We start from the raw sequence: 57,671 nt of genomic DNA, 5'->3' as shown, positions 1-57,671 counted from the left end.
GGGTGCCTCGCCCTCGGTCGGCGCGGTGGGCATGGGCGGCGCGGGCGGCGCGGTCTCCGGTGGGGACACGCACGCCGGGCGTCTCGGCGTCGGCGGACCGGGGAGCCCGGCCGGGGCTCCGGACGGCGGTACGGCCGCGCCGGGCGCCCGGCGGCGTGGCCTCGGCGCCTGGGCCCGGCGGCTGGCCGGCGGGCGCGCGGAACAGCCGGACGGGCCGGAGACCTCCGCCGCCGGCACGGAGACCGGCCCGGACACGGCCCCGGCGCCCGGCGCCCCGCAGCGGCCGGAGACATGGCCGGACCCGGCCGCCCTGCTGCTGACCGCGCTCGGTCCGGGCCCCCGCCTGTGGGAGCGCGGGCCGGGTCACCCCGAGGCGCTGACCGTGCGGCTCGGCACGGCCGACCGGAGCGCGCCCGACGGCTCGGGTCTGCTGCCCGCCGTGCCGGTGACCGCCGCGCTGCGCGAGGCGGGGGCGCTCGGGCTCGCCGGTCCGCGCCCCCGGCTGTCCGGTCTGGCCCGCGCGGTGCTGGCCCAGCTCGCCGCCCTGCACTCCCCCGATCTGCTGGAGATCGTGCTGATCAGCGCCGACCGGTCCCGTCCGGTGGCCGACCGCACGGCCGAGTGGGCGTGGCTGGGCTGGCTGCCGCACGTCCGGCCGGGTCACGGGCAGGACTGCCGGCTGCTGCTGGCCTACGACCGCGAGCAGGCGGCGGCCCGCACGGAGGAGCTGCTGCGCCGGGTGGAGGACCACGCGGCGACCGGCCGGACCGCCGCCCACCCCGGGCCGGCGCGTCCCGCGACCGCCGCGGCGCCCGGCACCCTGGGCGGGACACCGCCGTACGGCACGCCCGGCGATCCGCACGGCGGGTCCATACCGCCCGCGGGGGCCGCGCCGGCCGCCGCCGTCCCTCCCCAGGGCACCGGCGGGCGCCGCCCGTCGTGGGCCCAGGACGGGGCCGGGCTGGACGGCGTCGGCGGGTTCCCGGGGCCGTACACCGTCGTCGTGGTGGACGGTGACCCCGGCGGGTCGGCGCTGCGGGACTCCCTCGCGCGGCTGGCCGCCGCCGGGCCGCGGGCCGGGATACACGTGGTGTGTCTCGCCGAGACCGAACCGGCCTCCCCCGCCTCCCCGGTGACCCGGACGTACGAGGACGCCTGCGCGGTGACACCGACGTTCCGGCACTGCGGTGCCGTGGCCCTGCTCGGCGGTGACGTCGCCGCCGCGCTGCACCTGCTGCGGGTCGCGCCGAGCGGCCCCGTCGGTCCCGGCACCCTGGCCGGTGTCGACGCCGTCTCCGCCGCCTGGGCGGAGCGGTTCGCGCGGGCGCTGGCGCCCCTGCGGCCGGACGGGCCGGCCGGTGAGGGGCAGGCGCGCGTGGCCGTGCCGCTGCCGCAGTCGGCCCGGCTGCTGGACGAGCTGGGCCTGGCGCGGGCCACCCCCGCCTCCCTGATGGCGCGCTGGGCGGACGCGGTCGACGACACCGGTTCGCCGGGCGGGCGGGCACGGGCGGTGCTGGGCGCGGGACCGCACGGGCCGGTCGGCGTGGACCTGGTGACCGACGGACCGCACCTGCTGATCGAGGGGCCGGACGGCAGCGGCCGCACCGAGCTGCTGCGGGCCGTGGTGGCGTCGCTGGCCGCCGCCGAGCGGCCGGACCGGCTGGCGGTGGTGCTGCTCGACGGCCGGGACGGGACCGGTACCGGCGCCGGGCGCGGTGAGGGCCTGCGGGCCTGCACCGAGATCCCGCACGTCACCACGCACCTCATCGCCAACGACCCCGTGCGCATGCGGGAGTTCGCGCAGGCGCTGGCCGCCGAGCTGAAGCGGCGGGCGGAGCTGCTGGGCCGGTCGGAGTTCGCCCGGTGGCACACGGGCCGGGAGGTGTCGGGGCGGCTGGTCAGCCAGCGCGCGCCGGCCCGCGCGGACGCCGCGCCGGTCACCGCGCGGCGCGGTCCGGGCGGCGGTGACCCGGCCGCCCACCGTCCCGGGTCCGCCGAAGACCGCGGCGCGCACCGCGCCCGGGCCGCCGGTGACACCGCCGCCGTCTCCGCCGACACCTCCGGGGACATCGAGAGCCCGTCCAGCTCCACGCTGCGGCTGCGGCCCGGTGCGGCGGCGCGGCGCTCCGGGGTGGTGGCGCTGCCCCGGCTGGTGGTGGTCGTGGACGACCTGGACGCCCTGGTCGCTCCCCCGCTCGGCTCGCCCGGCCGGCCGGCCGCCGGGTCGGTGATCCGGGCGCTGGAGGCGGTGGCCCGGGAGGGTGAGCGGCTCGGTGTGCACCTGGTGGCGGCGGCCGGGACCGGTGGCCGTACGGCGGAGTCGGAACCGGCGCGCCGGGCGACCCTGCGGGTCGCGCTGGACGCGCCGCAGGCGGGGCCGGAGCAGCCGGCGCCGGGCCGGGGCCGGGTGGCGTACGCGGACGGGCGGACCGTCGGCTTCCAGGGCGGTCGGGTGACGGGCCGCATCCCGCGGACGGCGACGCAGCGGCCGACGGTGGTCGCGCTGGACTGGCAGCGCACGGGTGATCCGCCGGCCCGCCGGCCGGTGCGGGAGCTGGGCAACGGGCCGACGGACCTGGCCCTGCTGGCGAGCGCGGTGGAGCGGGCGGCCCGGGAGGTCTCGGCGGCGGAGGTGCCTTCGCTGCTGTAGCCGCGAGCGTGGTGCGTACGCCGCTGGTCACGAGCCGGTCACGATGAGCGGGTCGACACGGCAGGCGCTCTTGCCCGTCCCGAGCGGCCCGGCGTACACCGGAGCGCACGGGACAGTCTTATGACGGTCAAGAGCACTCCTTGGCACCGACGTTCAACGGAGAACGACGAACGGGGCATTGATGCGCAGCAAGAGCAGCACCGTCCGGATCCACGGCACCACCACCGCGCTGGCCGCACTGCTGACGGGGGCCCTCACGCTCACCGCCTGCTCCGGCGGTGACAACGACAAGAAGGGCAGCGGAGGGGAGACCGGCACCGCCACCGGCTCCACCGTCACCCTGCCGAAGCTGGACGGCGCGAACCTGGAGATCGCCGCCGTCTGGACCGGCCAGGAGCAGAAGAACTTCAAGCGGGTCCTTGCCGAGTTCGAGAAGCGGACGGGCGCGAAGGTGACCTTCGTGCCCGCGCAGGATCCGATCATCAACTTCCTCGGCTCGAAGATCGCGGGCGGTCAGCCGCCGGACGTCGCGATGCTGCCGCAGCCCGGTGCGATCCGGCAGGCCGTGCAGAAGGGCTGGGCCAAGCCGCTGGGCGCGGACGCCCTCAAGGAGCTGCGGAAGAACTACTCGCAGGGCTGGCAGGACATCGGCTCGGTCGGCGGCAAGCCGTACGGCGTCTACTACAAGGCGGCCAACAAGTCGCTGATCTGGTACAACGCCACCGCGTTCGGCAACGCGGGCGCCAAGGAGCCGAAGACCTGGCAGGACCTGCTGACGGCGTCCCGGGCGGTGTACGACTCGGGGGTCACGCCGTTCTCGGTGGCGGGTGCGGACGGCTGGCCGCTGACCGACTGGTTCGAGAACGTCTACCTGTCGCAGGCGGGCCCGGAGAAGTACGACCAGCTCGCCCAGCACAAGATCAAGTGGACGGATCCGTCCGTGAAGCGGGCGCTGACCACCCTGGCGCAGATCTGGGGCAAGAAGGACTACCTGGCGGGCGGCCAGAGCGGCGCCCTCCAGACGGAGTTCCCCCAGTCGGTCACCCAGACCTTCACCGGGGGCGACCAGCCGAAGTCGGCGATGGTGTACGAGGGCGACTTCGTGCAGGTCAACATCGGTGAGACCAAGGCGAAGGTGGGCACGGACGCGAAGGTGTTCCCGTTCCCGGCCGTCGGCTCCACCGCGCCGGTGGTCTCCGGCGGTGACGCGGCGGTGATCCTGAAGGACTCCAAGGCGGCGCAGGCCCTGGCCACCTTCCTGGCCTCCCCGGACGCGGCCACGATCCAGGCGAAGCTCGGCGGGTACCTCTCCCCGAACAAGAACGTGCCGGTGTCGGCGTACCCGAACGCGGTGCAGCAGAAGATCGCCAAGGCGCTGGTCGCGTCGGGCGACGACTTCCGCTTCGACATGTCCGACCAGGCCCCCCAGGCCTTCGGCGGCACCCCCGGCAAGGGCGAGTGGAAGGACCTCCAGGACTTCCTGAGGAACCCCGCCGACGTCGCGGGCGCCCAGGCGCGGCTGGAGAAGGACGCGGCGGCCGCCTACGGAAGCGGGAGCTGATCCGGCGATGGCGTCGGCAGCGGCGGCCGGGGCCCCACCGGGCCCCGCCGCGCCCCGCAGTCGCAGGAGCGTGACCGGCACGCGGAAGGCCGTGGCAGCGCTGTTCCTGCTGCCCGCCCTGGTGCTGCTCGGCGCGCTCGTGGTCTACCCGATCGGGTACTCGGTCGTCCGCAGCTTCTTCGACTCCTCCGGCGACCGCTTCACGGGCGTCGACAACTACCGCACCCTGTTCACCGACGACGGCATCCGCACGGCCCTGAAGAACAACGTGATCTGGGTGGTGTTCGCGCCGACGGTCTCCACCGCGCTGGGCCTGGTCTTCGCGGTGCTGACCGAGCGGATCCGGTGGGGCACGGCGTTCAAGCTGGTCGTCTTCATGCCGATGGCGATCTCGATGCTGGCCGCCGGGATCATTTTCCGGCTGGTCTACGACCAGGACCCGGACAAGGGGGTCGCGAACGCCGTGTGGGTGGGGGTGCACGACACGTTCGCGCAGTCGTCGGCGTTCCCCAAGGCCCACCCGGGACGCGAGTCGCCGCTCGTCGCCCAGGGGGGCGCCTTCGTCACGAAGGACGCCGTCCACGCCGGGCGGCCGGTCGTGCTGCCGCTCGTCGGTGTCGCGCCGGACCAGCTGCCGGACGGCGCGCGGAAGGCCGCCGCCGCCCGGCCGGAGCCGGGCAGGGTCACCGGCACGACCTGGCAGGACTTCACCCGCGGCAAGGGCGTCGGACGGCTGGGCGAGCCGGACCCGGCCGAGCTGGGGTACGCGGGGATGCGCGTCGAGGCGGTGAAGGACGGCAAGGTCGTCGCCACCGCGCGGGCGTCCGGCGACGGCACGTTCACCCTGCCCGCGGCGGCCGACGGGGCCCGGCTGCGGCTGCCCGCGGAGAACTTCCGGGAGCCCTACGGCGGGGTCGGGTGGCTCGGCCCGGCGCTGGTGACCCCGGCGATCATCGGATCGTACGTGTGGATGTGGGCGGGCTTCGCGATGGTGCTGATCGCGGCCGGGCTCGCGGGCGTGCCCCGGGAGCTGCTGGAGGCGGCGCGGGTCGACGGCGCCAACGAGTGGCAGGTGTTCCGCCGGGTCACCGTGCCGCTGCTGGCCCCGGTCCTGGCGGTGGTCACCGTCACGCTGATGATCAACGTGTTGAAGGTGTTCGACCTGGTGTTCATCATCGCGCCGGGCTCGTCCCAGGACGACGCGAACGTGCTGGCGCTGGAGCTGTACCGCAAGGGCTTCGCGGAGGGCCGGCCGGGCGTGGCGAGCGCGATCGCGGTGTTCCTGCTGCTCCTGGTGATCCCGGTGATGCTGTTCAACATGCGCAGGCTGCGGCGGGAGGTACGGCGATGACGGCGACCGCCGACAGCATCGGCAAGACGTCCTCCGCGGGGGCGCCGGTGACGGCCCGCCGGCCGTCACTCGGCGGGAGGATCGCGGGGCGGCTGAGCGGTGGGCTCGTCCAGGCCTTCCTGGTCGTGGTGGGCCTGTTCTGGCTGGTGCCGACCATCGGCCTGCTCATCTCCTCGCTGCGCACACCGCAGGACATGAGCGCGAGCGGCTGGTGGACGGTGCTCAGCAAGCCGTCGCGGCTGACCGTGGACAGCTACAAGAAGCTGCTGGAGAACGGCGACATCACGCACTCGCTGCTGAACACCGTGCTGATCACGGTCCCGGCGACCCTCCTGGTCGTCGTGATCGGCGCGCTGGCCGGGTACGCGTTCGCGTGGATGGAGTTCCCGGGCCGCGACTGGTGGTTCCTGGGCGTGGTGAGCCTGCTGGTGGTGCCCGTGCAGGTGGCGCTGATCCCGATCGCCGAACTGTTCGGTAAGCTCGGGCTGTTCGGGACGATCTTCGGGGTGATCCTGTTCCACACCGGGTTCGGCCTGCCGTTCGCGGTGTTCCTGCTGCGGAACTTCTTCGCGGAGATCCCGCGGGAGCTGCTGGAGGCGGCCCGGCTGGACGGCGCGGGTGAACTGCGCCTGTTCGCCCGGGTGGTGCTGCCGCTGGGCGGTCCGGCCATCGCGTCGCTGGGCATCTTCCAGTTCCTGTGGGTGTGGAACGACATGCTGGTCGCGCTGGTGTTCACCAAGTCGGGCACCCAGCCCATCACGGTCGCCCTCCAGACGCAGGTACGGCAGTTCGGCAACAACATCGACGTGCTGGCGCCCGGCGCGTTCCTGTCGATGGTGATCCCGCTGGCCGTGTTCTTCGCGTTCCAGCGGCAGTTCGTGTCCGGGGTGATGGCCGGAGCGGTCAAGTAGCCGACTCCCGGGACGGCTTGGCGGGGCGGGCCGGCAACGGCTCGCCCCTTCCCGTGCGTTCGGGCAGGGACGCCGGGGTCGGCGCCGCGTCCGGTGTAGCCCGAATGCCGTACGGGCCGTAACCAAGTCACCCCGTCGGCCGTTGCCGGGCAGAACGCCCGCGCCGTCCGACCCATGGATGTCCCTTGCCCCGGTTCAGTGTCATCGTCCCCGCGTACCAGGTCCAGGCGTACCTCCCCGAGTGCCTGGACTCGGTGCTCTCGCAGTCCTGGCCCGATCTGGAACTGATCGCCGTGGACGACTGCTCGCCCGACGCCTGCGGCGCCATCATCGACGAGTACGCGGCCCGGGACGCGCGGGTGAAGCCCCTGCACCTGGCCGCGAACCGGGGCCTGGGCCCGGCGCGCAACGCGGGCATGGCGGAGGCGACCGGAGACTACCTGGTCTTCCTGGACAGCGACGACACGCTCACCCCGGACGCGCTGCGGGCGGTCGCCGGCCGGCTGGAGGAGACCGGTGACCCGGACGTCCTGGTCTTCGACTACGCCCGCACGTACTGGGACGGCCGGACGGTGCGCAACCAGCTCGCGGGCCGGCTCGACCAACAGGGCCCGGCACCGTTCCGCCTGGCGGACCGGCCAGGGCTGCTCGGCCTGCTGATGGTGGCGTGGAACAAGGCCTACCGGCGCGAGTTCGTCACCCGGAACGGCTTCCGCTTCCCGCCGGGCCACTACGAGGACACCCCCTGGACCTTCCCGGTGCTGATGACCGCCGGATCGCTCGCCACCCTGGACCGGGTCTGCGTGCACTACCGCCAGCGCCGGCGGGGCAGCATCCTCGGCACGACGAGCCGCAAGCACTTCGACCTGTTCGAGCAGTACGACCGGGTCTTCGCGTACGTCGACGGACGACCCGAACTGGCTCGCTGGAAACCCGAGTTGCTGCGCCGGATGCTCGACCACCACGCCGTGGTGTTCTCCCGGCGGGACCGGCTGCCGCGCGGCAGCCACGGCGAGTACCTGCGCCAGGCCCGCGCCCAATACCGCCGCCACCGGGTCCCCGGGCTCCGGCTGGAGCCACGGCACGTCCTGGTCGGCCTCGGGCTGCACCGCACCTTCCGGACGCTGCGGCTGGCCGCCGCCGTGCGCCGGCGCGCGCGACGGGCCGGCGGGAGGTGGGCCCGGGGGCTGCGCACCGCCGTACTCCGGCTGCACTACCGGGTCCAGCTGTGCCTGCCGCTGCGCGCCGACCGGGCGGTGTTCACGGCGCACGACGGACACGGCGGCGACCCGGCCGCGCTGGAGGAGGCGTTCCGCGCGCACGCCCCGCGGGTGCGGACCGCGTGGGTCGTCCGCCCCGGGCAGGAACGGACGGCACCGGCCGGCCCGCGTCCACTGACCCCCGGCACCGCCGCCTGCTGGACGGCGCTGGCCCGCTCCCGCTACCTGGTCGCCGACACCGGCTTCGGCGCGCGGACGCGCAAGCGCCCCGGGCAGGTGTTCGTGCAGACCGGGCGGGGCACCCCGCTGGCCCACACCGGCCTCGACCTGCTGGAACTTCCGGCGGCGGCCCGGGGCACGGACTTCGCGGAGCTGCTGCGGGGCGTCGACCAGTGGGACCACGTCCTGTCCGGCAACCGGCACACCACCCTGATCCGGGAGCGGACGCACCCGGGCCGCTACACCACGCTGGAGTACGGGCTGCCCCGCAACGACGTCCTCCAGCGGGCGACGGCCGCGGACGTGGCCCGGCTGCGGGCGGAGCTGGGGGTCCCGAGGGACGCGGTAGCGATCCTGTACGCGCCCGCGCACCGCGCCCACCTGCGCACCCAGCGCCCGCCGCTCGACCTGGGGCCGCTGCTGCGCCGGCTGGGCCCGCGCTTCGTGGTGCTGGCCCGCACCCACCTCCCCGTGCGGGGCACCGGGATCATCGACGTCTCGGGCCATCCGGACCCGGCCGGCCTCTGCCTGGCCTCGGACGCGCTGCTCACCGACCACGCGCCGGTCATGTTCGACTACGCCAACCTCGACCGGCCCGTCGTGTTGCACACCCCGGACCGGGAGGCGTACGAGGCGGTCCACGGCACCTACCTCGACCTGCGGGCCTTCCCGCCCGGGCCGGTCGTGCGCGGCGACGAGGAGCTGGCCGACGTGTTCGCCACCGGGCTCTGGTGCGGCCCGCGTGCGGCGGCGCTGCGGGCGGCGTTCCGGGAGCGGTTCTGCCCGTGGGACGACGGGCACGCCGCCGAGCGGGTCGTACGACGGGTGGTGCTGGGCGAGACGGACCTGCCGCCGGTGGTGCCGCCCGGGGAGCGCACTCCGGCGCCGGCCGCCGGTGCGCGCGTCGTCCCGGTGGCCGCGCCGCAACCTCCCGACCCGCTCCCCGTCACCGAGAGCCGCTGAACACCGTTGGTCCCTCCGGGAGTTCCCATGCCCCTCGGTTCGACGCGGCCCACCCCGAGCCGGCCGTCCACCTGGCGTCCGGCGGGCCGGCCCGGCCGCGTCCGCACGACGACAGAGAGAACAGAATGCCCCGCTTCAGCATCATCGTCCCCTCCCACGGGGTCGCCGGCCGGCTGTCCCAGGCGCTGGACTCGGTCCTCGGCCAGTCCTTCGGCGACCTCCAGCTGATCCCCGTCAGCGACGGCCCCGGTGCCCCGGCCGCCACGGTGGCCGCCGGGTACGCCGGGCGGGACTCCCGGGTCACCCCGGTCCACTCGCCGCCGTCCGCGGGCCTGGGCGGGGCGCGCAACGCCGGGATGCGGGCGGCGACCGGCGCGTACCTGCTGTTCCTGGACGGCGACGACCTGCTGCTGCCCGGCGCCCTCGCGGCACTGGACGCCCGGCTGGCCGAGACCGCCGGTGCGGACGTGCTCTACGCCGGGCACGAGCGCGCCCCCTGGTGGGAGGGCGAGCCGACGACCCCGGCCGCCCCCCTGCTGGCGAAGGCCCCCGGCGGCGCCTTCGCCCCCGCCGCCCTGCCGGAGCTGACCGGCGTGCAGCTGCCGGCATGGAGCGCCGCCTACCGCCGTGCCTTCCTCACCGAGCGGGACCTCACCTTCCCCGACAGTCACTTCACCGACCTCGGCTGGGGCGGGCTGGTCACCGTCGCCGCCGAGCGGATCGCGGTGCTGCGCCGGGCCGTCGTGCGGCACCGGCTGCGCCGCCAGGGCAGCCGGCTCAACCTGCCCGGACCGCACCAGCACGCCCTGCTGGACCAGGTGGAGCGGGTCCTGACGGCGGCCGCCGAGCGGGGTCTGCCCGCCGAGCGCACCGGCCCGCTCTTCGACCAACTGTTCGCGGTGGTGCTGAAGACGGCGTCCCGGCCGGAGCGGCTGCCCTCCGGGCACCGGGCGTTCTTCCGCCGCGCGGCGCGCCTGCACCGCCGGCACCGCCCGGCCGGCCACCGGACACCGGGCGGCAGCCTGGGCGTGCAGCACCGGCTGCTGGCGGCGGGGGCGTACAGCGCGTTCCGCGCCCTGCGCGGCGCCAACCAGGTGGCCGCCCGCTCCGCCGAGGCGCTGCCCCGCCCGCACATGCCGCTGACCCGGCTGCGCTACGCCCGCGACCTGCGCCGCCCGCTCGACCCGGACCTCGTCGTGTACTGCGCCTACTGGGGCCGCGGTTACGCCTGCAACCCGGCCGCGATCCACGCCAAGGCCCGCGAACTCGCCCCGCACCTGCGCGCGGTGTTCCTGGTCGAGGCCGGCCAGGAACACACCCTGCCCGGCGACGTGGAGCACGCGGTGATCGGCTCCCGCCGCTACTGGGAGGTGCTGGCCCGGGCGACGTACCTGGTGAACAACGCCAACTTCGCCGAGGGCGTCGTCAAACGGCCGGGCAGCGTGCACCTCCAGACCCAGCACGGCACCCCGCTGAAGACGATGGGCGTGGACCAGTCGGCGTACCCGGTGGTGGCCGCGCGCTCCGGCAGCTTCGCCAGACTGCTGGGCCGGGTCGACCGCTGGGACTTCAACCTGTCGTCCAACCGCCACTCCACCCGGATGTGGGAACGCGCCTTCCCCGGCTCCTACGAGCACCTGGAGTACGGCTATCCGCGCAACGACGTCTACTGCACGGCGACCGCCGAGGACGTGGCGCGGATCCGGCGGGAACTGGGCGTCCCGGAGGGCCGGACGGCGGTGCTGTACGCGCCGACCCACCGCGACCACCACAGCGGCTTCACGCCCGGCCTGGACCTGGAGGCGTTCTGCGAGGCGGCCGGCGACGACGTCGTCGTCCTGCTGCGCGCCCACTACTTCTACGACCGGGGCGGCTCCCGGGGCTCGGACCGGATCATCGACGTGACCGCGCACCGTTCCTCCGAGGACGTCTGCCTGGCCGCGGACGCGCTGGTCACCGACTACTCGTCGATCATGTTCGACTACGCCAACCTGGACCGGCCGATCGTCGTGTACGCCGACGACTGGGACGTCTACCGGGAGACCCGGGGCGTCTACTTCGACCTGATGGCCGAGCCGCCCGGGGCGGTCGCCCGGACCCCGCGGGAGCTGGCCGCCGTCTTCCGCGACGGCTCGTACGCGGGCCCGGAGGCCGGGGCGCTGCGGGCCGCGTTCCGGGAGCGGTTCTGCGAGTTCGACGACGGGCGGGCCGCCGAACGGGTCGTCCGCAGGGTGCTGCTCGGTGAGCCGCCCGAGGCGCTGCCGCCCGTGATCCCGCTCGCGGAACGCGTCCCCGCCCCCGCCGCCGCGACCCTCGTGAGGAGCTGACCCGCCGTGCCCCGCTTCAGCGTGATCGTGCCCTGCTACAAGGTGCAGGCCTTCCTGCCGGAGTGCCTGGACTCGGTGCTCGGCCAGTCCTTCGGCGACCTGGAGCTGATCGCCGTGGACGACTGCTCCCCGGACGGCTGCGGCGCGATCCTCGACGAGTACGCCGCGCGCGACCCGCGGGTGACGGTGCTGCATCTGCCGGAGAACGTCGGCCTCGGGCGGGCCCGCAACGCGGGCCTGCCGCACGCCACCGGCGACTACCTGTTCTTCCTGGACAGCGACGACACCCTCACCCCGGGCGCGCTGCGGGCCGTCGCCGACCGGCTGGAGGAGACCGCCGACCCGGACGTGCTCGTCTTCGACTACGCGCGCACGTACTGGTGGGGCGGCACCCGCCGCAACGTCCTCGCGCACATCCTGGCCGAGGCCGGCGCCGGGACCTTCACGGCGGCCGAGCGCCCCGAGATCCTGGACCTGCTGATGGTGGTGTGGAACAAGGTCTACCGGCGCGAGTTCGTCGCGGAGCACGGCTTCGCGTTCCCGCCGGGCTACTACGAGGACACCCCCTGGACGTTCCCGGTCCTGCTCAGCGCCCGCCGGATCGCCGCGCTGGACCGTATCTGCCTGAACTACCGGCAGCGCCGGCAGGGCAACATCCTGTCCACCACCAGCCGCAAGCACTTCGACGTCCACGACCAGTACGAGCGGGTCTTCGCCTTCGTCGAGCAGCACCCGGAGCTGGCCGGCTGGCGGCCCTACCTGCACCGCAAGATGGGCGAGCACTGCCTGGACATCCTCGCCAAACCCGACCGGCTGCCGCCCGCCGACAAGGCCGAGTTCTTCCGCCGCACGGCCGAGCTGTTCCGCCGGCACAAGCCGGAGGGCGCCCGGGCGGAGGGCGGGACCGCCGTGCTGGAGGGCTCCTGGACCGGGTACCGGCTGCGGCGGCAGACGGCGCGGGCCGGCCGGGAGGCGGCCCGGCGGGCGGTCCAGGTGCGCCGGGCGGCCGGTGTCCGGGCCCGCGCCGGCTGGGCGGCCGCGCACGCCCGCAGGCCGCTCGACCCGCACCTGGTGGTCTACTCGGCCTCCTCGCACCAGGGCCTGCTCGGCGACCCGGCGGCCGTCTACGCCGCCGCCCGGGAGATCGCCCCGCAGCTGCGCGGGGTGTGGGTGGTGCAGGACGCGGAGACGGCGGAGCGGCTGCCGTCCGGCGTGGAGCACGTGGTCGTCGGCTCCCGGCGCTACCTGGAGGTCACCGCGCGCGCCACGTTCTTCGTCAACGACGTGAACTGGCCCGGCGCCCTGGCCAAGCGGCCCGGCAGCGTGCACGTCCACACCCACCGGAGCACCCCGCTGAAGTACCTGGGCGCCGACCTGCTGGACAAGCCGGGTGCCCGGCTCGGCTTCGACGTGCCGCAGATGCTGCGCCGGGCCGACCGCTGGGACTACAGCCTGGTCGCCAACCGGTACTCCGAGCTGGTCTGGGAGCGGGCGTTCCCCTGCCACTTCACCTCGGTGCGCACCGGCAGCCCGCGCAACGACGTCCTGGTGAACGGCGGCACCGGCGACTTCCGGGAGCGGCACGGCATCCCGGCGGACCACACGGTGGTGCTGTACGCGCCGACCCGCCGGGACTACCGGCGGGGCGGCCACGTGGACCGCGTCGACCTCGCCCGGTTCGCGGCCGACCTCGGGGAGGGGCACACGCTCGTCGTGCGGCTGCACCCGTCCCTGGTGAACGGCCCGGCGCGGGGGCTCGGCCTCACCGAGCTGGACCGGCGCGAAATCGTGGTCGACGCGACCGGCGAACCCGACGTGGCGGACGTGCTGCTGGCCGCGGACGTGCTGGTCACCGACTATTCGGGCGTGATGTTCGACTACGCCAACCTGGACCGGCCGATCGTGGTGCACGCCGACGACTGGCCGGCGTACACCGCGAGCCGGGGCACCTACTTCGACATCACCGCCGAGCCGCCCGGCCACGTCTGCCGCTCGCACGAGGAGCTGGCCCGGCTGTTCGGCTCGGGTGCCTGGCGGGACGAGGAGTCGGCGCGGCTGCGGGCGGCGTTCCGGGCCCGGTTCTGCGAGTTCGAGGACGGACGGGCCGCCGAACGGGTCGTGCGGACCCTGCTGCTGGGCGAGCCGATGCCGGAGGCGGAGTCCGCGCGGATCCCGGGGCAGGCGGCGGCGCCGGACGCGCTGGCGTCGACGTGAGCGGAGCGCGGCCGGCGTGAGCGGTGCGCGTCGGGGGGCCGGTCCCGGCCGGGACCGGCCCCCCGACGGGGTCGGCGCGACTACTCGATGACGAGGTCGACCTCGATGTTGCCGCGGGTGGCGTTGGAGTACGGGCAGACCTGGTGGGCGGTCTCGACCAGCTTGCGGCCGGTCGCCTCGTCCACGGTCCCGGGCAACTCGACGCGGAGGGTGACCTTCAGCCCGAAGCCCTCGCCCTGCTTGCCTATGCCGACCTCGGCGGTGACCGCGGCGTCGCTGACGTCGACCTTGGCCTGGCGTCCGACCAGGCCGAGGGCGCTGCCGAAGCAGGCGGCGTAACCGGCGGCGAAGAGCTGCTCGGGGTTGGTGCCCTGGCCGTCGCCGCCCAGCTCCGCGGGCATGGCGAGGGCGAGGTCGATGCGGCCGTCGGAGGAGACGGCGCGGCCCTCGCGGCCGTGGGTTGCGGTGGCGACAGCGGTGTAGAGCGCGTCCATGGGAAGACCATCCCTCTCGGTGTGGGGTGTGCTGCCGGATCCGCCGGGGATCACGACGACCACAAGTAGAGCACACAACTGAATTGCGCACAACTAAATGGGCTACGAGAGGTATCCTCGAACCATGACCACCACGCCCGACGCCGACTGGCTCCGCCTCGACCGCCAGATCTGCTTCTCGCTGCACGCCGCGTCCCGCGCCTTCAACGGCGTCTACCGCGTGATCCTGAAGGACCTCGGGCTCACCTACCCGCAGTACCTGGTGATGCTCGTGCTGTGGGAGCGGGGCGACCTGCCCGTCAAGGCGCTCGGCGAGCAGCTGCGGCTCGACTCGGGCACGCTCTCCCCGCTGGTCAAGCGGCTGGAGACGGCGGGCCTGGTCCGGCGCGAGCGCAGCGCCGAGGACGAGCGGTCGGTACGGGTCCGGCTCACCGCCGAGGGCACGGCCCTGCGCGAACGGGCCGTGGAGGTGCCCCGCCGGATCATGACGGCGACCGGCTTCGACCTGGCGGAGATCGCCGGCCTGCGCGCCCGGCTGGACCAGCTCACCACCGCGCTGGACGCGGCGGCCCGGGCGGAGTCCCGGGACGCGCGCTGACCGGGACCCCGGGGAGCGCGCCGTCCGGGCGGACGTAGAGCCGTACGGTCACACCGCCCCGCACGGACTCCCGGGCCGCCGTGAACTGCTGCCACAGCACGGTCAGTTCGGTCCGCTCGGTGGGATCGCGCGGGACCCAGCGGCCGGCGAGCAGCCCGCGGTCCGCCACCACCCACACCCGGTCCAGCCGCGCCAGCCTGCGGCGCAGCTCATCCGGCCCGGCCTCCCGCCCGTACAGGGTGCCCGACCGGGCCGCCCCCGCCACCAGCGCCGGGTCCCGCGTCCCCCGGAACGCCCGCGGATAGGTGAGCGCCGCGTTCCGCGTCTGCGCCGGCAGGAACAGCACCGCCTCGCCGGGGCGCACCTCCCGCGCGACCGCCCTGGAGACCGCGGCGAGGTCGTCGGGCCGGTGGGCGGGGTCGCGGTCCCGCTGGAGCAGGGGGAACTGGTGGAGCAGGCACAGCGCGACGGCCAGGACGCCGGCGAGGGCCGCCCCGAGGGACCGCGGTGCCGGTGCCCCGGAGCGGGCGGCCCCGCGCCGGTCCGGGCGCCGGCGCTCCAGCACGTCCGCCAGCCGCTCGGCCCCCGCGGCCACCACCAGCGGCGCCCCCGACAGTGCGTACAGCACGTACCGGTCGACGTAGAGCGGCGAGACCTGCGAGGCCAGCATCAGCAGGGCCGGCGGCACCACCGCCACCGGCAACCCCACGCCCGCGCACGTCAGTTCGCCCCGCCGCCCGGCGATCCCGGCCAGCCCGAGCAGGGCCAGCGCGAGACACACCCAGTACACCTCGTCGGCCGGCCCGAGGAAGGTGCGCAGCAGGCCGCCCGCCGTCTCGGCCGTGGGCGTCCGCAGCCACGCCACCTGCGCCGCCTGCCCCCGCGACACCAGCACCATCGGCAGCAGCGCGAGCACCACCGCGCCCGCCGCGCCCCCGAACCGCCGCCACGTGCGCGCCCCCGCCCGGGCGAACGCCAGCGACACCGCGTGGGCGAACGGCAGCAGGACCGCGAACTCGTGCAGCCAGCAGGTGACCGCGAGGACCATGCCGTACGGCCAGAACGAGCCGCCCCGCACGGCCCGGACGAACAGCAGCGTCGCGCCGGTGGCACCGGCCGCGACCAGCGCGTAGGAGCGGCCCTCCTGGGCGTAGTGACCGGCCATCGGGGCGACGGCGTAGAGCAGGCCGGCCCACAGGCCGACCCGCGGCCGGGCCAGCCGGCAGCCGAGCGCGGCCACCAGGCCCGCCGTGCCGGCCGCCGCGAGCACCGACGGCAGCCGCAGGACGACCTCGCCGGGGTGCACGGCGAGGACCGCGTGCACGAACAGGTAGTACAGGCCGTGCACCGCGTCCACCTCGTGCAGCAGCCGCCAGATCTGCGGTACCGTGCGGCGCCCGACCTGGAAGCTGACGGCCTCGTCGCGCCACATGCCGCCCCGGTCCAGCCCCCACAGCCCGAGCACCGCCATCACCAGCGCGGGCACGCCCACGGCCCCGGCGCGGCCCAGCCGTTCCCGGGACCACCCGGGCACCCGGCGGGGCGCGTGGCCCGCCGTACCGGCCGGCGCGGCGCCGGCCGCTCCGGCCGCCCGACGCGACTGCGGTTGCACAGGAAGCCCGACGTTCACCATGGCCCGATCTTTTGCGATTAGCCAACCTTTGTAGGTCATTGACGGCGTATCGGCATGGATACCCCATCCGCTCGGCTTAGGCTCCCATGTGATGAACCGTCTCCGTGTCACCCCCGGCCCGGTCCTCGCCCTCACCGTCCTCTGGCTCACCACCCGCGCCCTCATGCTGTGGCTGCTCACGCACGGCACCGCCCCCCTGCTGGGCGGCGGGGCGGTGTCCCGGGAGGTGTGGCGGCTGTACTTCCACTGGTACGGCGTCCTCGCGCACGGCTCCTTCCCCGTGCACGACACGCTGTGGCAGTACCCGCCCGGCGCGGGCGCGGTGCTGCTGGCGCCCGGTCTGCTGCCGTGGCTGTCCTACTTCCAGGCGTTCGTGCTGCTGACCCTGACCGTGGACGCGGTGACCGCGGCGGCCCTGGTCCGCGCGGGCACCCGGCCCGGGCGCAGCCTGCTCGGCGCGGCCGTGTGGACCGGCGGACTGCCGCTCCTGCTGCACCTGCCGCTCGCCCGGTACGACGCCGAGGTGACCGCGCTGGCCGTGCTGTCCCTGCTGGCGTCGGCCCGCTCCCCGCGCGCGGGAGGGGTGTTCGGGGCGCTGGGCGCCCTGGTGAAGGTGTGGCCGGCGCTGGTCCTGCTGGGCACGCCCCGGGGGCGGTCCACCCGTACGGCGTGGACGTGGGCGGCGGTGACCGGGGCCGTGTGCTTCGGGCTGCTCGCCGTCTTCCTCGCCCACCCGCTGTCCTTCCTGCGCGAGCAGAGCGGCCGGGGCGTGCAGGTCGAGTCGCTCGGCGGCACGGCGCTGAACCTGGCCCGGCACGCCGGCTGGCCGGGCCGCACCCGCTACCAGTACGGCGCGATCGAACTCACCGGCCCGCACGTGCACGCCGTCGCCACGGCCTCGCTCGCGCTCACCGCGGTCGCGGGCGGACTGCTGCTGCTGTGGCGGGTGCGGGCGCGGCGCTGGAGCGAGGCCACGCCGTACGACGCGGCGCTGAGCGCGGTGCTGCTGTTCACGGTCACCAGCCGGGTCATCAGCCCGCAGTACATGATCTGGCTGATCGGGCTCGCCGCCGTCTGCCTGACCTCGCGCCGCACCAGCCAGCGCCCGGTCGCGGTGCTCGTCCTGGCGGCGTCCGCGCTGAGCACCGTCGTGTTCCCCATGTGCTACCGCGAGGTGGTCGACGGCACCTGGGCCGGCTGTCTGCTGATGCTGGCCCGCAACGGGCTGCTGGCCGCGGCCGCCGTGCTGTCCTTCGTGCGGCTGTGGCGGGACGCCCGGCCACCGGCCGGCGAGACCGGGCCGCCGGCGGAGCCTTGGCCCGGTTCGGACCGCCTGCGCGCCCGGGCGTTCAGCGCCCCCTGACGGGACGATTCACCTGCACAGCACACCGTCCGACGGGTGAGGCCCATGTCCCCAGAACCACCGGCCCCGCACCCGGCGCCCCGGGCCGCGGTCGTCGTCATCGGCTACGACGACCGCGCCCACGTGGCCGACGCCGTGCGCTCGGCCCTGGCCCAGGGGCCCGCGGTCACCGAGGTCGTCGCCGTGGACGACGGCTCCACCGACGGCAGCGTCGCGCTGCTCACCCGGCTGGCCGCCGTCGAGCCACGGCTGCGGGTGGTGCGCCGGGAGGTGAACAGCGGCGGCTGCGGCAGCCCGCGCAACGCCGGGATCGACGCGGTGACGGCGCCGTACGTGATGTTCCTGGACAGCGACGACGTGCTGCCGCCCGGCGCGGTGGACGCGCTGCTCACGGCGGCCACCGGGGCGCGCGCCGAGGTCGCGGGCGGGCTGTGCGTGCGCCGGGAGCTGCCGTCGGGGCGCGAACGGCCGTGGCAGGCGTTCCTCTACCCCACGCACCGCGTCCTCGCCCGCCCCGCCCAGCTCCCCCGGCTGGTCCACGACACGCTGTGCGTCAACAAGCTGTACCGCACCGGCTTCCTGCGCGACCACGGCATCCGCTTCCCCGAGGGCCGCTTCCGCTACGAGGACTTCGTCTTCGGCGCGCGCGTACTGGCCGCGGGCCCGCGCGTCGTCCTCGTACCGGACCGGGTGTACGTGTGGCAGGTCCGCCGGTCGGCCGAGCGGCTGTCGCTCTCGCTGGACCGAAAGCGCGTGGAGAACTGGGCGGCGCGCGTCGAGGCGTGCGCGCTGGCGTACGACATCCTGCTGGGGGCCGGGCAGCGGGAGCTGGCCCGGGCGGCACGCGCCAAGTTCCTCGACCACGAACTGCGCATGTACGCGCGCGAACTGGGCCTGCGCGACGCGGAGTACCGGCGCGCGTGGTGGGCGCTCGCGCGGCGGCACCTCGCGGGTTTCGACGACACCGACTGGGCGCCCGACCCCGGCGCCCCGGGCCGGCTCCTCGGACGGGTCGTGCTGGCGTCCCCCGAACCCCGCGACCTGCCCCGGCTGCGCGAACTCGCCGCCCGCCCGGCGCGCCTGCTCCCGCCCTACGCCCGCGCCGCCGACGGCACGCCTATCTGGTCCCCCGCCCTCCCCCAGGTCTCGCTGGCCGCGCTGCTGACCCGGCCGGTCCCCGCCCTGCCCCTCGCGGTGGACGCGGAGCTGCGCCCGCGCGCGCGTGCCTCGGCGCTGCGCCTCCGCCTGCACGAGATGTACGGCCGGGTGGCCGGGGCGGGTCCGGTCGGGGTGGACGTGGTGTGGCAGGCGCGCGACGACGACCGCACGCGCGGGCGCGCGACGGCCGCGCTCACGCCCCGCGGAGCCGCCCTCTGGTCGGCCGAGGTCCCCGTCGACCTGGCCGGGCTCGGTACCGGCATCTGGGACCTGCGCCTCACCGTGCGCTTCGCGGACGGCGGGCGGCGCGCGGTCACGGCGCACGCCCGGACGAGCGCCGGTCGGCTGCGCCGTCGCGCGGTACCGAGCGTCGCGCACGGCGTACTCCTGGTACGGCCGTACGCCACGCACTCCGGCGCATTCGCCGTGCGCGTGGCGAGCGGCGTGCGCGGGGTGCTCGCCGTGGCCGGCGGCCGGTTCCGCCGCCGCCTGTTTCACTGGGACCGGGGGCACCCTGGGAAACCCGACGAACTGACGAGGGACGGCCGCACATGACCTGGCTGATCACCGGTGGTGCCGGATACATCGGGGCGCACGTCGTCCGGGCGATGACCGAGGCGGGCGAGCGCGCGGTCGTCTACGACGACCTGTCCACCGGGCTCGCCGAGCGGGTGCCGGCCGAGGTGCCGCTGGTGCGGGGCTCCACCCTGGACGGGGAGCTGCTGGCCCGCACGCTCGCCGGGCACGGGATCACGGGGGTCGTCCACCTGGCGGCCAAGAAGCAGGTGGGCGAGTCGGTGGAACGCCCGCTGCACTACTACCGGGAGAACGTCGAGGGCCTGCGCGTCCTGCTGGCGGCGGTGACGGCGGCGGAGGTCCCCTCCTTCGTCCTCTCCTCCTCGGCGGCCGTCTACGGCATGCCCGACGTCGACCTGGTCACGGAGGAGACCCCCTGCCGCCCCCTCTCCCCCTATGGCGAGACCAAGCTGGCCGGCGAGTGGCTGGTGCGCGCCACGGGCCGGGCGGCCGGCCTCGCCACCGCCTCGCTGCGCTACTTCAACGTGGCGGGCGCGGCCACCCCCGAACTCGCCGACACGGGCGTGTCCAACTTGGTCCCGATGGTCTTCGCACGGCTCACCGAGGGCGCGCCGCCCCGCATCTTCGGCGACGACCACCCCACCCCCGACGGCACCTGCGTGCGCGACTACATCCACGTCGTCGACCTGGCCGAGGCGCACGTGGCCGTCGCGCGGGCCCTGCGCTCCGCCCCGGGCACCGCGCTGACCCTCAACATCGGCCGCGGCGAGGGCGTCTCCGTCCGGGAGATGATCGACCGCGTCAACGCGGTCACCGGCTACCACCGCCCCCCGGTCGTCACCGCCCGTCGCCCCGGCGATCCCGCCCGCGTGGTCGCCTGCGCCGACCGCATCCGCACGGAGCTGGGCTGGCAGGCCGAACACGACGTGCAGGACATGATCGCCTCGGCGTGGGAGGGCTGGGTGCGCGTCCGTCCGGAGGCGGCGCGCTCGTGACCGCGGCGCCGGGCGACCGGCCGGCGCCGCGGGCTCACAGCGCCCTGAGCGCCGCCGCCGTGGCCCGCGCCAGCCGCTCCAGGTAGCCCTTGGGCGGCTTCGGGGCGCGGACGACGACCGACCGCCAGTACAGCGGCCCGGAGATCAGGTCGAGGGCGAGGTCGGGGTCGATGCCGGCGCGCAGTTCGCCGCGCCGCTCCGCCGCCGCCACGATCCCGCTGGCCACACCCTCCTGGCCGTCCCGCAGCGCCTTCTGGAACGCCTCGGCGAGGTCGGGGTTGCGGGCGGCCTCGGCTTGGAGGTCGGGGATGACCTGCGAGGCGACCGGGTGCCGCAGGGCCCGGGAGGTGACCTCGTACAGCAGGTGCAGGTCACCCTCCAGGGAGCCGGTGTCGGGCGCCGGGAAGCCCGTCACCGCCAGGGCCGAGACGACGTCGAGGACCAGGTGGAGCTTGGACCGCCAGCGCCGGTACACCGCCGTCTTGCCCACGCCCGCCCGGCGCGCGATCCCCTCGATGGACATCCGGGCGTAGCCGGCGGCCGCCAGTTCCTCGAAGACGGCCGCACGGATGGCCTCGGTCACGTCCTCCCGCAGCACGGCGGCCCCGGCGGGGGCACGGCGGCGCGGACGCGCCGGCGGCTCGTCGGCGGGCTCGGCGGCGTTCGTCGTCATGCCGCACAGCATAGGCCGTAGCGACGAAACGGTTGCGTTCCGACGTCGATTGGGCCTACGCTCGCGTTGCGACGATACGGTCCCGTCCCGACGTAAAGAACGTAAAGAGACACACGGGGAAACGCCGGGCGACGGGACCCGGACGCGGCACCCCCGGCGGCAGCCGGACGCAGCAGCCCCTCCCCCCGAGCGAAAGCAGCGGATGTGAGCCAGGTCCTCCACACACCGCCCCCCACCCGGGCCCGGACCGACGACGACCTCGCGGCCCTGGCCGCCCGGCACGGCCTGTCGGTCAGCGGCGCCCGCCCCTCCCTGCCGGAGTACGTCCGCCAGCTGTGGGCGCGGCGCCACTTCATCGGCGCGTTCGCCACCGCCAAGCTCACCGCGCAGTACAGCCAGGCGAAGCTCGGCCAGCTGTGGCAGGTCATGAACCCGCTGCTGAACGCGGCGGTCTACTACTTCATCTTCGGCGTACTGCTCGGCACCAAGCAGCACGTACCCGACTACGTGCCCTTCCTGGTCACCGGCGTGTTCATCTGGACCTTCACGCAGAGTTCGATCATGGCGGGCACCCGGGCGATCTCGGGCAACCTGGGGCTGGTCCGCGCCCTGCACTTCCCGCGCGCCGCGCTGCCGATCTCCTTCGCGCTCCAGCAGCTCCAGCAGCTGCTGTTCTCGATGGCCGCGCTGGTCGTCATCCTGCTCTGCTTCGGCGTGCCCGTCGCCGCCTCCTGGCTGCTGGCCGTCCCGGCGCTCGTCCTCCAGTTCACGTTCAACGCCGGCGTGTCCATGATCGTGGCCCGGATGGGCGCCAAGACGCCGGACATCGCCCAGCTGATGCCCTTCCTGCTGCGTACGTGGATGTACGTGTCCGGCGTGATGTGGAGCATCGACAAGATCACCAAGCACGACCACCTGCCGCACGTCGTGACCGTCCTGCTCCAGATCAACCCGGCCGCCGTCTACATCGACCTGATGCGGTTCGCGCTGATCGACAGCTTCCACGCCCGGTCGCTGCCCCCGCACGTGTGGGCGGCGGCCATCGGCTGGGCCCTGCTCGCCGGCATCGGCGGCTTCATCTACTTCTGGAAGGCTGAGGAGACGTACGGCCGTGGCTGAGCAGATTCCCGGGACGACCGGGCCCACCGGGACCATCGAGACAGCCGGGACCACCGGGACCATCGAGGCGGCCGGGACCTTCCCGGCCGGCGGGGCGGCCGAGAAGGTGCCCACCGTCGTCGCCGACCGCGTCGACATCGTCTACCGGGTCAACGGCACCGGCGCGGGGCGCGGCTCCGCCACCGCCGCCCTCAACCGCATCCTGCGCCGCAGGCAGACCGAGCAGGCGGCCGGCGTGCGCCGGGTGCACGCGGTGCGGAAGGTGTCGTTCGTCGCCTACAAGGGCGAGGCGATCGGACTCATCGGCACCAACGGTTCCGGCAAGTCCACCCTGCTCAAGGCGGTCGCCGGGCTGCTCCCGGTGGAGAACGGCCAGATCTTCACCGACGGTCAGCCCTCCCTGCTCGGCGTCAACGCGGCCCTGATGAACGACCTCACCGGCGAGCGCAACGTGCACCTCGGCGGCCTCGCCATGGGCATGTCCCGGGAGCAGGTCAAGGAGCGCTACCAGGACATCGTCGACTTCTCCGGCATCAACGAGAAGGGCGACTTCATCACCCTGCCGATGCGCACCTACTCCTCCGGCATGGCCGCCCGGCTGCGGTTCTCCATCGCCGCCGCCAAGGACCACGACGTCCTGCTGATCGACGAGGCGCTGGCCACCGGCGACCGCTCCTTCCAGAAGCGCTCCGAGCAGCGCATCCGCGAGCTGCGGCAGCACGCGGGCACGGTCTTCCTGGTCAGCCACAACAACAAGTCGATCCGCGACACCTGTGAGCGGGTCCTGTGGCTGGAGCGCGGCGAGCTGCGCATGGACGGGCCGACGGAGGAGGTCATGAAGGAGTACGAGGCCTTCACGGGCGAGAAGAAGCCGGCCGCCAAGCCCGCGGCCAAGCCGGCCGCGAAGCCGGCCGCCACGACCTGAACGGCCCCGGACGGACTCCCACACCGGGCACGCTTATCCCTTTCATCCGTTTAATGACAGTATGTTATGGATGGTGTGCCCGGAGACATCGAGCCGAAGGAGCCCCCCGCGATGCCCCAGCTGAGCCTGATCGTCTACGGGCCGAACACCCAGGGGCATCTGACCGAACTCCTCGACTCGCTGGACGCCCACCCGCTCACCGACGCCGAGGTGATCGTCGTCGCGGTCGGCGAGTGGGCGCGGGAGACGGCCGAACGCCACACCCCGGACACCGTCACCGTCGCCCTGCCGGAGGGCACCGGTGACGCGGCGGCCCGCGCGGCCGGCGCCGCCCGCGCGGCCGGCCGCTGGCTGCACTTCGTGCACGCCAAGGACGGCCTGCCGGCCGGCGCGCCCCGCCTGATCGCCGAGCGGACCGCCGAACTGGACGCCGCCGGCACCGAGCCCGACCCCGGCGACCCGGGCAACCCCGTGGACGTGCTCCTCCTCGACCACGTCACCACCACCTGGCAGACCGCCGCCACCCCCTCCCGGGACGGCCGCCACCTCGCCGCCGTCGGCCGCGCCCCGCTGCCCCTGGCCGAGGCCGCCCACCTGCTGCGGCTCAGCCCGCTGCTCGGCAACCGCGCGCTGCGCGCCGCGTTCTGGCGGGCGCACGAGGAGGAGCTCGGCACCGACGACGAGCCGCGCGCCGCCCACGCGGCCCTGCTGCGCGCCGGCCGCGTCGCCTGCCTGAACCAGGCGGCGTACGACAACCGCGTGCTGCGCCCCGAGAGCCTGCCGCCGCGCGCCCCCGAGGACCGGCTCGGACTCGTCGACCGCTACGAGTCGCTGTTCCCGCTCACCGGGGAGCGCCGCGCCGTCCGCACGGTGCTGTACGACCTGATGGTGCGCGACCTGCTGCGCACCTTCGCCCGCGAGGACCTGCCCGACCCCGTGGCCCGCGAGTTCTTCCGGCGCGCCTCGCTGGCGGCGCTCCGCTGGCGCCCCGAGGGCCACCGGCGGCCGGCGGGCCTGGAGGGTGTGCGGCACGCGCTCCTGGAGGAGGGGGCCTACCACCGCTACCGGACGTTCCAGGCCGCCAACCGCACCCGGCGCGCGGCCCGCAGGACCGTGCGGACGCAGCGGCGGCGACTGGGCACGAAGGTCCGCGACCACCAGTACCGGCGCGCCCTGAACCGTCCGCTCCGCCCCGACCTCGCCGTGTTCGCCGCCTACTGGGACCGCGGGGTCGCGTGCAACCCGGCCGCCATCGCCGCGAAGCTCGCCGAACTCGCCCCGCACATCCACCCGGTGTGGGTGGTGACCGGCCGCGACGCGGCGCTGCTGCCGCCCGGCACCGACCACGTGGTGCCCGGTACCCGCCGCTACTGGGAGACCCTGGCCACCGCCACGTACCTCACGAACAACGTCAACTTCCCCAACGCGGTCGTCAAACGCCCCGGCCAGATCCACCTCCAGACCCACCACGGCACCCCGCTCAAACGCATGGGCCTGGACCAGATGGACCACCCGGCCGCCGCCAAGGGCCTGGACTTCGCCGCCCTGCTGGCCCGCACCGACCGGTGGGACTACAGCGTCAGCGCCAACAGCCACTCCACCCGGATGTGGGAGCGCGCCTACCCGGCCCGCTACACCTCCCTGGACCACGGCTATCCGCGCAACGACGTCTACTACCGCGCCACGGCGGCCGACGTCCGCGCGGCCCGCGCCCGCCTCGGCATCGCCCCCGGCACGACGGCCGTCCTGTACGCCCCCACCCACCGCGACTACGAGGCCGGGTTCACCCCCCGCCTCGACCTCGCCGCCCTCGCCGACCGCCTCGGCGACCGCACGGTGCTGCTCGTGCGCGCGCACTACTTCTACGGCGGTACGGCCTCCCCGCTGACCGGGCTGCGCCGCTCCGGCCGGATCATCGACGTCTCCTCCTACGACCCCGTCGAGGAACTGTGCCTGGCAGCCGACGCGCTGGTCACGGACTACTCGTCGATCATGTTCGACTACGCCAACCTGGACCGCCCGATCGTGATCCACGCCGACGACTGGGAGACGTACCGGACCACCCGCGGGGTCTACTTCGACCTGATGGCCGAACACCCCGGCCAGGTCGCCCGCACCCAGGAGGAACTGGTCGAGATCTTCGCCTCCGGTGCCTGGCGCGACGAGAGCGCGGCCAAGGCGCGGGCGGCGTTCCGGCGCCGGTTCTGCGAGTACGACGACGGACGCGCCGCCGAACGGGTCGTGCGGCGGGTCTTCCTGGGCGAGCCGGAGGAGTCGCTGCCGCCGGTGCTGCCGCTGGAGGACCGCACCCCCGCCCCGACACCCGAGGAGGCCACGGCATGACCCGCCCCGACGTCACGGTCACGGTCATCGTCCACAACGACGCCGCCCGCCTCCCCCGCGCGGTCGCGTCGGTGCGCGCCCAGACCCACCCCGGCCTGGAGATCGTCATCAGCGACGACCACTCCGAGGACGACACGCCGGCCGTGGCCCGGGAGCTGGCGGCCCGGGACCACCGCATCCGCTACCTCCGTCTGCCCCGCAACAGCGGTGGGTGCAGCGCGCCGCGCAACCGGGCCGTGGAGATCGCCCGGGCGCCCTACCTGATGTTCCTGGACAGCGACGACGAACTCCCGCCACGGTCGGTGGAGTCGCTGCTCGCGGCCCACCGGGAACGGGAGGTCGACTTCACCATGGGCGCGGTCCGCCGGGTCCGGGTGGACACCGGGCGGCGCTCGACCTGGATGCCGCACCTGGTCGCCGAGCGCCGCACCCTGGAGGGCATCGGGGCGGACCCGCGGCTGTTCTTCGAGCACCTGTCGACCAGCAAGATGTACGCCCGCTCCTTCCTGGACCGCCACCGCCTCCGCTTCCCCGAGGGCATCCACTACGAGGACCAGCTCTTCTCGGCGCAGGCGTACTGCCTGGCGCGGGCGTTCACGATCATCCCCGACCCGGTGTACGTCTGGTACATCGAGCCGTTCGCCGACGCGGCCTCCGCCTCCATCTCCAACCAGCGGCACCGCATCTCCAACGTCCGCGACCGGGTCCACGTCCAGCACCTCATCGACGACTTCCTGGTGAGCAGCGGGCACGCCGGGCTGCGGGCGGACAAGGACTACAAGTTCCTCAAGCACGACTTCCGGATGTACGCGGGCGACCTGCCCTACCGTGACGAGGAGTGGCTGACCTCCTTCGCCGGCCTCGTCAACCCCTACCTGGACACGCTGGCCCCCGAGGCCTACGCCCGGCTGCCCCGCGCCGAGCGGGTCGTGCTGGAGCTGCTGCGGGACGGCCGGACCGACGATGCCCGGCTGGCGGCGCGCGGCCTTGGCCACGGGGTGGCGCCGCGGCGGGTCACCGTCGACGCGGCGGGCCGCCCGTACTGGGGCGACACCGTCCCCGCCACGGAGCGCGCCCGCCGCGAACTGGACCTGTCCGAGCTGGAGCTGGGCACCCGGCCGTTCCCCACGGCCCTGTTCCGCCACGAGATCACCGACCTCCGCCACGGTCCCGGGCCGGCCCTGGTCCTCGCCGTGCGCACCTACGACCCCGGGCTGCGCCTCCCGGTCGGCCCCCAGCGGGCCTGCCTGCTGCTCTCCCCCGCCGGGCGCCGCATGACGGTCCCCTTCCGCCTCGACCCGGTCCGGCCCGGCGTGTTCGAGGGCACCGTCCGCCTCGACCTGGCCGCCGCACGGCTGCCCCTCCAGGGTTTCGAGGGCGTCCGGCACCCGGTGGTCCGCCTGGACCAGCAGGGCCTGTCCCACACCGGTCTGCTGCTCGCCCCGCCGGAGTTCCCCGGGCGCGCCGTCCGCGTGCCCTACCGCTCCGGCGCCGCCCCGCACGAGATCGTCGTCGAACCGGAGGGCCGCGACCCCGGCCGGCTCCAGCTGCGGTGGCGTCCGGTGGGGGCGGCGGCACGGGTGATCCGGCCGGTGGTGCGGCAGGTGGCCCGGCCACGGATCCGCGGCGCCGCCCGGCTGGTGGCGAGCCTGCTGAGGTGAGACGGGCGCAGGGCACCGCCGCGCCGAGCCGTACCCGCACCCACCGCACCCCCGGGGAGTCACCGTGGCCCAGTTGGTCCCTCCGACGGCCCTCGGCGCCGGCCGGTCGCCGGGCGCGCCCGGCAGCCTGCGGGCCCGGCTGCGCCAGGCGGTGCGCCGCCGGCCCGCGCACATCGTGTTCGTCCCGCGCGAGACCTGCCGGGCGGTCGCCCTCCAGCTGGCGCTGTCCCTCCTCGGGTTCGCCGTCCTGCTGCTGCTGAACCGGCACCTCGGCCACGGGGTGACGGGCCTGCTCGGCCGCTGGGACGCGGCCAACTACCTGTCCGTGGCCGCGCACGGCTACCCCGACCGGCTCCCCCTCCGGGCCGACGGGGTGCCGGGATACAGCACGATCGCCTTCTTCCCGCTGGTCCCCGGCCTGATCCGGGCCGTGCACGCGGTGACCGGGCTGACCCTCGCCCACGCCGGTGTGCTGGTCTCCTGGGTCGCCGGGGCGGTCGCGGCGAGCGGCATCCACACCCTCGCCCGGGCCGTGGTCGGCAGCCGCGCCGCCCTGGTGTGCGTCGGGCTGTGGGCGTGTTCGCCGTACGCGTTCGTGCTGTGGATCCCGTACTCCGAGGCCGTCTTCACCGCCGTGCTGACGTGGGCGCTGGTGGCCCTGGTCGCCCGGAGGTGGGTGACGGCGGGGCTGCTGTGCGCGCTGGCCGGCACGGTCCGGCCCACCGCGTCGGTGCTGGTCGCGGTCACCGCCCTGACGGGGGTCGTGGCGCTGGCCGGCCGCCGGGACGGGGTGCGCCCGCTGGCCGCGGTGGTGCTGGCTCCGCTGGGCCTGGCCGGCAGCTGGCTGTACCTCGGCAGCCGGATCGGCTCGGTCACGGGCTGGTTCGCGGCGCAGCGGGCCTGGGGGCAGTCCTTCGACCTGGGCCGGGGCACCCTCCACTTCCTGCGCCACGCCGCCGGGGCGCACTCGCCCGACATGCGGTACGTGGCCGTGCTCACGACGCTCGCCGCCGTAGCCGTCGGGACCGTCGCCCTGGCGCTGGACCGGCGGGTGCCGTGGCCGCTGGTGCTGCTCGTGGCGGGCGCCTGGCTGCTGATGGCCGGGGCGTCCGGTGCGCCGTACTCCAAGCCCCGCTTCATGCTGCCGTTCCTGCCCGTCCTGCTGCTGCTCCCGGCGCCCGCGCTGGCCAGGATCCGCCGGGAGGTGCGCTGGATGGTGTACGGCAGCGGCGCGGTGTTCGCCGGCTGGTACGGGGCCGGGCTGCTCGTCCTGTTCCGGCCGGCGCCCTGACATCCGGCGCCGTCGTCGACATCCGGCACCGTCTCCGTTATGCCGGGAATCTTCGGCTATATGCTGGATCGTCGGGCCCGGTCCTGCCGGCCCCTGAGCCCGGACGACCGGACTGGAGAGACCTGTGGACGGCGCAACGGCCCACCTCGCCCGCCGCCGGGCGCTGCCCCTGCTGGCGGTCGTGGTCCTGCTGGCCCTGCACGTCTTCGCCTATCCGGCGACCCGGTTCTCCAACGACTCCTACCGCTACGCCCGCCAGGCCTACGAGTTCCTCGGTGACTCCCCGCAGCGGGCGCGGCAGAAGGCCGTCGCCGCGTACTGCGCCGACACCGCCCGGCTCGTGCACCGCAACCGCCTGCTGGACCAGCGGCGGTTCGCCGAGCCGGGACGGGAGGCGGCGTACCGGCACGGCTGCGAGGCGAAGTACCGCGACGGGCTCACCCCGACCGGCGCCGAGTACGAGCGCATCTTCCGCACCCGGCCGGGTTACCCGCTGCTGGCCGCGCCGTTCGTGGCGCTGCTCGGCGCCAAGGCGGGCCTGACCGCGGTGTCGCTCGCCTTCACGGCGGCCGCCGGCTGGCTCGTGTACCTGCTGCTGCGCGCGCTGCGCTCCCCACCGCCGGCCGCCGTCCTCGGCCAGGTCCTGTACTACGTCACGCCGCTCGCCCAGTGGGGCGGGCGCCCCCTCTCCGAGGGACCGGTGACGGCCCTGATGACGGCCCTGCTGCTCGCCTCGGTGTGGCTGCTGTGCGGCCGGGTCGCCCGGGGCGCGGCGCTCTTCGCCGGCGCGTTCGCCCTCGGCTGCGCCGTCAAGTACTCCAGTTTCCTGATCGTCGGACTGTTCCTGGCGGTGGCCGCGTTCGCGATCCTGCTGTTCGTCCGGCGCGCCCGGCAGCGCGGCACCTGGGTACTGGCCGGGCTCGCCACGGCCGGCACGGTGGGGGTGCTCGCCGTCAGCGCGGCGTTCGGGCTGCCGGGGACGACCGACTCGCTCCAGGACATGTTCACCCTGCACTGGACCCACCCCGAGGTCGCCTCCCCCTGGCGGTCCCTGCTCCGGCTGGACTCCCACTACTGGTGGCAGTGGCTCCAGAAGGAGGCCCTCGCCCCGCTGCTGCTCACCCTGCTCGCGGCCGGCGCGTGGGGGCTGTGGAAGCGCTCGGTGCCGGTGGCCCTGTGCGTCCTCGCGACGGGCCTGACCGGATTCGCCACCATGGCCGCGCACCCGCTGGCGGTGGAACAGGACCGGCTCTACGTCCAGGTCTGGCTGATCCCGGTGATCGGCCTGCCCCTCGCCCTGGAGCGGCTGTGGCGGCGCGGCGGCACGGCGTCCGCCGCGTCCGGCGGCGACCGGACCGCCGGGGAACCGGCCGGCTGCGCCGGCTGAGCCTCGCCCCGGGGGGAACCGCCGGGAAAGGACGGCGCCCCGGACCGTCACCGGCCCGGGGCGCCCTCAGCGCCGTACGGCTACGAATGCGTCCGCAGCAGCGTCCGCATCGTGCGCATCGCCACCGACAGGTTGGCGAGGTCGAAGGAGTCCGACCCGCGGATCTCCTCCAGGGTGGTGCGGGCCCGGCCGAGGATCGCGGTGTTCCGCTCCTCCCACGCCGTGAACCGCTGCTCCGGCGTCGAGGTGCCGTCGCCCGCCGCGAGGACGTCCGCGGTGAGCGCCGCGTGCGCCGCGTACAGGTCCTCGCGGATGGAGGCGCGGGCCATGGACTGCCAGCGGTCGGCCCGGGGCAGCTCGATGATGCGGTCCATCAGCTGCGTGATGCCGAGCCGGTCGCCGAGGTCGTAATAGATCTCGGCGACGTCCAGCGGGTCCTTGCCGGTGCGGTCGGCCACCGAGACGATGTCCAGCGCCGGGAAGGCGGAGGAGAAGCCCGCCACCCGGGTGGCGAGTTCGTCGGGGACACCGGCCGCGGACAGCTCGTCGTACACGTGCTGGTACCACTCCAGGTCCGCGCCGCGCAGCAGCTTCGGCAGCTCCTGCCAGACCCGCTCGACCCGCTCGGCGAAGAACTCCACCGTCTCGGCGAGCTGGAGCGGCTGCGGCCGGTTGTTGAGCAGCCAGCGGGTGCCCCGCTCGATCAGGCGCCGCGAGTGCAACCGGATGCGGGTCTGGACGTCGGCCTCGACCCGGTTGTCCAGGGCCTCCACCTCGTCCCACACCGGCGCCGAGCTGAAGATCCTGCGGGCCGCGGTCTGGGCCCGCACGATCTCCTCGAGCGAGGCGCCGGTCTCCTCGCGCAGACGGTGCAGATACGTCGTACCGCCCGTGTTGACGGTGTCGTTGACCAGCACGGTCGTGGTGATCTCGCGGCGCAGCGGGTGGTTGTCGATCGCGTCGGCGAACCGCTCGCCCAGGGCCGCCGGGAAGTACGAGTGCAGCAGACCGCGCAGGTACGGGTCGTCCGGCAGCGAGGTGTGCAGCAGCTCCTCGGCGACCGTGATCTTCGTGTACGCCAGCACCACGGCCGTCTCCGGGCCGGTCAGGCCCTGGCCCTGCGCGAGGCGCTCACGGATCTGGCGGTCGGTGGGCAGGAACTCCAGCGCCCGGTCCAGGTGGCCCTCGCGCACCAGGTGGCGGATGAACCGCTGCTGGGCGTGGAGCATGTCCTTGGCCTGGAACAGGGCGTTGGCCAGGGCGGTGTTCTGCGCGTAGTTGTTGCGCAGCACCAGGAAGCCGACCTCGTCGGTCATCTCGGCGAGCAGCTTGTTGCGCTGCTTGAGGGTCATGTCGCCGTCCGCGACGAGACCGTTCAGCAGGATCTTGATGTTCACCTCGTGGTCGGAGGTGTCCACGCCGGCGCTGTTGTCGATCGCGTCGGTGTTGATCCGGCCGCCGTGCAGCGCGAACTCGATGCGGCCGAGCTGGGTCAGGCCCAGGTTGCCGCCCTCGCCGACGACCTTGACACGCAGGTCGGCGCCGTCGACGCGAATGGCGTCGTTGGCCTTGTCGCCGACGTCGGCGTTGGACTCCGCCGACGACTTCACGTACGTGCCGATTCCGCCGTTCCACAGCAGGTCCACCGGCGCCCGCAGGATCGTCTTCATCAGGTCGGCCGGGGTCATCTTGGAGATCTTCTCCTCGATGCCCAGGGCCTGCCGGATGTGGCTGTTGAGCGTGATCGACTTGGCGCTGCGCGGGAAGATCCCGCCGCCCGCCGACAGCAGCGTGGTGTCGTAGTCGGCCCAGCTGGAGCGGGGCAGCTCGAACAGGCGGCGGCGCTCGGCGTAGGAGACGGCCGCGTCCGGGGTGGGGTCGATGAAGATGTGCCGGTGGTCGAAGGCGGCGACCAGGCGGATGTGCTCGCTGAGCAGCATGCCGTTGCCGAACACGTCACCGGACATGTCGCCGATGCCGACGACCGTGAAGTCCTCGGACTGTGTGTCCACGCCCAGCTCGCGGAAGTGCCGCTTCACGGACTCCCAGGCGCCGCGCGCGGTGATGCCCATGCCCTTGTGGTCGTAGCCGGCCGAACCGCCGGAGGCGAAGGCGTCACCGAGCCAGAAGTTGTACGTCCCGGCGACCTGGTTGGCGATGTCCGAGAACGTCGCCGTGCCCTTGTCCGCGGCGACCACCAGGTAGGTGTCGTCCCCGTCGTGCCGGACCACGTCCCGCGGCGGCACGACCTCGCCGGCGACCATGTTGTCGGTGATGTCGAGCAGCGCCGAGATGAACGTCTTGTAGCTGGCGATGCCCTCCGCCAGCCACGCGTCGCGGTCCACGGCCGGGTCGGGCAGCTGCTTGGCGACGAAGCCGCCCTTGGCGCCGACCGGCACGATGACGGTGTTCTTCACCATCTGCGCCTTGACCAGGCCGAGGATCTCGGTACGGAAGTCCTCGCGCCGGTCGGACCAGCGCAGACCGCCGCGCGCGACCTTGCCGAACCGCAGGTGCACGCCCTCCACGCGCGGCGAGTACACCCAGATCTCGTACGCCGGGCGCGGCGCGGGCAGGTCCGGGATGGCCTGCGGGTCGAACTTCATGGACACGTACTCGTGCGGCCCGCCGCCGGGCGCCTGCTGGAAGAAGTTCGTGCGCAGGGTCGCCTTGATGACGGTCAGGAACGACCGCAGGATGCGGTCCTCGTCCAGGCTGGCGACCTGCTCCAGGGCCGCGTCCAGCTCCTCCAGCAGGGCGTCGGTGATCTCCAGCCCGGCCTGCTGCCGCTCCGGAGACATCCGCGCCTCGAACAGGGAGACGAGGAGCCGGGTGGTGTGGACGTTGTTGCGGAGGGTGTCCTCCATGTAGTCCTGCGAGAAGGTCGAACCGGCCTGCCGCAGGTACTTGGCGTAGGCGCGCAGCACCATCGCCTGGCGCCAGGTCAGCCCGGCGCTGAGCACGAGCGCGTTGAAGCCGTCGTTCTCGGCCTGACCGGTCCAGGTCGCGGCGAACGCGTCCTGGAACCGCTCACGGGCGTCGCCGCCCAGGTAGTCGCTGCTGGAGCCGCCGAGCGACTTCGGCATGCGCAGGCCGAAGTCGTAGATCCAGGCGGTGGTGCGGTCGGCGCAGCGCAGCTCGTACGGCCGCTCGTCCGTGACCTCCACGCCCAGCCGGCTGAGGACGGGCAGCACCTGCGAGAGGGAGACCGAACCGCCCTTCTGGTAGATCTTGAACCGGCGCTCCTCGGGGGCGGCGCCCACCGGCTCGTACAGGCTCAGCGAGAAGATCTTGTCCTCGCCCAGCTGCTCCAGGTGGACCAGGTCGGCGACGGCCGCGCGCGGCGGGTGGTCGGCCTTGTAGCCCTCGGGGAAGGCGTTGTTGTAGCGGCGCAGCACCTCGGCCGCGCACTCCTCGCCGCACTCGGCGGTCAGCGCCTCGGCGAACGCGTCGGCCCAGGAACGGGCGGCCGCGGCCAGGCGGCCCTCGATGCGCTCCTTGTCGGTGTCCGACAGCTCGGACAGCTCGGTGCCCTGCGGGACCCGGACCACGAAGTGCAGCCGGGACAGGATCGACTCCGTGTTCCAGGCGGTGAAGTCGACGCTGATGCCGCCGAGCTCCTCCTTCAGGATGTCGATGATCCGCAGGCGGACGCCGGTGGTGTAGCGGTCGCGCGGCAGGTAGACGAGGGCCGAGTAGTAGCGGCCGTACTCGTCCTGGCGCAGGTACAGCCGCAGCCGGCGGCGCTCCTGGAGGTAGAGCACGCTGGTCACGATGGCCTGGAGCTCGGTGACCGGCGTCTGGAACAGCTCGTCGCGCGGGTAGGTCTCCAGGATCTGGAGCAGGTCGCGGCCGTCGTGGCTGTGCGGGGAGAAACCGGCGCGCGCCAGCACGTCCTCGACCTTGCGGCGGATCACCGGGACCCGGCGCACGGACTCGGTGTAGGCGGCGGAGGAGAACAGGCCGAGGAAGCGGCGCTCGCCGACGACGTTGCCGTCCGCGTCGAACTTCTTGACGCCGATGTAGTCCAGGTACGACGGCCGGTGCACGGTGGCCCGGCTGTTGGCCTTGGTCAGCACCAGCAGCTTGTGCTCGCGGGCCTTGGCGCGGGCGTCGGCCGGGAGGCGCTCGAAGGAGGGGCTGACCGGGTGGCGGTCCTCCTCGGCGTGGTGCGGGTCGGAGCGCAGTATCCCCAGCCCGGTGCCGGGCACGGCGGCCAGCGTGTCGTCGTCGCGCAGCTGGTACTCGCGGTAGCCGAGGAAGGTGAAGTGGTCGTCGGCCAGCCAGCGCAGCAGCTCGCGGGCCTCCTCGATCTCCGGCTTCGCCAGGTCGGCGGGGGCGGGCTCGTCCGCCAGGCCGTCGGCGACGCGGATCGAGGTGTCCCGCATCTTCTCCCAGTCCTCGACGGCCTCCCGGACGTCGGACAGGACGCGCAGCAGGTCCGCGGAGATCTGCTTGAGGTCGGCGCGGTCGGTCTCCCGGTCGATCTCGACGTGGATCCAGGACTCGACGTGCGCGTCGTGCGGGAGGTCACCGTTGGGCGGGGTCGCCAGCACCTCGATGAGCTTGCCGGTCAGGTCCCGCCGGACCACGAACTGCGGGTGGATCACGACGTGGATGCCGCGTCCCTGCCGGGTCAGCTCATTGGTGACCGAGTCGACGAGGAAGGGCATGTCGTCGGTGACGACCTCCACCACGGTGTGGCTGCACGTCCACCCGTTCTCCTCCACGGACGGGGTGTGCACCCGCACGTTCGCGGTGCCCTGCGGGCGGGTCTCGGCGAGACGGTGGTGCGACACCGCGGCACCGAAGACGTCGACCGGGTCGCGGTCGGTGAGGTCTTCCGGTGCGGTGTGCAGGTAGTAGCGCCGGAGGAACGTGAGCAGGGACTCGCCGTCCGGGGTGCCGGAGCCGCCCCCGCTCGTCGTCCCGGTCGGTAGGTGCCCCCCGACCGGGCTGTTCTCAGCTACCCGGGCGGCCCGTTCGAGCAGCTCGGCCTTGGCTTCGTCCAGCTTGGTCTGCATTGTCCTCTGGCTCCTGTCGCGCGCCGTTGCGTGACGTAGAAGGAAGTACGGTCTCTTTCCTCCCGGCTCGACGCCACGGCCCGGGGTGTCCGGTCCGATCCGACGCTATGCCGCGAGGTGAGATTCGTGGGGGGTATTCGGCCATTTCCGGCACGTCCGTCGAGTGTGACGCTGCTCTCGGCACCGCCGTGTCCCGGAGCGTCCCCGGCGTCCTGGGGGCACCGGTGCCCCCGTCCCGCCCGCGAAGATCGGCGATCGGCGCCCGGTCACGGAGGTGCTCCGTGCGGCCCGGGCGCGAGGCGGGAGCGACGTCGCTCCCGCGGGATATCGCGCTGATCACGCCACAAGGCTATCGCCACCCACCCGGGAGCCGTCATGAGCCGTATGTGTACAAAACCGAGGGGCGAAGTTTGACGTTCTGCACAGCGGCGGTACGGGGCCGGGTGGCGTAACCGCGATCCGGTCGCGCCCCCGCGTCCGCGGACGCACCCTGAGAGACGCCGGGCCCCCTTGGCAGGCGCCCGCGACGCGGGCACGGTACCGAGAGTGCCCGGAGTCCGTCCCGAGGAGCCCACCATGCCCACCCAGATCCTGATCGTCACCGGCGACGCGGCGGAGTCGCTGGAGGTCCTCTACCCCTACCAGCGGCTGCGCGAGGAGGGCTACGAGGTCCACATCGCGGCCCCCACCCGCAAGACCCTCCGTTTCGTCGTCCACGACTTCGAGCCCGGCTACGACACCTACACCGAGAAGCCCGGGTACACCTGGCCCGCCGACCTGGCCTTCGCCGAGGTCGACCCCGGCCGGTACGCGGCCCTGGTCATCCCCGGCGGCCGGGCCCCCGAGTACCTGCGCAACGACCCCGAACTCCGCAAGATCCTCAAGGCGTTCTTCGACGCGGACAAGCCGGTCGCCCAGATCTGCCACGGCCCGCTGCTCACCGCCGCGATCGACTCCCTCCAGGGCCGCCGGGTCACGGCGTACCCCGCGCTGGAACCCGACATGCAGGCCGCCGGCGCCGGCTTCCAGGACACCGAGGCGGTCGTGGACGGCACCCTCGTCTCCGCCCGCGCCTGGCCGGACCACCCGGCGTGGATGCGGGAGTTCCTGAAGATCCTGCGCACCAAGGCGCCGGTCACGCCGGCGTGACGGCTGCCGGCCGAGCCGGTACCGCGCGCCGGGTCAGGCCGTGGCTATTCGGCGGGCCTCGGCCACGGCCTCGGCCAGGGTGTCCACCACCGGCACCCCGACCGCCTCCAGACCGGCCCGGCTGTGCGAGCCCCCGGTGTACAGCACGGCCCGCGCGCCCACGTGCAGCGCGGCGACCGCGTCGTCCGCCGCGTCCCCGATCACCACGGTCCGCTCCGGCGCCGCCCGCCCCGCCAGCGCCTCCAGGTGCCGCACCATGTGCTCGGCCTTGCTGCCGCCGGACGGCCCCCTGCGCCCGTCGACCCGGAGGAAGTGCTCCGCGATCCCGAAGCCCCGCACCAACGGCACCAGGTCCTCGTGCCCGTACATGCTCAGCAGCGACTGGCTGTGTCCCGCCGTCCGCCATCCGGCGAGCAGCTCCGCCGCGCCCTCGGTGAGCGAGCACCGCACCCGGTGCTCGGCGTAGTGCCGGTGGAAGACGACGTCCATCGACTCCCACTCGGCACCCGTCGGCAGCCGGCCGAGCAGCCGCTCGTAGAACTTCGGCACCGGCACGCAGTACAGCGACCGGTACTGCTCCAGTGTGATCGGCGCGAGGCCCAGCTCGGCGAAGGCCGCGTTCGTCGCCCCGATGATCGCGTCATTGTCGTGGAACAGCGTCCCGTTCCAGTCCCAGACGATGTGCGCGCTTCCTTGCGTCCCCATGTCGAAAACCGTACCCGCCACCACTGACAGTCACGGCTCCCGCCCGGGTCAGGCCCGTCCGACCAGGTGCGGGATCTCCTGCGTGGCGAACCACAGCAGCTCGTGGTCGTCCGCCCCGTCCACCACGAACCGCGCGTCGTCGTCGCCGCCGTCCGCCGCCTCCAGCGCGTCCGCCGCCGCGCGCACGTCCCGCTCCGCGTCGTCCGCGTCGACGTGCACGGCGGCCGCCTTCGCCAGCGGCACCGGCGCCTTCAGCGTCACCTCGCCCAGGGCGGCCGGGTCGAGGGCGCGGTCGGGGTCGGCGCTCGCGGCACCGTCCGGCACGTCCACGGCGACGACGACCCGGCGCCGTACCGCGTCCGGGTCCGCCGCCAGCAGTCGCAGCGAGGCCAGGGCTGCCCGGCCGAGCGCCGCGTACTCCAGCTCCTCGATGTCGTCGGAGAGGTACCACTCGCGCAGCGCGGGGGTGACGGCGTACGCCGCGAAGGGCCCGCTGCCCAGCTCACCCGTCTCGTGCGCCTCGGCGAGCGCGGTGAGGGTCAGGGGGACGTAGACGCGCATGCTGGCCGCTCTTTCCTGGTCGAAGGCTCCGCTGGGGGCCCCGGGAGGAAGCGGCTGGCGCGTCCCCCGGCGGGCCTTCAGGATACGTGCGCCCGTCCCCTTTCGAGCCCCTGCCCGGCGCCGCCCGGGCGTCCACCGCGCGCCGCCGCCTCACCCTCCCCGGCCGCCCAATGACACGGTCCGCGACACCCCACGTCCCTCGGATAGGTGAACCTCGCGGACACCGCCCCGCCCCCGTCCCTTCCTTGCCCGCGCCCGCCCCGGCCCGTACAAGATCCCCACCAGCTAGTTACCGCCCGGTATCACCCGGCCCGCCGAACGGGGACCCCATGAACAAGGTCATGAGCCGCACCACGACCGCCCAGTCCCGGCCGCGTCACCGGCCGCCGACCCGCCGCGACCCCCGCCGCCCCGGGGGCGCACCGCCCCGCACGCCCAGCCGGCCGGCGGCCACCGCGGCCGTGCGGCCGCCCGACCTCTTCGCCGACCGTCTGCTGGCCGTCCTGAGCGGTCAGCGGCCCGTCCACTGGATGCTCCGGCACACGGCGGGCCGCGCCTACGACGACCTGGCCCGCCTCGCCGAACGCGGCCCCCTGCGCGCCCTCGGCGCCCGCCCGGTCGTCCACGACATCGGCTACTACGTCCCGAGCGAAGGCGCGCTGGAGGTCTTCGCCCGCGTCGGCGCCGGGGGGCGGCTGCGGGCCATGGCCTTCCGCCTGGAACGCGGCAACGACCTCCGCTGGCGCTGCACAGCCGTGGAAACGGGCCCCCACTGACCCCGGGGGGACAGCGGCCCCCTCAGGGGCGCGGGGAACTGCGCGACCGACCCCCGCACACCCGCACCCGACGACGAAAAGGGCCGGCCCCGCGGAGGGAACCGGCCCTGTTCACGCCCAGGCGTCACTTCTTGCGGCGGCGACCACCCTTGGCCTGGCGGCGCCGCTCGGCGCGGGTGAGCCCGTCGGACTCGGAGCGCACCGGCTCCTCGTCCTCCAGGTCACGCTCGACGATGCCACCCTCGCCGTCCACCGACGGCGCCGAGAAGTGCAGGTCACGCCGCTGCGGGACGTCCAGCCCCTTCGCGCGGATCTCGGGACGGGCGCCCGCCTGCGCCGGCACCGTGTCGTGCACGCCCTCGCCCGCGGGCACGGCCTCCTCGACCGGGACCTCCTCGACCTGCTGCTCGACCTGGACCTCCAGGTTGAACAGGTAGCCGACGGACTCCTCCTTGATGCCCTCCATCATGGCGGTGAACATGTCGAAGCCCTCGCGCTGGTACTCGACCAGGGGGTCCTTCTGCGCCATCGCGCGCAGGCCGATGCCCTCCTGGAGGTAGTCCATCTCGTAGAGGTGCTCGCGCCACTTGCGGTCCAGCACCGACAGCACGACCCGGCGCTCCAGCTCACGCATGATCTCGGAGCCGAGCTGCGCCTCCCGGGAGGCGTACTGGTCGTGGATGTCCTCCTTGATGGACTCCGAGAGGAACTCGGCGGTCAGGCCCGCGCGGTCGCCGGCCGCCTCCTCCAGCTCCTCCACGGTGATCTTCACCGGGTACAGCTGGCGGAAGGCGCCCCACAGCCGGTCCAGGTCCCAGTCCTCGGGGAAGCCCTCGGCGGTCTCGGCGGCGATGTACGCGTCGATCGTGTCGTCCATGAAGTGCTGGATCTGCTCCTCGAGGTCCTCGCCCTCCAGGACGCGGCGGCGCTCGCCGTAGATGACCTCGCGCTGCCGGTTGAGCACCTCGTCGTACTTCAGGACGTTCTTGCGGGTCTCGAAGTTCTGCGTCTCCACCTGGGCCTGCGCGGACGCGATCGCCCGGGTGACCATCTTGTTCTCGATCGGCACGTCGTCCGGCACGTTCGCCATCGACATCACGCGCTCGACCATCTGCGCCTTGAACAGCCGCATGAGGTCGTCGCCGAGGGACAGGTAGAAGCGGGACTCGCCGGGGTCGCCCTGACGTCCGGAGCGGCCGCGCAGCTGGTTGTCGATGCGGCGCGACTCGTGCCGCTCGGTGCCCAGCACGTACAGCCCGCCGAGGGCCTCGACCTCGTCCTTCTCGGCCTTGACCGCGGCCTCGGCCCGCTCCAGGGCGGCCGGCAGGGCCGCGGCCCACTCCTCGATGTGCTCCTCGGGGTCGAGGCCGCGCTGGCGCAGCTCCGCCTCGGCGAGGTCCTCGGGGTTGCCGCCGAGCTTGATGTCCGTGCCACGGCCGGCCATGTTGGTGGCCACGGTCACGGCGCCCTTGCGGCCGGCCTGGGCGACGATCTGCGCCTCACGGTCGTGCTGCTTGGCGTTGAGCACCTCGTGCTGGATGCCGCGCTTGCTGAGCTGCTGCGAGAGGTACTCCGACTTCTCGACGGAGGTGGTGCCGACGAGGATCGGCTGGCCCTTCTCGTGCTTCTCGGCGATGTCGTCGACGACCGCCTCGAACTTGGCGACCTCGGTGCGGTAGATCAGGTCGGACTTGTCCGCGCGGACCATCGGCTTGTTGGTCGGGATGGGGACCACACCGAGCTTGTAGATCTGGTGGAACTCGGCGGCCTCGGTCATCGCCGTACCGGTCATGCCGGACAGCTTGCTGTACAGGCGGAAGAAGTTCTGGAGGGTGATCGTGGCGAGGGTCTGGTTCTCGTCCTTGATGTCCACCCCTTCCTTCGCCTCGATCGCCTGGTGCATGCCCTCGTTGTAGCGGCGGCCGGCGAGGATACGGCCGGTGTGCTCGTCGACGATCATGACTTCGCCGTCGATGACGACGTAGTCCTTGTCCTTCTTGAACAGTTCCTTCGCCTTGATGGCGTTGTTCAGGTAACCCACGAGCGGGGTGTTCACCGACTCGTAGAGGTTGTCGATGCCCAGCCAGTCCTCGACCTTGCTGACGCCGGACTCGTGGATGGCGACCGTGCGCTTCTTCTCGTCGACGTCGTAGTCGCCGGTCTCCTCGAGACCCTTCAGGGGGTTGCCGGCCTCGCCGCGCTTGAGGCGCGTGACCAGCTTGGCGAAGTCGCCGTACCACTTGGTGGCCTGGTCGGCGGGGCCGGAGATGATCAGCGGCGTACGGGCCTCGTCGATGAGGATGGAGTCGACCTCGTCCACGATGGCGAAGTTGTGGCCGCGCTGCACCAGCTCGTCCTGCGACCACGCCATGTTGTCGCGCAGGTAGTCGAAGCCGAACTCGTTGTTCGTGCCGTAGGTGATGTCGCACGCGTACTGCTCACGGCGCTGAGCCGGCGTCATGTTGGCGAGGATGCAGCCGACCTCGAGCCCCAGGAACTTGTGGACGCGGCCCATCATCTCGGAGTCGCGCTCGGCCAGGTAGTCGTTGACCGTGATGAGGTGGACGCCCTTCCCGGACAGGGCGTTCAGGTACGCGGGCAGCGTGCCGACGAGGGTCTTGCCCTCACCGGTCTTCATCTCGGCCACGTACCCGAGGTGGAGCGCGGCGCCGCCCATCATCTGGACGTCGTAGTGCCGCTGGCCGAGGACGCGCTTGGCGGCCTCGCGTACGGTGGCGAACGCCTCGGGGAGCAGGTCGTCCAGGCTCTCACCGTCGGCGTACCGCTGCTTGTACTCATCGGTGAGGGCGCGCAGCTCGGCGTCGGAGAGGTTGACGAAGTCCTCTTCGATGGAGTTGACCTGGTCCGCGATGCGGTGCAGCTTGCGCAGGATCTTGCCTTCGCCTGCACGCATGATCTTCGAGAGGACGGACACGGGGGCTGGTCTCCTTGCCGGTCGGGCCTGGGACGGTCGGGTTTCCTTGTGACGTACTGAGCAACGGCCATCGTATGCGAGGACCCGGCTGCCCCGGGAGGCCTGGCGGCGCGACGGCTGCTTCACCCGGGACAACGGACGGGGCGGCCGGATGGTGCCGCTCCGCACCCCGATTCCCCGCCGGGCGTGATCACCCGCTCACACCGTGTCCACCCGGATGGCCACCCCGGGGGCGCGCCCAGCAGAATCGGGCGATGCGACCCGTCACGCTCACCACGGACCGTCTCGTGCTCCGCGCCGTCGGCCCCGCCGACACCGACGCGGTGTACGTGGCCGTACAGGACCCCGACATCCGGCGCTGGACCACGATCCCCTCGCCCTACCTGCCGGAACACGCGCTCGCCTTCACCGAACAGATCGTCCCCGACGGCTGGGCACAGGGGTCGATGTTCGGTTTCGGCGTGTTCCTCGCCGCCGGCCCGCTGGCCGGCGTGCTCGGTCTGACGATGCGTTCCCTGGGCACGGCCGAGATCGGCTTCTGGGCGGCCCGGGAACACCGGGGCAACGGCTACCTGACCGAGGCCACCCTCACCGCCTGCCGGTGGATCTTCACCGAGGTCGGCGTCGACCGGGTCGAATGGCGCGCGGAGGTGGGCAACCACGCCTCCCGCGCGGTGGTCGAACACGCCGGGTTCACCGTCGAGGGCACCCTGCGCTCCGCCCTCAACAACAAGGGGGTGCGCCGGGACTGCTGGGTCGGCTCCCTGCTCCCCTCGGACCTCGGACTGCCCTCCACCGCCCCCTACCTGCCCGCGCGTTCGTGACCGGGAGGGCCCGGCATCGGTGATCGGGAGGGCCCGACCCGCACTGTCAGTGGCACCCTCTACCCTCCGACGCATGACGACCCACCCGCGCCCCACCACCACCCTCACCGCGGACGACGCCCGCCGGATCGTGCTGCGCGCCCAGGGCCTTCTCGGCGCGCCCGACCGGCGTGCCGGTGTGCGCGGGGTGCTGCGCCGCCTCGGCGCGGTGCAGCTCGACACGATCTCGGTCCTCGCCCGCTCCCACGAACTCGTGCCGTACGCGCGCCTGGGCGCCGTCGGCCGCAGGGCCGTCGAGGGCGCGTACTGGTCGGACACCCACGCCTTCGAGTACTGGTCGCACGCGGCCTGCATCCTCCCCGTCGAGGAGTGGCCGCACTTCGCCTTCCGCCGCCGCGCCTACCGCGGCCGGCCGCACTGGAATCACGACCTCCCCGCGGGGGTCTACGACCAGGTCGTCGCGCAGCTGCGCGCGGAGGGCCCGCTGACCGCCACGGAGCTGGGCGGCGCGAAGCGCACCAGCGAGTGGTGGGACTGGTCGGGCACCAAGGTCGCCGTCGAGCGCGCGCTGATGTACGGCGAGGTGGTGTGCGTGGAACGGCGCGGCTGGAAGCGGGTGTACGACCTCGCCGAGCGCGCGATCCCTCAGAAGCTGCTCCACGACGACCTGGACGACGCCGCGTGCCTGCGCCGCCTGGTCCGGCTGGCGGGCGAGTCCCTCGGTGTCGGCACGCGCGCGGACATCGCCGACTACCACCGCCTCAAGGGCGAGCAGGTCGACGCGGTGATCGCCGACTCGGGGCTGGTGCCGGTGGAGGTCGAGGGGTGGGGCAGGCCGGCCTGGGCCGACCCGGCGGCCCTCGCGGCACCGCCGCGCGGCCGGCACCGCACCACCCTGCTGTCGCCGTTCGACTCCCTGGTCTGGGAGCGGGCGCGCACGGAGCGGATCTTCGGCTTCAGCCACCGCCTGGAGGCGTACGTGCCCCGGCCCAAGCGGGTCCACGGTTACTTCGCGATGCCGGTGCTGGCCGGCGGCCGGCTGGTCGGGCGGGTCGACCCGGCCCGCGAGGGCGGCACGCTGGTGGCGAGGCAGGTCACCCTGGACGGGCCGAAGGCGGTGCCGGCGGTCGCGCAGGCCCTCGTCGAGGCGGCGACCTGGGTGAACTGCACGGACGTGCGGGTGGAGCGGGTGGACGCGGCCGAGTTGCGCGAGCCGCTCACCAGGGAACTGTCCGTGCTGCTCGGACAGGGCTAGCGGATCTCGAGGATCTTCTCCCGCATCGCGTAGACCACGGCCTCCATCCTGGAGTGCAGCTGGAGCTTCTCCAGGATGTTGCGGACGTGGTTCTTCACGGTGTTCTCGGAGATGAACAACTCCTTGGCGATGTCCCGGTTGTTCATCCCGGTCGCGACGAGCTTGAGCACCTCCAGCTCCCGGTCCGTCAGCCGGGGCGCGGGCACCAGCCGGCGCTCGTCGGTGCGCTGGATCATCGACTTGAACTCGGTGAGGAGTTTCGACGCCATCGAAGGGCTGATCTGCGACTGCCCGTCGGCCACCGCGCGGATCGCGGTGGCCACCTCGTCGGTCGAGATCTCCTTGAGGAGGTATCCGGTCGCGCCCGCCTTGATCGCTTCGTAGAGGTCGGCCTCCTCGTCGCTGATCGTCAGCATGATGATCTTCGCGCTGGGCGCCACCTCCTTGATGGAGGTGCAGGCCTCGATACCGCCGCGCCGGGGCATGCGGACGTCCATCAGCACGATGTCGGGCAGCAGGTCGGCGGCCTTGTCCACGGCCTCGGCGCCGTCCCCCGCCTCGCCGACGACCTGGATGTCCTCCTCGGCGGCGAGCACGATCTCCAGGCCGCGCCGGAAGAGGGCGTGGTCGTCCACGACCAGGACCCGGATCGGCTCCTGGCGTGCGGAGCCCGCGTCCGGGTCCCTGCCGTTGACATGGTCGCCGGCGCCCCCGTCCCGCATCGGTCCGAAGGTGTCCGCCATCGTTCCTCCCCCTGAAGGCTGTGGCCCGTGGTCCTGTGCCATCGCCAACCCAAGGCAGCGGCCCACCGGTTGGGCCGGTGCGGCCATGATTCCATGCCCGGGCGCCACCGAGGTGACGTGCGAGGCGTGAAGTGGTCGCACATCGGTGCCCCTGGGGGCGCACAGGCGCTCCAGGGGCACCGGCCGAGCTTCGGGCCGGGCGGGTCAGCCGCCCAGCGTGCCACCCGCCGCGTGCGGGTCCGTCTCGGTGACCATCGGGTCGGTGCTGAGGTGGATCACGCCGTAGTCGTAGGCGTGCCGTCGGTAGACGACGCTCGGTTCCTTCGTCTCGGCGTCGACGAACAGATAGAAGTCGTGGCCGACCAGTTCCATCTCGTACAGGGCCTGGTCGAGCGTCATCGGGGAGGCGACGTGGGTCTTCTCGCGGACCACGAGGGGGCCTTCGCCCTTGATCTCCAGCGAGCCGATCCTCTTGGTCGGCACCGCGTCCTGCTGCTCCTCCTCCTGGACGAGGAGGCCGTTCTCGTCCAGCGTCGCCACGTCCGGGACGTGGTCGGCGATCTCCGCCGCCGACACGCGGTGCGCGCCCCGGCGTGAGTAGCGCTTGTCGTGCTGCTTGCGCAGACGCGCGTCCAGCTTCTCCGCCGCCAGGTCGAGTGCCGCGTACGGGTCGCTGGCCGCTGCCTCCGCCCGGATCACCGGACCGCGGGAGCGGAGCGTGATCTCCACTCGGTCACAGCGGTCGGCCTGTCGGGGGTTGGGCTCCTTGGACACCTCGACGTCGAGGCTGATCACCTTGCCATCGAGCTTCTGGATCTTCTCCAGCTTCAGCTTCTCGGCCACGTGCTTGCGGAACCGCTCGGGCACCTCGGTCTTGCGGCCTTTGACGACGATGTCCACGCAGAACTCCGTTCCCGGATCGCTCCGCCTCGGCGGAGCGTCTCCCTTTCGCACCAGGTCCGGTGATCACCGGACCTCGGACTCGGTGACTTCCACCTCCTCCTCCCCCATGGACGAGATCTCCACCCCACCGGTGCGGGTGATTGAGAAAAACCCGCGGCACGGCATTCGGATATGGGAGGTGTGGCCTGCGCCTTTCCTCACCACCGAACATATCTCGCCCGGACGGATGGCGTCACCCTCTACTACGACGTACCTCCGTCGGAGTGAATAACCCCTCTCGTATCCCTCTCACTACCTGCAACGACGCAGGTCGACGGTCAGTTCCTGTCCAATTCGAAAGAATCCCACGGCGCGGCGATCACCGCGGCGCGGAGCAGTCGCCCGAGGGCGTTCGGTACCGCGATATCCGGTGCATCCGGCACGCACTTCCTTCCCTCCAGCCGTGCACCGTTCCGTTGTTCTCCCCTACCTTCCCGGCTTGCGGCGGCGTACACAGGCGTCCCCTGATCGGGGCGGGGGACCGCCGCCGCCCCGAGGGCCCGCGCCGCCTCGGCGAGACTGGCGCCCGTGGTGACGAGGTCGTCGACGAGCACGATCCGGCCCGTCCCGAGCAGCCGGCCGCCCCCGGCGGTGACCTCCAGCGCGCCGGCCAGGTTCGCCCGGCGGCGCCGCGCGTCCAGACCCGTCTGGTCCGCCACGGCCCGCCGCTGCCGCAGCACGGCCGCCACCCGGGCCGGCGTCCCGGTGCGCCGCAGCTCCCGGGCCGCCGCGAGCGCCATCCGCCGTACCGGGTCGTGGCCGCGCGCCCGCACCGCCCACCGCGCGGAGGGCACCGGGACCAGCAGCACCGGCCCCGGACGCCCACCGGGTCCGCCACCCGCCCCCGGTCGGTGGAGGCCGGCCCCCGGAGCGCGAAGGCCCGCCCGCACCGCTTCCGCGAGCGCCGCGCCCAGCGTCCCGGCGAGCGCCAGCGCGCCGCGCTCCTTGTGGGCGAGGAGCAGCGCGCGCACCTCCGTCGCGTACGGCGCCACCGCGTGCACCACCGGCAGCCCGGCCGGCTCCGGCACCGGCCGTACCCGCCGCGCCGGACGTCCCTCCAGCGCGGCCCGGCAGCGCGGGCAGAGCGCCGTACGAGGTGCCTCGCAGCCCGCGCAGTCGGACGGCAGCACCAGGTCGGTGAGTTCCTGCCACCACCCCCGCATGCCCACCACTGTGCCGACGCCGGTCCCGGCCCGCCACCCCTGTGGACAACCGCCTGTGGACAACGCGTGCACCGGCGGAACGGCCGGCGCTCAGCCCGGATAGACCGGCGCCGTCCCGTCCTTGTCGATCTTCTGCCACTGCTCGCCGGACGGCAGCCGTACGATCCCGTCGTCCGAGTACGCCACCAGCGGCACCCGCTCGTTCTCCGAGGCGGCGATGGCCTTCACGCCGGGGAGCGCGCCCGGGGCCGGGCTGTCGAGCGCGGAGCCGTCGATCTGGACGTACCGCATCTGCTGCACGCCGCCGTGCTCCTGGCCGACGACGAGCAGTCTGCTGTCACCGGCCCAGGAGACGGCGCTGACCTCCTCCAGATCCGGCGCCGGCGAGTGCAGCCCGTCCACCGAGATGCCCTGCCCGGTGCCGTCGTCGTGCTGGACCCGGCCGATCAGCAGCGACCGCTTGCCGTCCTTCTCCACCACCAGCGCGATCCGCGTCCCGTCGGCGGCCACCCGCGCGTCGGTGATGCGGCCCGGCAGGTCCGGGACCGCGACCCGCTCCGGCTTGTCGCCGCCCTGTTCCAGGACGAACAGCCGCGGCCGGCGCGGGTCCCGGTCGGCCACCCACAGATCGCCGCGGGCGTCCCAGCTCGGCGTGGCCAGTCGCTCCGCCGGCGTCGCGCCACCGCTGGTCACCAGCGGCTCGCCGAGCGCCCCGCCGGTCGACAGCGACGTCGTGTACAGCGAGGCACCCTGGTCACCGACGGCGGCCGCGGTGTCCTCGTCCCGCGACACGGCCACGGACCGCAGCCCGCTGCCGCCCTCGCCCAGCGGCCCGGGCACCCGGTCGGCGCCCGCGCCGGCCCCGGTGCTGCCGGTCGGCATCCGCACCAGCCGGTGCCTGCCGTCGAGGAAGTACAGGTACTCGGGACGCCGGACGGAGCCGTGCCAGGCGGCGGACTCCGCGCGCTCCTCGCTGACCTCGCACAGCCGGTCGCCGCCCGCCCCCCGCAGCTGCACGGACTCCAGCGTCGGCACCAGGTTGCGCAGGGTGAACAGCACCTGCGTCGCCATCTCGGTGCACTTGCCGGCCGTGACCCGGGAGGCCTTCAGGTTCAGTGGCACGGTCAGCCTGTTCTGGTCGTCCGGCGCCAGCCCGGAGACGCCCTTGCCGAGCGCCGTACCCGTCGGGAAACTCGACCGGACCACCGGGCCGAGCCACGCGGTGGGACCGTGCAGCAGCGAGCGGACCAGCTCCGTCATCGGGTCCACCTTGCTGCGCACGAACACCGGATCGGCGACCGCCACCGGCTGCCCGCCGGCCCCGGCCGCCGTGCGGGAGGCGAAGTAGTACTTGTCGACGGACGTGTAGTTCCGCTGGAAGTCCGACTTGCCCATGACGACACCGTCGGGCAGCCCGTCGATGCGCCACTGCCCGCTCCTGGGGTTCTTCGTCAGGTGCAGCTTCTTGCGGTAGGGGGCCTCGGCGGGCTGGTAGGCCTGCTCCTCGTCGACCGTGGCGACCCGGGCGCCGGTCAGCACACAGGTCGCGCTGTTGGTCTCCTCCCGGCCCCCCGGGTTGCAGTTGGTCGCGATGCTCGGGCCGTTCGCGAGGACCGTCGTCGACCGCTCCGGCCGCCACCTGCGGGCCGCGTCCGCCGTCAGGTACTTGCGCGCCGTGTCATAACCGGGGTCGTCGCTGGTCAGAGCCTCAAGGAAGCCCTGCATGATCTCGCCGGGACCGACTCCCTCGGCGGGCGGCATCGCGAAGACGCGTACCCCGGTGTCCTGCCGCGGTGTGGACTCCACGTCCCTGAGGTCCCCGCTGTCGGGCATCGAGGCGCACCCGGCCAGTACGACCATCCCCAGTGCGGCGTACGCCACCGCGCGCCCCGGCCGCCGCCGTGCGCCCCCCGTGCGGTCAGCGGCCACGAAATGCCTCCCCTGGCTGGTTCGAGTCCTTCGGCGCGGCCGTGCCGGACGCGGAGGTGCGCGGCCGGTCCGCGTCCGCGTCGGCCGGCGGACGGGCCGCCGGCCTGTCGTCCGGGCGCCGGGCGCCGCCGGCGGGCCGGGGCACGACGCGCGCGCCGTTGCCCGGCAGCGCGGTCGGGTCGGCGGCGGGACCGGCGTTGGCCAGCCGCGGCGCGCCCGATGTCCGCGGCGGCAGCGCGGACGCCTGCGGGCCGCCCTGCTGCACCGGGACCGTCGCCCGCTTCTCCTCGTCGCCCCGGCGCTGACCGGCGTCGTCGAGGCCGCGGTTGCGGCGCGAGTCCTTGGGCTCCAGCGGTATCGGGGAACCCCGCAGCGGCTCGTCCGCCGTCCGCGGCAGCGTCAGCCGGAACTGCGAACCGCCGCCCGGCTCGCCCCACGCCTGGAGCCAGCCGCCGTGCAGCCGCGCGTCCTCCAGGGCGATCGACAGCCCCAGCCCGGTACCGCCGGTGGTACGCGCGCGCGCCGGGTCGGCCCGCCAGAAACGGCTGAACACCCGGGTCGCCTCACCGGGCTTCAGCCCGACGCCGTAGTCGCGCACCGCGACGGCCACCGCCCCGCCCGCCGAGGCGAGCCTGACGACCACGTCCTTGCCCTCACCGTGCTCGACGGCGTTGACGACGAGGTTGCGCAGGACGCGCTCCACGCGCCGGGCGTCCGCCTCGGCGACGACGGGCTGCCGGTCACCGCGCACCCGTATGCGGCTGCCCTTGCGCTCCGCGAGCGGCTCGGCGCCGCTGACCACCCGGCGGACGACCTCCCTGAGGTCGATCGGCTCGGCCTCCAGCGCCGCCGCCCCGGCGTCGAACCGGCTGATCTCCAGCAGGTCCGCGAGCAGCGACTCGAACCGGTCCAGCTGGTCGGCGAGCAGCTCGGCGGAGCGCGCGGTCACCGGGTCGAAGTCCTCGCGCGCCTCGTGGATGACGTCGGCGGCCATCCGGACGGTGGTCAGCGGGGTGCGCAGTTCGTGCGAGACGTCCGACACGAACCGGCGCTGCATCCGCGACAGGTCCTCCAGCTGCTGGATCTTCACCTGGAGGTTCTGCGCCATCTTGTTGAAGGCCTCGCCCAAGCGCGCGATGTCGTCCTCGCCGGTGACCTTCATCCGTTCCTGCAACCGCCCCGCGGACAGCCGCTCCGCGATCCCGGCCGCCATCCGCACCGGCGTGACCACCTGCCGCACCACCAGCCAGGCGATGGCCCCCAGCAGGACGACCACGAACAGCCCGGCGGTCGCCAGCGTGCCCTTGACCAGGCTGAGGGACTTCTCCTCCTGCGTCAGCGGGAAGAGGTAGTACAGCTCGTACGGCCGCCCGTTGGGGTCGTTGACCTGCTTGCCGATGACCAGCGCCGGCTGGGACTCCTTGCCGTTGGAGTAGACGATCCGCGTGTAGCTCTGGGCGGCCGTCGTACCGCCGTTGACCCGCTCCCGCAGGTCCGCGGGCACGCTGGACGTCGGGCTGACGTTCCCCGAGCCGCGCGGGCTGCGCCCGCCGCCGCTGTCGTCACCGACGGGCAGCGTCACCACGTCGAAGGCGCCCGCACCGCCGCTGGACAGCGAATCCACGAGGTCGCTCATCCACGGGATGACGTTCTGCGACTGCCGCCCGTCCGGGGTCACCGTGCCGTCGCCGGCACCGGTCCCGGCCGCCGTGCCCGCGCCGACCCCGCCGGCCGCCTCGTCCGCCTTCTGCTTGGCCACCGCGAACCCGCCCGTGGCCTGGCTCTGCGACGCCTTCACCTTCGCGTCGAGCAGGCCGTTGCGTACCTGCCCGATCACGACGAAACCCAGCAGCAGGACGACACCCAGCGACATCAGCAGGGTCGTGGCGACGACCCTCAGCTGGATGTTGCGCCGCCACAGCCGCATCACCGGCAGCAGCGGACGGCGCACCCAGCGCAGCAGCAACCGCAGCACCGGGCTGCCCTGGACGCCGGCCCGGGGCCAGCCGCCCTGGAACAGCCGCCGCAGACGCGCGGCCGGCGCCGGCCGGCCGACAGGCCGCTCCGGGCGGGTCCCGGACCTGCCGGGGGCCGAAGCGGCACTGTCCCCGTGCATGTCAGCTCGGTCCGGCCTTGTAACCGACACCACGGACGGTCACCACGATCTCCGGCCGCTCCGGGTCCTTCTCGACCTTGGAGCGCAGCCGCTGGACGTGCACGTTGACCAGCCGCGTGTCCGCCGCGTGCCGGTAGCCCCACACCTGCTCCAGCAGCACCTCGCGGGTGAACACCTGCCAGGGCTTGCGCGCGAGCGCGACCAGCAGGTCGAACTCCAGCGGCGTCAGCGCGATCGACTGCCCGTCCCGCTTCACCGAGTGCCCGGCCACGTCGATGACCAGGTCACCTATGGTCAGCTGCTCCGGCGCCGGCTCCTCGGACCTGCGCAGCCGCGCCCGGATCCGCGCCACCAGCTCCTTCGGCTTGAACGGCTTGACGATGTAGTCGTCGGCCCCCGACTCCAGGCCCACGACGACATCGACGGTGTCGCTCTTCGCCGTGAGCATCACGATCGGCACCCCGGACTCCGCCCGGATCAGCCGGCAGACCTCGATGCCGTCCCGTCCGGGCAGCATCAGGTCCAGCAGCACCAGATCGGGCTTGGACTCACGGAAAGCAGCCAGCGCCTTGTCGCCGTCGGCTACGAAAGACGGCTCAAAACCTTCACCACGCAACACGATGCCGAGCATCTCGGCCAGTGCGGTGTCGTCGTCGACGACAAGGACTCGTCCCTTCATAAACGACATCATCCCATTCTCGTAACGACGACAGAGGCGCAGGTGAGCAGGCTCACTGGCCGGTGACGATAGTCGTACAGGGGCGTCACTGTCTGCCCCGGTCCGCCGCGGCCGCGCCGGACCGGGTCCGCGGCGGGCCCGACGCCCGCTCCGCCGGGCCCTCCCGGGGCCCCGGGAGGAGCCGCTCCCCGGGCCCCGTTCGGGGTCGCGCCGTCAGCCGGCCGTCACCTGACGCGCCCGGGCGCACAGCTCCGCCAGCGCCTCGGCCGTCACGGGGGAGACGATCCCCTCCTCGGTGACGATCGCCGTCACCAGCTCGGGCGGCGTCACGTCGAACGCCGGGTTGTACGCCTGGGTGCCCAGGGGCGCCACCGGGATCCCGCCGCCCGCTCCCGTCACCGGCACCTGCGGCGCCGCGATCTCGGTCACTTCGTAGCCGGGACGCTGCTCGACCTCGATCGACGCCCCGTCCGGTGTGTCCGGGTCGACGGTCGTCAGCGGCGCCACCACGATGAACGGCACATGGTGGTACCGGGCGAGCACCGCCAGCGGATAGCTCCCCACCTTGTTCGCCACCGAGCCGTCGGCCGCGATCCGGTCCGCCCCGACCAGCACCGCGTCCACCTCGCCCGCCGCGAACAGCGAACCCGCCGCGTTGTCGGTGAGCAGCGTGTACGCCATCCCGGCCCGGGCCGCCTCGTACGCCGTCAGACGGGCGCCCTGGAGCAGCGGACGCGTCTCGTCCACCCAGAGCCGCCGCAACCGCCCCGCCCGGTGCGCGGCGAGCGCCACCGCCAGGGCCGTGCCCTCCCCGCCCGACACCAGCGAACCGGTGTTGCAGTGCGTCAGCACCCGGTGCCCGCCGGCGGGCAGCAGCTCGTCCAGCAGCGCCAGACCGTGAGCGGCCATCCGTACGCTGGCCTCGGCGTCCTCCCGGTGCAGCGTCCGCGCCGCGGCGAGCGTCGCCACCGCCGCGGCCGTGGGGTCACCGGTGCCGGCCAGCGCCGCCTCGTACGCGGCCCGGGCCCGGCGCACGCCGACGGACAGGTTCACCGCGGTGGGCCTGGCCTCCTCCAGCGCCCGCGCCGCGTCGGCCACGTCGAACCCGCGCGCGGCGGCGAGCGCGACACCGTACGCCCCCGCGATCCCGAGCAGCGGCGCCCCGCGCACGGCGAGCGAACGGATCGCTTCCACCAGCGCCGACGCGTCCGTGCACACCAGTTCGACCTCTTCGGCCGGAAGCCTCGTCTGATCGAGAAGGACCAGCACGGGCCCCTCGGGTGGTTCCTCCCATCGGATCGCCGGTATCTCGGTCGGCCGCCTGTCCTCACCGGTTCGCGCCTGCTGATCAGCCATGCCGTCAGTCTGCCCCGGAAACGGCGGACAATTGAAGGTGGCCGGCCCCCACCTCGACCGGACCCGCCGTGACCGGCCCATGGCACGATGGCTGCCAACCCTCCGCCGCGACCGCGGAAGGGCACCGAGAAGGAGCTTCGATGACAGACACTCCGGGCTGGGCCTCGCCCGGATCCGCCCCGTCGCCCGAGGGGCGGGAGCCCGGTGCGTCCGGCCCCGCCGAACCCGCCGACCACCCCGGCACCGACGACCGGGAACCGCGGGCGGCCGCGAACACACCGGACCGGGGCGCGACGTGGTCGGAGCGGCAGCCGCCGCCCGGCCAGTGGCCCGCGCCCACCGGCGCCCCCGGTCCGGGCCAGGCACCCCCGCCGCCGCCCGGCCCCGGCTGGGACGGCCGGTACCCCGGCGGTCACGGAGCCACCGGCTGGGGCGGCCCCGGTGGCGGTCACGCGGCCCCCGGCGGCTACCCCGCCTGGGGCGGCGGCTGGGGCGGCCCCCCGCCCGCGGCCAAGCCCGGCGTCGTCCCGCTGCGCCCGCTCGGCGTCGGCGAGATCCTCGACGGCGCCGTCTCCACCATGCGCGCGCACTGGCGCACGGTCCTCGGCATCGCACTGGCGGTCGCCCTGGTCACCGACATCGCCCTGGTCGTCGTGCAGGGCCTCTTCCTCGACGACACCCTCCCCCGGACCCCTCTGGACGGCCGCACCGCCACCCCCGACGACGTGCTCCGCGCCATGCGCGAGACGATGATCAGCTCCGGCGTCGTCTCCGTGATCTCCGGCGCCGCCCTCATCGTCGCCACCGCCCTGCTGGCGACCGTCACCAGCCGCGCCGTGCTCGGCAAGCCGATCGGCGGCGGCGAGGCCTGGCGCGAGGCCCGCCCGCAGCTCCCCCGGCTCGGCGGACTGCTGCTCCTGCTCGGTCTGATCATCGCCGGTGTGTTCGTCGCCGGCGCACTGCCCGGCTTCCTGGTACGGCGCACCGGCGACGACGCCGGTGGATCCGCGCTGCTCGCCCTCGGCCTCCTCGGCGCCACGGCCGTCGCGGTGTGGCTGTCGATCCGCTACTTCCTGGCCACGCCCGCCCTGATGCTGGAACGGCAGGGCGTGCTGAAGGCCATGGGCCGCTCCGCCAAGCTGGTGCGCGGCGCATGGTGGCGCATCCTCGGCATCCAGTCGCTCGCCTGGCTCATCTCCGGCATCGTCTCGGCCATCGTCACCGTGCCCTTCGCCGCCATCGGCGCGGCCGCGAGCGGCGACGGCATGGACGACTTCCTCACCACCGGCACCGGGCACCTCGGCTGGACGTTCCTGATCATCCGGGGGATCGGCTCCCTGATCGGCACCACGCTCACCCTCCCGATCACCGCCGGCGTCACCGTGCTCCTCTACATCGACCAGCGCATCCGTCGCGAGGCCCTCGACCTCGAACTGGCCCGCGCCGCCGGCGTCCAGGGCTACGGCACCGCCGCCCCCGGCGCCCTCCCCGGGAGCTGACGGGGTGAGCCTCGCGGGGGGCGTTCTCACGACGGCGGCCCCACCGGGTGCCGCCGCCACGGCTGTACGACTCGTGCGGCGCGCGGCGGACACCATCGCCTCGACGGCCGGCGACTCGGGCGACGGACCACCGGTGACGATCCCGCGCGGTCCGGCGCGGGAGGCGGCCCGGCGCGAGCTGTCCGAGCGGCTGTACCACCAGAACGACCCCAGTCCGCTCCAGCGCGCCCTCGACGCGTTCTGGGACCTGCTCGACCGGCTGCTCGGCTCGGCCGCCTCCGCGACACCCGGCGGCACGGTGGGCCTGGTCGTCGTCACCCTCTTCGTCGCCGCCGTACCGGCCGCCCTCTGGTGGCGGCTCGGCACGCCGCACCGCCGGCCCACCCCCGCCACCGCCCTGCTCGACGACCGTCCCCGCAGCGCCGCCGACCACCGCGCGGCCGGCGAGGCGCACGCCGCCCGGGGCCGGTGGAACCAGGCCGTCCAGGAACGCGTGCGGGCCCTCGTCCGCTCCCTGGAGGAACGCGGCCTGCTCGACCCGCACCCCGGCCGCACCGCGGACGAAGCGGCAGCCGAGGCCGGCCGTTCCCTCCCCGCGCACACGGACCGGCTGCGCGCCGCCGCCCGCGAGTTCGACGACGTCACATACGGCGGACGGGAGGCGAGCGCGCGGTCGTACCACCGCATCGCCGCCCTCGACGACGACCTCGCGCACACCCGGCCGAGCACCGCCGACAACGCCACCGGCGCGCCCCACCGCACCCGCCGGGGGGACGCCGAGTGACCACCGAGGCTCCGGCCACGGCCACCTCCACCACGCCCACCGGACGCCAGGTGTGGTCCCGCGCGCGGGGCGCCGCACTCGCCGCCGTACTGATCCTGGCCGCGGCCGTCGCCATGGCCGCCGTACACTCCACCGACCACCACGGCGACCTGGACCCGCGCTCCGCGGACCCCTACGGCAGCCGCGCCGTCGCCCGGCTCCTCGCGGCACGCGGCGTGTCCACCCGTGTGGTCACCACGCTCGGCGCGGCCCGCGCCGCCACCGGCCCGGACACCACCCTGCTGGTCGCCGTACCCGACCGGCTGACCCACCGTCAGCAGGAACAGCTGCACGCGGCGACGGCGGCCTCCGGGGGACGCGCCGTCCTCGTCGCGCCCGGCAGCTGGTCCGTCGAACGGCTCGCCCCCGGGGTCACCGCGGACCCGGCCACCAGCCCCCGCTCCGCACTCGCCCCCCACTGCCTCCTGCCCGAGGCCCGGCGGGCGGGCAGCGCCGACACCGGCGGCCTCCGCTACACCACCACCCACCTCGACGCCGACGCCTGCTACCCCAGCCAGCGCCTCGCCACCCTGCTGCGTGTCCCCGCGGCCTCCGGGAGCGGCGACACCGTCGTCCTCGGCGCACCCGGCATCCTCCGCAACAACCGCCTCGACCAGCAGGGCAACGCCTCGCTCGCCCTCCAACTCCTCGGCTCCCGCCCCCATCTGGTCTGGTACCTCCCCTCACTGTCCGACACCACCACCACCGGCGACCGACGGAACTTCCTCGACCTGCTCCCCACGGGATGGCTCCTGGCCACCGGACAACTCCTCCTCGCGGCCGGCCTCGCCGCCCTGTGGCGGGCACGCCGCCTCGGCCCCCTCGTCGCCGAACGGCTCCCCGTGGCGATCCGCGCCTCGGAGACCACCGAGGGCCGCGCCCGCCTCTACCGCAAGGCCGACGCCCGCGACCACGCGGCCGCCGTTCTCCGCTCCGCCACCCGCACCCGCCTCGCCCCCCTCGTCGGCGTCCCCCCGGCCCGGGCACACACGCCCGAGTACCTGCTCCTCGCCCTGTCCGCCCACCTCACCGGCGACGGACGGGCCCTGCACGCCCTCCTCTTCGGACCACCGCCCGGCGACGACGCGACCCTCGTCGCCCTCACCGACCGACTCGACGCCCTCGAAAGAGAGGTACGCCGTCCATGATGGCCCCGACCACTGACAACGCCGGGCGGACCGGGGACGCGGGCGCCGCCCGCGCCTCCCTGGAAGCCCTGCGCGCCGAGATCGCCAAAGCCGTGGTCGGCCAGGACCCCGCCGTGACCGGCCTCGTCATCGCGCTCCTCTGCCGTGGACACGTACTGCTCGAAGGGGTGCCCGGAGTCGCCAAGACGCTGCTCGTCCGCGCTCTCGCGTCGGCCCTGGAACTCGACACCAAACGCGTCCAGTTCACCCCCGACCTGATGCCGAGCGACATCACCGGCTCCCTCGTCTACGACGCCCGCACCGCCGAGTTCTCCTTCCAGCCCGGCCCGGTCTTCACCCACCTCCTCCTCGCGGACGAGATCAACCGCACCCCGCCCAAGACCCAGTCGTCCCTGCTGGAAGCCATGGAGGAACGCCAGGTGACGGTCGACGGCACGCCCCGCCCGCTGCCCGAGCCGTTCCTCGTCGCCGCGACCCAGAACCCGATCGAGTACGAGGGCACCTATCCCCTCCCCGAGGCCCAACTGGACCGCTTCCTTCTCAAGCTGACGGTTCCTCTGCCCTCCCGTCAGGACGAGATCGACGTCCTCACCCGCCACGCCTCGGGCTTCGACCCCCGCGACCTGCGCGCCGCCGGCGTACGCCCCGTGGCCGGGGCCGCCGACCTCGCGGCGGCCCGCGCCGCCGTCGCCGGCACGACGGTCTCCCCCGAGATCGCCGCGTACGTCGTCGACGTCTGCCGCGCCACCCGCGAATCGCCCTCCCTCACCCTCGGCGTCTCCCCCCGCGGCGCCACCGCGCTGCTCGCCACCTCCCGGGCCTGGGCCTGGCTGACGGGCCGCGACTACGTCACCCCGGACGACGTGAAGGCCCTCGCCCTGCCCACCCTGCGCCACCGGATCCAGCTGCGCCCGGAGGCCGAGATGGAGGGCGTCACCGCGGACTCGGTCATCAACGCCGTGCTCACCCACGTCCCGGTGCCCCGCTGATGCCCCTCACCGGACGCGCCGCCCTCCTCGCGGCCCTCGGCTCGATCCCCGTCGGCGTCCTGGAACCCGGCTGGGCGGGCATGGCGGCGGTCAACGGCTCCCTGGCCATGGCCTGCGCCTGCGACTACGCCCTGGCCGCGCCCGTGCGCCGTCTCGTACTGTCCCGCTCCGGCGACACCTCCACACGCCTCGGTGAAACCGCCGATGTCACCCTTTCGGTCACCAACCCGTCCTCCCGTCCGCTGCGCGCTCTGCTTCGCGATGCCTGGCCGCCCAGCAGCTGGCGGCCGGGCACCGAGTCCGAGGCCTCCCGGCACCGACTGACGGTGCCCCCGGGCGAACGCCGGCGGGTGACGACCCGGCTGCGTCCCACCCGCCGGGGCGACCGCCGGGCCGATCGCGTGACCATCCGCTCCTACGGTCCCCTCGGCCTGTTCTCCCGTCAGGGCACCCACCGACTGCCCTGGACTGTACGAGTCCTCCCCGCCTTCACGAGCCGCAAGCACCTCCCGTCGAAACTCGCTCGATTGCGTGAACTCGACGGCCGCACCAGCGTGCTGACGCGGGGCGAGGGGACGGAGTTCGACAGTCTGCGCGAGTACGTGCCCGGGGACGACACCCGCTCGATCGACTGGCGGGCCACCGCACGGCAGTCCGCGGTCGCGGTCCGCACCTGGCGACCCGAACGCGACCGGCACATCCTGCTCGTCCTGGACACCGGCCGCACCTCCGCGGGACGGGTGGGCGACGCCCCGCGTCTGGACGCGTCGATGGACGCGGCATTGCTCTTGGCGGCGCTGGCGGCCCGCGCCGGCGACCGTGTCGACCTGCTGGCCTACGACCGCCGGGTGCGCGCCCTCGTGCAGGGCCGCTCGGCACGTGACGTACTGCCGTCCCTGGTGCACGCGATGGCCACGGTGGAACCCGAGCTGGTCGAGACGGACGCGCGCGGACTCACAGGAGCCGTCCTGCGCACGGCACCGCGGCGCTCGCTGGTCGTGCTGCTGACGACACTGGACGCGGCACCGGTGGAGGAGGGCCTGCTCCCGATGCTTCCGCGGCTCACGGGACGCCACACCGTCCTGGTCGCCTCGGTCGCGGATCCGTACATCGCCCGTATGGCCGGGGCCCGAGGCAACGTGGAGGCGGTGTACGAGGCCGCGGCGGCGGCTCAGGCGCTGGACGAGCGCCGGCGTACCGCGGAGCAGCTGCGTCGTCATGGGGTGACGGTGGTGGACACGACACCGGAGGACCTGGCGCCGGCTCTGGCGGACGCGTATCTCGCTCTCAAGGCGGCGGGCCGGCTCTGACCCGGCCGTCGAATCCGAGCATCAATGTCGGAGCTTGACCGTCGGAGCTGAATGGGTCCCGGAACGCAGAAAACCCCCGCATCGAAGATGCGGGGGTTTTCCCAAAGATTGTTCGGCGGTGTCCTACTCTCCCACAGGGTCCCCCCTGCAGT

General features: G+C 73.9%; 40 protein-coding genes (1 of these 40 running past the window's edge). 26 read left to right on the top strand and 14 right to left on the bottom strand.

The annotated features are described in order from the left end of the window. The 7 genes from ACIQVT_RS31325 to ACIQVT_RS31295 all read left to right on the top strand — a co-directional run. Positions 1-2,650, top strand: partial view of an FHA domain-containing protein gene (locus ACIQVT_RS31325; RefSeq protein ID WP_403761810.1) — the 3' portion only. It extends 869 nt beyond the left edge of the window; 2,650 of the gene's 3,519 nt are visible here — the last part of the coding sequence; its start codon lies beyond the left edge, outside the window; the stop codon is at positions 2,648-2,650. Positions 2,651-2,831: 181 nt separating this feature from the next. Next, positions 2,832-4,211, top strand: coding sequence for an ABC transporter substrate-binding protein (locus tag ACIQVT_RS31320; RefSeq protein ID WP_403761807.1), 1,380 nt, complete (start codon positions 2,832-2,834; stop codon positions 4,209-4,211). Positions 4,212-4,218: 7 nt separating this feature from the next. Further along, the gene (locus ACIQVT_RS31315; RefSeq protein ID WP_403761804.1) at positions 4,219-5,562 is read left to right on the top strand and encodes a carbohydrate ABC transporter permease; all 1,344 of its coding nucleotides are present in this window, start codon (positions 4,219-4,221) and stop codon (positions 5,560-5,562) included. Then, positions 5,559-6,473 (top strand): carbohydrate ABC transporter permease, encoded by a 915-nt coding sequence (locus ACIQVT_RS31310; RefSeq protein WP_403761801.1) that lies wholly within the window; start codon positions 5,559-5,561, stop codon positions 6,471-6,473. The genes ACIQVT_RS31315 and ACIQVT_RS31310 overlap by 4 nt, the downstream gene beginning before the upstream one ends. A gap of 185 nt (positions 6,474-6,658) precedes the next feature. Further along, a complete protein-coding gene (locus ACIQVT_RS31305) occupies positions 6,659-8,875 on the top strand; it encodes a CDP-glycerol glycerophosphotransferase family protein (RefSeq protein ID WP_403761798.1) in 2,217 nt (738 codons plus the stop codon). Positions 8,876-9,000: 125 nt separating this feature from the next. After that, positions 9,001-11,202 carry a CDP-glycerol glycerophosphotransferase family protein gene (locus ACIQVT_RS31300; RefSeq protein WP_403761795.1) on the top strand — a complete coding sequence of 734 codons (2,202 nt, stop codon included), beginning with the start codon at positions 9,001-9,003 and terminating at the stop codon, positions 11,200-11,202. A 6-nt stretch (positions 11,203-11,208) separates the two neighbouring features. Beyond that, a complete protein-coding gene (locus tag ACIQVT_RS31295) occupies positions 11,209-13,416 on the top strand; it encodes a CDP-glycerol glycerophosphotransferase family protein (protein ID WP_403761792.1) in 2,208 nt (735 codons plus the stop codon). Positions 13,417-13,496: 80 nt separating this feature from the next. Here the strand turns inward: ACIQVT_RS31295 and ACIQVT_RS31290 are convergent, their stop codons facing one another. Then, positions 13,497-13,910: an organic hydroperoxide resistance protein gene (locus tag ACIQVT_RS31290; protein WP_403761789.1), complete on the bottom strand. Its 414-nt coding sequence runs from the start codon at positions 13,908-13,910 to the stop codon at positions 13,497-13,499. Between the two features lie 124 nt (positions 13,911-14,034). Between ACIQVT_RS31290 and ACIQVT_RS31285 the strand changes: the two genes are divergently transcribed. Continuing rightward, complete coding sequence (locus ACIQVT_RS31285) at positions 14,035-14,508, top strand: MarR family winged helix-turn-helix transcriptional regulator (protein WP_403761786.1); 474 nt, start codon at positions 14,035-14,037, stop codon at positions 14,506-14,508. Here ACIQVT_RS31285 and ACIQVT_RS31280 read toward each other — a convergent pair. Next, a complete protein-coding gene (locus ACIQVT_RS31280) occupies positions 14,456-15,979 on the bottom strand; it encodes a hypothetical protein (RefSeq protein ID WP_403762205.1) in 1,524 nt (507 codons plus the stop codon). The two genes, ACIQVT_RS31285 and ACIQVT_RS31280, sit on opposite strands and share 53 nt — an antisense overlap. A 253-nt stretch (positions 15,980-16,232) precedes the next feature. Between ACIQVT_RS31280 and ACIQVT_RS31275 the strand changes: the two genes are divergently transcribed. Genes ACIQVT_RS31275 through galE form a run of 3 tightly spaced genes read left to right on the top strand, consistent with a single transcriptional unit; the run spans position 16,233 to position 20,194 of the window. Then, entirely contained in the window at positions 16,233-17,504 is a 1,272-nt protein-coding gene (locus ACIQVT_RS31275; RefSeq protein ID WP_403761783.1) for a glycosyltransferase 87 family protein, read from the top strand. Positions 17,505-17,549: 45 nt separating this feature from the next. Continuing rightward, on the top strand, positions 17,550-19,217 hold the full coding sequence (locus tag ACIQVT_RS31270) for a glycosyltransferase (protein WP_403761780.1): 1,668 nt from the start codon (positions 17,550-17,552) through the stop codon (positions 19,215-19,217). Further along, on the top strand, positions 19,214-20,194 hold the full coding sequence (gene galE / locus ACIQVT_RS31265; protein ID WP_403761777.1) for a UDP-glucose 4-epimerase GalE: 981 nt from the start codon (positions 19,214-19,216) through the stop codon (positions 20,192-20,194). The genes ACIQVT_RS31270 and galE overlap by 4 nt, the downstream gene beginning before the upstream one ends. Before the next feature lie 34 nt (positions 20,195-20,228). Here galE and ACIQVT_RS31260 read toward each other — a convergent pair whose 3' ends face one another. After that, positions 20,229-20,867 (bottom strand): TetR/AcrR family transcriptional regulator, encoded by a 639-nt coding sequence (locus tag ACIQVT_RS31260; RefSeq protein ID WP_403761773.1) that lies wholly within the window; start codon positions 20,865-20,867, stop codon positions 20,229-20,231. Between the two features lie 204 nt (positions 20,868-21,071). Here ACIQVT_RS31260 and ACIQVT_RS31255 point away from each other — a divergent pair, with 204 nt between their 5' ends. The 6 genes from ACIQVT_RS31255 (at position 21,072) to ACIQVT_RS31230 (ending at position 29,593) form a co-directional block, all read left to right on the top strand. Further along, complete coding sequence (locus tag ACIQVT_RS31255) at positions 21,072-21,986, top strand: ABC transporter permease (protein WP_403761770.1); 915 nt, start codon at positions 21,072-21,074, stop codon at positions 21,984-21,986. Between the two features lie 61 nt (positions 21,987-22,047). Further along, positions 22,048-22,911: an ABC transporter ATP-binding protein gene (locus ACIQVT_RS31250; RefSeq protein WP_403762202.1), complete on the top strand. Its 864-nt coding sequence runs from the start codon at positions 22,048-22,050 to the stop codon at positions 22,909-22,911. Positions 22,912-23,022: 111 nt separating this feature from the next. Further along, positions 23,023-25,254: a CDP-glycerol glycerophosphotransferase family protein gene (locus tag ACIQVT_RS31245; protein WP_403761767.1), complete on the top strand. Its 2,232-nt coding sequence runs from the start codon at positions 23,023-23,025 to the stop codon at positions 25,252-25,254. After that, on the top strand, positions 25,251-26,915 hold the full coding sequence (locus tag ACIQVT_RS31240; protein ID WP_403761764.1) for a glycosyltransferase family 2 protein: 1,665 nt from the start codon (positions 25,251-25,253) through the stop codon (positions 26,913-26,915). Before ACIQVT_RS31245 ends, ACIQVT_RS31240 begins: the two co-directional genes overlap by 4 nt. A gap of 64 nt (positions 26,916-26,979) precedes the next feature. Beyond that, positions 26,980-28,206, top strand: a complete 1,227-nt coding sequence (locus ACIQVT_RS31235) for a hypothetical protein (protein ID WP_403761761.1) — start codon at positions 26,980-26,982, stop codon at positions 28,204-28,206. Positions 28,207-28,330: 124 nt separating this feature from the next. Next, entirely contained in the window at positions 28,331-29,593 is a 1,263-nt protein-coding gene (locus ACIQVT_RS31230) for a hypothetical protein (protein ID WP_403761758.1), read from the top strand. A gap of 80 nt (positions 29,594-29,673) precedes the next feature. Here the strand turns inward: ACIQVT_RS31230 and ACIQVT_RS31225 are convergent, their stop codons facing one another. Continuing rightward, positions 29,674-34,617 (bottom strand): NAD-glutamate dehydrogenase, encoded by a 4,944-nt coding sequence (locus tag ACIQVT_RS31225; RefSeq protein WP_403761755.1) that lies wholly within the window; start codon positions 34,615-34,617, stop codon positions 29,674-29,676. Positions 34,618-35,193: 576 nt separating this feature from the next. Between ACIQVT_RS31225 and ACIQVT_RS31220 the strand changes: the two genes are divergently transcribed. Further along, entirely contained in the window at positions 35,194-35,766 is a 573-nt protein-coding gene (locus tag ACIQVT_RS31220; protein ID WP_403761751.1) for a DJ-1/PfpI family protein, read from the top strand. A gap of 33 nt (positions 35,767-35,799) precedes the next feature. On the opposite strand, the gene ACIQVT_RS31215 is transcribed toward ACIQVT_RS31220, so the two are convergent. Both ACIQVT_RS31215 and ACIQVT_RS31210 read right to left on the bottom strand, forming a co-directional pair. Further along, on the bottom strand, positions 35,800-36,471 hold the full coding sequence (locus tag ACIQVT_RS31215; RefSeq protein WP_403761748.1) for an HAD family hydrolase: 672 nt from the start codon (positions 36,469-36,471) through the stop codon (positions 35,800-35,802). Positions 36,472-36,519: 48 nt separating this feature from the next. Then, complete coding sequence (locus tag ACIQVT_RS31210; protein WP_403761745.1) at positions 36,520-37,032, bottom strand: DUF6912 family protein; 513 nt, start codon at positions 37,030-37,032, stop codon at positions 36,520-36,522. A gap of 341 nt (positions 37,033-37,373) precedes the next feature. Here ACIQVT_RS31210 and ACIQVT_RS31205 point away from each other — a divergent pair, with 341 nt between their 5' ends. Then, positions 37,374-37,808 (top strand): Rv3235 family protein, encoded by a 435-nt coding sequence (locus ACIQVT_RS31205; RefSeq protein ID WP_403761741.1) that lies wholly within the window; start codon positions 37,374-37,376, stop codon positions 37,806-37,808. 124 nt (positions 37,809-37,932) lie between these two features. Here the strand turns inward: ACIQVT_RS31205 and secA are convergent, their stop codons facing one another. Continuing rightward, entirely contained in the window at positions 37,933-40,743 is a 2,811-nt protein-coding gene (gene secA / locus ACIQVT_RS31200; protein ID WP_403761738.1) for a preprotein translocase subunit SecA, read from the bottom strand. Between the two features lie 254 nt (positions 40,744-40,997). On the opposite strand from secA, the gene ACIQVT_RS31195 reads away from it, so the two are divergent. Further along, positions 40,998-41,567, top strand: coding sequence for a GNAT family N-acetyltransferase (locus tag ACIQVT_RS31195; protein ID WP_403761734.1), 570 nt, complete (start codon positions 40,998-41,000; stop codon positions 41,565-41,567). A gap of 73 nt (positions 41,568-41,640) precedes the next feature. Next, on the top strand, positions 41,641-42,822 hold the full coding sequence (locus ACIQVT_RS31190; protein ID WP_403761731.1) for a winged helix-turn-helix domain-containing protein: 1,182 nt from the start codon (positions 41,641-41,643) through the stop codon (positions 42,820-42,822). On the opposite strand, the gene ACIQVT_RS31185 is transcribed toward ACIQVT_RS31190, so the two are convergent. The 7 genes from ACIQVT_RS31185 to mtnA all read right to left on the bottom strand — a co-directional run bounded on the left by ACIQVT_RS31185 (position 42,819) and on the right by mtnA (position 51,750). Further along, positions 42,819-43,565, bottom strand: coding sequence for a response regulator (locus tag ACIQVT_RS31185; protein ID WP_403761728.1), 747 nt, complete (start codon positions 43,563-43,565; stop codon positions 42,819-42,821). The genes ACIQVT_RS31190 and ACIQVT_RS31185 overlap by 4 nt on opposite strands. 204 nt (positions 43,566-43,769) lie before the next feature. After that, complete coding sequence (hpf, locus tag ACIQVT_RS31180) at positions 43,770-44,465, bottom strand: ribosome hibernation-promoting factor, HPF/YfiA family (protein WP_403761725.1); 696 nt, start codon at positions 44,463-44,465, stop codon at positions 43,770-43,772. A gap of 320 nt (positions 44,466-44,785) precedes the next feature. Then, entirely contained in the window at positions 44,786-45,670 is an 885-nt protein-coding gene (locus ACIQVT_RS31175) for a ComF family protein (protein ID WP_403761722.1), read from the bottom strand. A gap of 90 nt (positions 45,671-45,760) precedes the next feature. Further along, the gene (locus ACIQVT_RS31170) at positions 45,761-47,599 is read right to left on the bottom strand and encodes an LpqB family beta-propeller domain-containing protein (protein WP_403761719.1); all 1,839 of its coding nucleotides are present in this window, start codon (positions 47,597-47,599) and stop codon (positions 45,761-45,763) included. After that, positions 47,589-49,715, bottom strand: a complete 2,127-nt coding sequence (gene mtrB, locus ACIQVT_RS31165; RefSeq protein ID WP_403761715.1) for an MtrAB system histidine kinase MtrB — start codon at positions 49,713-49,715, stop codon at positions 47,589-47,591. The genes ACIQVT_RS31170 and mtrB overlap by 11 nt, the downstream gene beginning before the upstream one ends. 1 nt (position 49,716) lies before the next feature. Next, positions 49,717-50,406 (bottom strand): two-component system response regulator MtrA, encoded by a 690-nt coding sequence (gene mtrA / locus ACIQVT_RS31160; RefSeq protein WP_187279108.1) that lies wholly within the window; start codon positions 50,404-50,406, stop codon positions 49,717-49,719. A gap of 201 nt (positions 50,407-50,607) precedes the next feature. Next, positions 50,608-51,750 carry an S-methyl-5-thioribose-1-phosphate isomerase gene (mtnA, locus tag ACIQVT_RS31155; protein WP_403761712.1) on the bottom strand — a complete coding sequence of 381 codons (1,143 nt, stop codon included), beginning with the start codon at positions 51,748-51,750 and terminating at the stop codon, positions 50,608-50,610. A gap of 140 nt (positions 51,751-51,890) precedes the next feature. Here mtnA and ACIQVT_RS31150 point away from each other — a divergent pair, with 140 nt between their 5' ends. Genes ACIQVT_RS31150 through ACIQVT_RS31130 form a run of 5 tightly spaced genes read left to right on the top strand, consistent with a single transcriptional unit; the run spans position 51,891 to position 57,519 of the window. After that, entirely contained in the window at positions 51,891-53,249 is a 1,359-nt protein-coding gene (locus tag ACIQVT_RS31150; protein ID WP_403761709.1) for a glycerophosphoryl diester phosphodiesterase membrane domain-containing protein, read from the top strand. 4 nt (positions 53,250-53,253) lie between these two features. Beyond that, a complete protein-coding gene (locus ACIQVT_RS31145; RefSeq protein ID WP_403761706.1) occupies positions 53,254-54,033 on the top strand; it encodes a DUF4129 domain-containing protein in 780 nt (259 codons plus the stop codon). Then, positions 54,030-55,220, top strand: a complete 1,191-nt coding sequence (locus ACIQVT_RS31140) for a DUF4350 domain-containing protein (RefSeq protein ID WP_403761703.1) — start codon at positions 54,030-54,032, stop codon at positions 55,218-55,220. Before ACIQVT_RS31145 ends, ACIQVT_RS31140 begins: the two co-directional genes overlap by 4 nt. Beyond that, positions 55,220-56,209, top strand: a complete 990-nt coding sequence (locus ACIQVT_RS31135) for an AAA family ATPase (protein ID WP_403762199.1) — start codon at positions 55,220-55,222, stop codon at positions 56,207-56,209. Before ACIQVT_RS31140 ends, ACIQVT_RS31135 begins: the two co-directional genes overlap by 1 nt. After that, complete coding sequence (locus ACIQVT_RS31130) at positions 56,209-57,519, top strand: DUF58 domain-containing protein (protein ID WP_403761700.1); 1,311 nt, start codon at positions 56,209-56,211, stop codon at positions 57,517-57,519. Before ACIQVT_RS31135 ends, ACIQVT_RS31130 begins: the two co-directional genes overlap by 1 nt. Positions 57,520-57,671: the final 152 nt, after the last annotated feature.

The organism is Streptomyces sp. NPDC100445 (assembly GCF_044759735.1).
Classification (GTDB): Bacteria; Actinomycetota; Actinomycetes; order Streptomycetales; family Streptomycetaceae; genus Streptomyces.
Note: the sequence above shows the minus strand (reverse complement) of the source record. Positions and strands in the feature narration are given on the sequence as shown.

Bases quoted from the DNA above. Each gene is read 5' to 3' on its own strand.
- ACIQVT_RS31320 (WP_403761807.1), top strand. From the start codon at position 2,832: ATGCGCAGCAAGAGCAGCACCGTCCGGATCCACGGCACCACCACCGCG.
- ACIQVT_RS31315 (WP_403761804.1), top strand. From the start codon at position 4,219: ATGGCGTCGGCAGCGGCGGCCGGGGCCCCACCGGGCCCCGCCGCGCCC.
- ACIQVT_RS31310 (WP_403761801.1), top strand. From the start codon at position 5,559: ATGACGGCGACCGCCGACAGCATCGGCAAGACGTCCTCCGCGGGGGCG.
- ACIQVT_RS31300 (WP_403761795.1), top strand. From the start codon at position 9,001: ATGCCCCGCTTCAGCATCATCGTCCCCTCCCACGGGGTCGCCGGCCGG.
- ACIQVT_RS31290 (WP_403761789.1), bottom strand. From the start codon at position 13,910: ATGGACGCGCTCTACACCGCTGTCGCCACCGCAACCCACGGCCGCGAG.
- ACIQVT_RS31285 (WP_403761786.1), top strand. From the start codon at position 14,035: ATGACCACCACGCCCGACGCCGACTGGCTCCGCCTCGACCGCCAGATC.
- ACIQVT_RS31280 (WP_403762205.1), bottom strand. From the start codon at position 15,979: ATGGCGGTGCTCGGGCTGTGGGGGCTGGACCGGGGCGGCATGTGGCGC.
- ACIQVT_RS31275 (WP_403761783.1), top strand. From the start codon at position 16,233: ATGAACCGTCTCCGTGTCACCCCCGGCCCGGTCCTCGCCCTCACCGTC.
- ACIQVT_RS31270 (WP_403761780.1), top strand. From the start codon at position 17,550: ATGTCCCCAGAACCACCGGCCCCGCACCCGGCGCCCCGGGCCGCGGTC.
- galE (WP_403761777.1), top strand. From the start codon at position 19,214: ATGACCTGGCTGATCACCGGTGGTGCCGGATACATCGGGGCGCACGTC.
- ACIQVT_RS31260 (WP_403761773.1), bottom strand. From the start codon at position 20,867: ATGACGACGAACGCCGCCGAGCCCGCCGACGAGCCGCCGGCGCGTCCG.
- ACIQVT_RS31245 (WP_403761767.1), top strand. From the start codon at position 23,023: ATGCCCCAGCTGAGCCTGATCGTCTACGGGCCGAACACCCAGGGGCAT.
- ACIQVT_RS31240 (WP_403761764.1), top strand. From the start codon at position 25,251: ATGACCCGCCCCGACGTCACGGTCACGGTCATCGTCCACAACGACGCC.
- ACIQVT_RS31225 (WP_403761755.1), bottom strand. From the start codon at position 34,617: ATGCAGACCAAGCTGGACGAAGCCAAGGCCGAGCTGCTCGAACGGGCC.
- ACIQVT_RS31220 (WP_403761751.1), top strand. From the start codon at position 35,194: ATGCCCACCCAGATCCTGATCGTCACCGGCGACGCGGCGGAGTCGCTG.
- ACIQVT_RS31215 (WP_403761748.1), bottom strand. From the start codon at position 36,471: ATGGGGACGCAAGGAAGCGCGCACATCGTCTGGGACTGGAACGGGACG.
- ACIQVT_RS31210 (WP_403761745.1), bottom strand. From the start codon at position 37,032: ATGCGCGTCTACGTCCCCCTGACCCTCACCGCGCTCGCCGAGGCGCAC.
- ACIQVT_RS31205 (WP_403761741.1), top strand. From the start codon at position 37,374: ATGAGCCGCACCACGACCGCCCAGTCCCGGCCGCGTCACCGGCCGCCG.
- ACIQVT_RS31195 (WP_403761734.1), top strand. From the start codon at position 40,998: ATGCGACCCGTCACGCTCACCACGGACCGTCTCGTGCTCCGCGCCGTC.
- ACIQVT_RS31190 (WP_403761731.1), top strand. From the start codon at position 41,641: ATGACGACCCACCCGCGCCCCACCACCACCCTCACCGCGGACGACGCC.
- ACIQVT_RS31185 (WP_403761728.1), bottom strand. From the start codon at position 43,565: ATGGCGGACACCTTCGGACCGATGCGGGACGGGGGCGCCGGCGACCAT.
- ACIQVT_RS31175 (WP_403761722.1), bottom strand. From the start codon at position 45,670: ATGCGGGGGTGGTGGCAGGAACTCACCGACCTGGTGCTGCCGTCCGAC.
- mtrB (WP_403761715.1), bottom strand. From the start codon at position 49,715: ATGCACGGGGACAGTGCCGCTTCGGCCCCCGGCAGGTCCGGGACCCGC.
- mtrA (WP_187279108.1), bottom strand. From the start codon at position 50,406: ATGATGTCGTTTATGAAGGGACGAGTCCTTGTCGTCGACGACGACACC.
- mtnA (WP_403761712.1), bottom strand. From the start codon at position 51,750: ATGGCTGATCAGCAGGCGCGAACCGGTGAGGACAGGCGGCCGACCGAG.
- ACIQVT_RS31150 (WP_403761709.1), top strand. From the start codon at position 51,891: ATGACAGACACTCCGGGCTGGGCCTCGCCCGGATCCGCCCCGTCGCCC.
- ACIQVT_RS31135 (WP_403762199.1), top strand. From the start codon at position 55,220: ATGGCCCCGACCACTGACAACGCCGGGCGGACCGGGGACGCGGGCGCC.
- ACIQVT_RS31130 (WP_403761700.1), top strand. From the start codon at position 56,209: ATGCCCCTCACCGGACGCGCCGCCCTCCTCGCGGCCCTCGGCTCGATC.